Raw genomic sequence first — 51,404 nt, 5'->3', positions numbered from 1 at the left:
GAAAGCAGCCTCCCAAGGCGTGCCGCGCGCCAAGCCGCGGTAGATGTCGAGAGCAGCGCGTTCGACGCCGAGCGGTACCTTGTCCCAAGGTTTGCCCCAGCTGAAGTGTCGGGCAAAGGCGCCGTTGAACGGGATCTGCCAACTGTAGTTGGTCATGGCGTTCCACGAAGGATGCAGGGTCTGCCATTTGCCCTCGAATGCAAGGTTCAATGCGCCTTGATCTAGTCCGTTGACGCGAAGCGAAGCAAAGTGTCGAGCCGCGCCCAATAGGCCATCTCTTCTGATCCAGGGCAGATCGAGCAAAAGAACGCCAGAATTGAAATATGGAGCGCCGGGCTGCATGGAAAGGCGCTCCCGATATCTCGGCTCGAAATACGACTGAACATCGTGGGCTGCCAGAAGCGGCGCGTTCAGCGGGGTTTCCATCAGGTCGACGACCGACCGGTTGAAGAGCACGTCGCTGTCCAAATAGACAACCCGGCTGTAGGGGGCGAATTCGGCCATCTCGTCCACGAACAGCCGCATATAAACCGCGAGGCTCAGATGGCCGGGCGAAAAGCGCACATTTTGCATCATCTGCGAGAGATCGATTACGCTAACGCGATCGGCGAGCAATCGCCGCGCTGCGGCAAGATCGGCCGCGCTGACATTCATTTGCAAAATAAAGCCGTCTGTCGCCGGCGACACGTCCAGCACCCGGCGCGCCGCCAGGCAAGCATAGGGAAAATATTTGGCATCCGTCGCCAGAAAGAAACAGGATTTCGTCATTTGCTGCCGGCCTAGCTAACCCGCTTGCTTCACCCCGGCGCCTGCCACAAAATGCTTGGCAATGAAAGTCTCGATCGGACCGGTGAGGATGGCCGCCTCGCTCTTGATCTTGTCGTCGTCCCAGTGCCACCATTGAATGTCCAGCAGCTTCCAGATGATTTCCTGCGGAAAGCGATATCTGATCAGCTTGGCTGGAGATCCACCAACGACGGCGTAGCGCGGCACGTCCTTGGTGACAATTGCGCCGGCGCCGATGACCGCACCGTCGCCGATTTCGATGCCCGGAAGTACTATGGCGCCATAGCCAATCCAAACATCATTGCCAATCGTGATCCCGCCGGGCCTGCCGGCGTTCGGAACGGGGTCGCCCTGGTCCAGCATGCGGCTGTAGATTGGAAAGGAGGTCGCGCTGTCGGTGAGATGCTGCCCGCCGCACATGAAAAGCACCTCACGAGCGACGGAGCAGAAGGCTCCGATTCTCAGCGGAGAGTCCTTCGAGCAGTAAAGTATCTTTCGCCATGTCACGCCGTAGGTGTGGCGCCCTACAGACACGTTCTCAGGCAGATAGTGGCGAACATCTTTCAACCACTTCGAAAAAGTCGACACTTTGAACTCACCTCGGTACGCAGCGACATAGCCCTCGCACTGCCCGGGCGAACCCGGGCATTCCAACTGGCGATGTCTCGCCCCCTGCCAAAAACGAGAAGGCCGTATCATAGCAAAAAGGATGTCGCGGTCCGCAAGAATGTCGCACCAAGCTAGAAATATTCACAGACGGGACTTCGATAGGTCGGCAAATCACGTCCGCCGCAGCAGATTCATCGCCTACCCCGCGTCAAGGAGACCAGCAATCGCTTCGTCAATCCCGATCCCCCCTTGCGCCTTTCATCGTTCAGATCACGAAAATCGATCCAGCCTTCGTTGAAGCCGTCGATCATGCGCATGCGCATTTCGGGATAGCGCATGCCCTGCTCGCGAAAGATCGCCTCCCAGCGCTCGCGCCGCACAATGCGCGGCTCGACCTCGCGGCCGAGGGCCTTGGCGAAGGCGGCGGCGACTTGGTTCGGCGACACTCTTTGCCCCGCCTCCAGTTCAATCACGCGGTGGCCGCTCCAATCCTCCAGGAGAAGTTCGGCAGCCGTCCTGCTGACATCGGCGGCCGCGATCATCGCGATCTTGCGATCGAGCGGCTGCAGGTAGCTGTCGATGACACCCTCGTCACGCGCGCGGCAATATCCCACGCTGCATTTTCCATGAACCATGCGGCTCGCAGGAACATGACGGCCACGGGCAGGCCGGCGAACGCCTCTTCGAGCAGGCGCAACACATTGAGCAGATTGGGCCGCGCCGCATCCGCGCCAATCGTCGACAGCACGACCACCTTAGGTGGCTGCGCCCCATAGAGCGCTTCGCGAATGACGGCGATCCTCGGCAGCACGTCCGGGAAATCGGACTCGGAATCATAGACCGGCGGCAGCAGGATGAACGCGCCCTCGACGCCCTCGAACCACTCCAGAACCCCTTCGGGCCAAAAAGTGTTACCCATGTCTCCGGTACAAACCGTAACCCCATATGTCCGGGACGGACCCGGAGAAAATGGCGATCCCGGCAGGATTCGAACCTGCGACCATCGGCTTAGAAGGCCGGTGCTCTATCCAGCTGAGCTACGGGACCGTCGGCCGGCCGGGCCGGCTGATGCGCGCTACGCCAAGGCGAGGCAAGACTCGGGAAGTCAGTGCGTCCAGGGCGTCCTGCGGTCATAGCGGAAATTGTCCGAATAGGAAATCTGCCGGCGCTTGGCTTCCTTCGGCTCTTCGACGCGATAGGCGATCTTTTCCTTCTCGGCATAAGCCATCGCCTCTTCCTTCGTGTCGAAGGTGAGCTTCACCTGGCTCAGCATGTCACCCGAGGTGGTGTAGCCCATCAGCGGATCGATCTTCTTGCGCTGGGCGGGATCGAATTCCAGCACCCAATGTCCGGTCTTGGCCTTGCCGGACTGCATCGCAGTTTTGGCTGGACTGAAAATGCGCGCGGACATGACCACCTCTTTGCCGCCCGAAGACCGGGCACCTCGTTCAGCGCCTCCGGGGATCCTACGGAAGCCCCGATTTCACGCCAATCCGTCATTACTGTGCAATCGGCGCGGCGGCAAGGCCGCAAGCGCCCCTGCGTTCCCACGGCGCTGGGAACCTCGCCGCGCCGGCGACATTATCGAAAGGTCGGGCGGCGGGCCGGAGCCAGCCTTCCCGTGAACCATCCATCAGAAGCGGACGTTCGCCATGACCAATGCAACCGAACACCCCGTCCTGCAGCTCGCCGTGCTTGTCGGCAGCCTGCGCGCCCAATCCTTCAGCCGCAAGATCGCCAAGGCGCTCGCCGCCCGCGCGCCGGATTCGGTGCGCTGCCGCTTCATCGAGATCGGCGAGTTGCCGCTCTACAACGAGGATCTGGACGGCGACAGCCCGCCGGCGGCGTGGTCGGCCTTCCGCGCGGCGATACGCGAATGCGACGCGGTGCTGTTCGTCACCCCGGAATACAACCGCTCGATCCCGGGCTGTCTGAAGAATGCGCTCGATGTCGGCTCGCGGCCGCCGGGCAAGAGCGTGTTCAAGGGCCTGCCCGCGGGGGTCGTCAGCGTCAGCCCGAGCAAGATCGGCGCCTTCGGCTCCAACCATGCGCTGAGACAAACCTTCGTCTTCCTCGACATGCCGGTGATGCAGCAGCCGGAGGCCTATATAGGCAATGTCTCGGAGCTGTTGGACGACAAAGGCGCGGTGACTAACGCCGACACCGCCACCTTCCTCGAGAATTTCATGGCCAGCCTGGAGACCTGGATCAGGACGGTGCATCCTGGCGGCTCGTCCTTCGATGCCTTCATGAAGCAGCGCGAGAAGATTGCCGGGGACTATGTCAACGGCGACGCCTCCTCGCTGAAAGCGATCGTCACCCGTGCCGGGCCGGCGACGTTCTTCTCGCCGCGCGGCGACCATCTCGAAGGGGCCGAAGCGGTTGCCGGCCGTTACGAGCGCGATGCTGCGAGCTTCCACAAGGGCGGCAACACCGATCTCGAGGTGCTGCAGGCGTCGGCAAGCGGCGATCTGGCCTTCTGGAGTGGCTTGCAGCATGCCAAGGCGCGCATGGGCAGAAACGGCGAGGCGACCGAGATGACCTTGCGGGTCACGGAAGTGTTCCGGCTGGAGGACGGCGCGTTCAAGCTGGTGCATCGCCACGCCGACCCGGTTCATTAGCCGGCGCTTGCAAAAATCCGCGACACAATGCCGGAGGTCTTTGCAACATAGGCCTATTCCTTTTGGCCCGTGGGCGGCATATGTCAGATACATGGTCGTGCCAGTTGAAGGCATGATGACGGCGATAAAGACACGTATGGGCGCGGAAGCGAAAGTCTTGCCGTCGGGGGTCGGCGAGCCAGCGATACTGGAAGGCGCAATTGTCATCGGCGCGGGCGCCGCGGGGCTTGCCGCCGCGCATGCGCTGGCCAAGGCCGGCGTGACGATGCAGATCCTGGAACGCGAGGAACGGCTGGCCGAGCCCTGGCATCGCCGCCATGACAACCTGCACCTCAACACGCATCGCGATCTTTCTTCGCTGCCGGGCGTTTCCTATCCCGCGGGAACGCCGGCCTTCCCGCACCGCAGCGCCGTCATCCGCCATCTCAACGATTTCGCCGAGACGCACAGGCTGCCGATCGCCTTCGGCGTCAAGGTCGACGGGATCGAATTTCGTGGCGACCACTGGCTGCTGCGGACAAGCGCGGGCTTGAAGGCGGCGCGATATGTGGTGGTCGCCACCGGGCGCGACCGGCAACCCTTCATCCCGGCCTGGAAGGGCATGGCGGATTTTTCAGGATCGATCATCCACTCGGCCGATTTCGGCAAGGCGAGCGACTATGCCGGCAAGAAGGTGCTGGTGGTCGGCGCCGGCAATTCCGGCTTCGACGCGCTCAACCATCTTTCCCGCGTCGAGACGGGCCGGATGTGGCTTTCGGCGCGCAACGGACCTTCGCTGCTGCCCAAGCGCGTCGGCAAGATCGCGGTGCATCGCATCTCGCCCGTGATGGCAAGCCTGCCGACACGGCTCGCGGATGCGGTCATGGCGGCAACGCAGCGCCTGGTGTTTGGGGATCTGACGAAATACGGCCTGCCCCCTGCCCCGTCGGGCGGCGCCAGCCGGCTCGGCTCCGACTATACGGCGATCGCCGCCGACGACGGCGCGGTCGATGCCATCAAGGCCGGACGCATCATCGTGGTGCCGCAGCTGCGCGTATTCAGGCGCGACGGCGTCGTGCTGGACAATGGACAGACGATCGCGCCCGACATCGTCATTGCCGCCACCGGCTACCGCACCGGGCTGGAGACGATGCTGGGCGGGCTCGGCGTGCTCGACGCCAAGGGCGTGCCGCTGTTCAACGGCGCCGCGAACGACCCGAAGCTGCCCGGACTCTGGTTCACCGGCATGCGGCCGAGCATTCGCGGCTGCTTTGCCAATGCAAGGATCCAGGGCGCTGCGATCGCCAGGAAGATCGCCAGCCAGAGACGCTGAGCCGCATCGTCAGTTCCGACCTCGGTTTTTATGTTGCCTTCCGGGCGTGCGCCCCCTATACGCCGCGGGACGTCGGAGTGTAGCGCAGCCTGGTAGCGCACCTGATTTGGGATCAGGGGGTCGCAGGTTCAAATCCTGCCACTCCGACCATTGCTTCCTTCCTAGACCAAATCGGTCTCGCCGTCCCTGCATTACAGCCGGAAGGACAGGGACAATTGGGACGCCAACACCGACATCATCGTCGTTGCGGATGTTTCCAGGACAGCTGACATGGGTACTCCGCGACCTATGGTCCTCCCCTCTTCAACGACGCGCGTCAATGCGGCCTCGCCATAGATGGTGGCAGCTTGCTGCTCGGCGCGGGACAGGCTCACGGGCAAGCGGAACCAGCCATTCAACGGCGCGGGCGAATCGGCGGTAAACCCGCCGGGCGAGAACCCCAACACCTCGAGCCCGGCGAGCCTACAACCCGATCTGGAACGCGACCGGGGCCGGGATCAACCGGCATTGTCCGCGTTGCAAGAGCGATGCCGGAAAGACTGTTCCGGAATGGGACGGCTACGCCGCGTGCTCCCACGGGTTGATCACGGAAACGCCTGCCGTGGCTCGAATAATCCCTCGCCTCCAACTTTGTCGCCGGTCTAGACTTCGAACCAGGGGGATTTTCGATGCCCGTTCTCGAGGCTCTGCTGTCGCTGATCGGCCCGGCCTATCTGGCCTATTACGGCTTTACGGTTGCGGTGATGGTGGTCTGGGCAATTCTGTGCGCTGCCCTGTGGGTTTGGAACAACCGGCCCAGCAAGAGGAATGGCGGCGTAGCCCGGTCGCGGTCCGCCGGCCTGATGTTCTTCATCCTAGTCGCCGCCTGTTATGTGGCGGCGCACACGAGAGTCTATCTTTTGGCCCGGCATCTGGCCGGACTATGGGCGTGACAGGCCTCAGATATCGAACTCGCCCTGCCCCTCGTCCATGGCGCTGACAGTCTCGGCGGCCAAGGCGCGGGTGATCGGCGTCTTGCGCTCGAGGGCGGCGCGATCGAGGCGCTCGACAACGCGCATCGCGGTGCCGAGCGAACGCTCGATGCGACGCACCAGGTATTGCACCACATGCGGCTCGACTTCGACCTGGCGGTCGGCGAACAGCTTTGTGATGACGCCGGCAAGCAAAAGGTCGTCGGGCTCGTGGATCTCGACCGTCGCCGCCGCCTTCAGCCGCGAGATGAGATCGGGCAGCGCGACGCGCCAGGCCGAGGGGAACCGCCTCGCCGTCAAAAGCAGCGTCGAGCCCGCGCCGCGCACGGCGTTGATCAGGTGGAACAGGCCCTGCTCGTCGATCGGGCCTTTGTCGACATCGTCGATGAGCGCCGGCCTGCTGCCGAGACCGGCAATGTGCTCGTCGATCCGGCCGGGATCGATGGCGACGGCATGCGTCCGATCCTGCCAGATCCGGGCGAGATGCGTCTTGCCGGAACCGGGCGGCCCTGCCAGCACGACCACCGGCGACGGCCAGTCCGGCCAGCGGTCGATCAGCGATGCCGCCTGCGCATTGGTGCCCGAGACGACGAGTTCGTCGCGCGAATAGCCGGTGCCGTGGCCGAGATCGAGCGGCAGCTGGCGCGGCGTATCGGCTGGCTGAGCAGCCATTTCAGCCCCGCTTCGAACGATGGCCGCCGCCGCGATCGGCTGGCAATGGCGGCACGGGCCGGGCGGCGTGACCCTTGTAAAGCGGCGATTCGAGATAGCGGCCGATGGCGAAGCGCACCAGCACGGCAATCGCCGCCGAGGCCGGGACGGCGATCAAAAGGCCGACGAAGCCGAACAGCGCGCCGAAGGCAAACAGCGCGAACATCAGCCAGACCGGATGCAGGCCGACGCTTTTGCCGACCAGCCTCGGCTGTAGGATGTTGCCCTCGATGAACTGGCCGACGAAGAACACGCAGGCCACCGCCACGATCATTGTCCAGTCCGGCCAGAACTGGACGAAGGCGACGCCGACGGCGAGCACCAGCCCGGTCAAGGAGCCGACATAGGGGATGAAGGAGATCAGCCCGGCGAAGAAGCCGATGAGGATGGCGAAGTTCAGCCCGGTCAGCGTCAGACCCGTGGCATACATCGCGCCGAGCACCAGGCAGAGCGTGCCTTGACCGCGCACGAAGCCGGCGGTGGCGGTGTTGATGTCGCGGGCGAGCGCGCGGACCGTCTCGACATAGTCGCGCGGCACCCAGCTGTCGACCACCGCCACCATGCGGTCCCAGTCGAGCAGCATGTAGAAGGCGACGACCGGGGTGACGACGAACAGGCTGACGACGGATACCAGCGCCACGCCCGAACTCCAGATCGAGGTGAAGACGGTGGTGAGCAGCCCGAAGCCGGTGGTGAGCAGCGAGTTCAGCCCGTCGCGCAGGCCGGCGGCGTTGACGCCAAAGCGCTGCTCCAGCCATTTCGGGTCGAAGCTGGTGATCAGCGACTGCAGGCGGGTGAGATATTCCGGCAGCTTGCGGGCGAAATCGGCCATCTGGGTGGCCAGCACCGGCACCAGGATAACGAAGGCCAGCACCACGACGACGATGAAGGCAATCAGGATCACTACCGTCGCCATCAGGCGCGAGAGGCCGAGCCGCTGCAGCCAGTCGGCGACCGGGTCGAGGAAATAGGCGAGCACCATGCCGGCGACGAAAGGCAGGAGGATGCCCGAGAAGACATAGAGGAACAGCGCCAGCAGGACAGCCGTGGCCAGCCAGAAAAAGGCCTGGCGGCGAAGCCCGCCCGAGCCGTCGTCGGCCGCGATCACCGCGGCGTCATTGTCAGGCGCCCATGTTGGAGCCGCCCGACTTGCCGATGCCCGACTTGATGTCGCCGGTCTGGGAGTTGCTCGTCCGGGAGCCTTCGCCATAGCCGCTCATATGCCTTAGCCAAGCCACGAGATAGGCTGCGGCCGAAGCCACGGTCAAGACCCCGGTCAGCAATATGAGCGCGGTCCGCAGCGGGCCGAGATGCACCGAGAAGGCCAACTCGCCCAGCACAAGCGCCGCCAGCACGATCTGCGCCGCGGTGTTGGCCTTCGACACGAAGAGCGGCTTCATCTCGACTGGATGGCTCATGACGCTGGACAAGAGCACGGCGCAGACGATCAACCCGTCGCGCGAGACCATGGTCACCACCAGCCAGAGCGGCAGTTCGCCGGCAAAACCCATGACGACGAAGACCGAGACCAGCAGAAGCTTGTCGGCGATCGGATCGAGATAGGCGCCGAGGCTGGACGACTGGTTCCAGCGGCGCGCGATGAAGCCATCGACGCCATCGGAGATGCCGGCGACGAGGAACCCGGCGAAGGCCCAACCCCAAAGCGACTGCAGCATGGCCAACACCACCGCGGGCACGAGCAGCAGCCGCATGATCGTGATCATGTTGGGAAGGGTCACGTGATGTTCCGTCGTGGTCCTTTGTTGGGGAATAGATGAGGGAGATGGCGGGTGGGCGCAAGTAGCGGGACGGCGAAGCTGCCAATCCGTTTGCGCGGGAGATTGGCCGCCTCCGCTTTCGACGCTTTTATCGGCAGGAACGACCGTCATCCTTGCTCCCCGAAACCATTCATGCGAAGAGCCCGCAATGACAAACAGGGACGAGCCGACCATGAGCAACGGCGACCAGGCCAAGCGCAAGAACGGGCTCACCTATGCCGAGGCTGGCGTCGATATCGATGCCGGGAACCTGATGGTCGAGAAGATCAAGCCGCTGGTGCGCACGACGCGCCGGCCGGGCGCCGACGGTGAGATCGGCGGCTTCGGCGGGCTGTTCGACCTGAAGGCCGCCGGCTTCACCGACCCGGTGCTGGTCGCGGCCAATGACGGCGTCGGCACCAAGCTCAAGATCGCCATCGACGCCGGCAAGCACGATACGATCGGGATCGACCTCGTCGCCATGTGCGTCAACGACATCGTCGTGCAGGGCGCCGAGCCGCTGTTCTTCCTCGACTATTTCGCCACAGGCAAGCTCGACCCGGACCAGGGCGCTTCGATCGTCGGCGGCATCGCGCAAGGTTGCCGGCAGGCCGGCTGCGCGCTGATCGGCGGCGAGACGGCGGAAATGCCCGGCATGTATCACGACAAGGACTATGACCTTGCCGGCTTTGCCGTGGGTGCTGCCGAACGCGGCCAGTTGCTGCCGACCGACGACATCGTCGAGGGCGACATGCTGCTCGGCCTTGCCTCGTCCGGCCTGCACTCCAACGGCTTTTCGCTGGTGCGCCGGATCGTTGCCACGAGCGGCCTTGGCTGGAGCGATCCGGCGCCGTTCAACGAGGAACTGAGTCTCGCGGAAGCGCTGCTCGAGCCGACGCGCATCTATGTGAAGTCGATCCTGAAGGCGATCCGCAACACGCATGGCATCAAGGCGCTGGCCCACATCACCGGCGGCGGTTTCCCGGAAAACATTCCGCGCGTGCTGCCCAAGGATTTCTCCGCCGAGCTCGATCTCGAGGCAATCGACGTGCCGCCGGTGTTCTCGTGGCTGGCCAAGACCGGCGGCGTGGCGCCGGAAGAAATGATGCGCACCTTCAACTGCGGCATCGGCATGGTCCTCGCCGTCGCTTCCGGCCAGGCGGCGCAAGTGGCGGCAGTGCTGCAGGAAGCCGGCGAAACGGTAACGCCGATCGGCCGCATCGTGCCGCGCCGAGACGCTGGCGTCATCTATCGGGGCTCGATCGGCCTATGAGCAGGAAACGCACGGTCGTCCTGATCTCGGGACGCGGCTCCAACATGACGGCGCTGATCGCCGCGGCCGCCGATCCAAGCTATCCGGCGGAAATCGTCGGCGTCATTTCCGACCGCGCCAACGCGGCCGGCCTCGGCATCGCCCAGTCGCGCGGCATCGCCACCAAGGTCATCCAGCGCGCCGACCATCCGAGCAAGGATGCCTATGACGCCGCGATCGATGCCGCGCTTACCGGCTTCGGCGCAGACATCGTCGCCCTGGCCGGCTATATGCGGATTCTCGGCCGCGGCCTCGTCGAGAAATGGCAGGGGCGCATGGTCAACATCCACCCTGCCCTGCTGCCGGCCTTCAAGGGTTTGGACACGCATGCGCGCGCGATCCGCGCCGGCGTTCGCATCCATGGCTGCTCGGTGCATTTCGTCACCCCCGAGATGGACGACGGCCCGATCATCGCCCAGGCCGCCGTGCCGGTGATGGTCGGCGACAATGAGGACACGCTGGCCGCGCGGGTGCTGAAGGTCGAGCACCGGCTCTACCCGCTGGCGCTGGGGCTCGTTGCGGAAGGCAAAGCGCGCATGGAAAAGGGCCACACCGTGCTTGCCCATTTCGCCGACGATGCCGAAAACGCCACCTCGGTGGTGATGGCGCCGGATCCGCTGCGCGAGGAGAGAGACCTCGAACAGCTGGCGCGGATCACGCCGTAGAGGCATCAATGCCCGTGAGACAGCTGCTTATCCTGCGCCATGCCAAGTCGAGCTGGGACAATCCCTCCCTCGCCGATTTCGATCGGCCGCTCGGGCCACGCGGGCTGAAGACGGCGCCGCTGATAGGGCGCGAGCTTGCCCGGCGCGGCTGGCTGCCGGACCTGGCGCTGGTCTCGCCGGCGCTGCGCACCCGCGACACCTGGCGGCTGGTCGCGGCCGAACTGCCCAAGCATGTGCCGGCACAATTTGCCGAGGAACTCTACGAGGCGGCGGCCGGCGCCATCCTGGCGCGTGTGCGGCAGGCCAAGGCGGAGAGCCTGCTGGTGATCAGCCACAATCCCGGCCTGCAGCATTTTGCGCTGCGGCTGGCCGGCGCCGGATCGGATGAGGCTGTCTTCAAGAAGATCGAAGCGAAGTTCCCGACGGCGGCGCTCGCGCGGTTCACGCTGGACGAGGATTGGGTAGACCTCGACTTTCACGGCGCGCGCCTGACGCATTGTGTTCGGCCGAAGGATTTGGCCTAGAGCGAACCGTCGATCTCCTCGCACTGGATCGGTGTTGCTCGCCGCATAAGACAAAAGGCGGCGGAGCAGTCCGCCACCTTTGACAGTTCAAAGCGTCAAAGATCAGTTGCCCCAGATGCCCTGGCCCGGGTCGGACCAAGCCTTGGAGCCAGCCGAACCTGTCGTCATCGAGGTATCGACATCGGCCTGCTTGGCAACCTCACGCTTGCCGACCGAGGCCGTGTAGGCCCTGTCGACGCCGGCGGTCGGCCGGTTGGCGTCATTGGGGTCGTAGTGATCGCTGCCGGCGAAGGCGGAGCCCATCGCGAGAAGCATTGCGGCAGTGGTGAGAGCGATCCTGGTCATTTCGGTTTTCCTTGTTCGTTCGGTTTCATCGGGGCGGAGGCCTTGGGAGGATGACCCCGCTGCCGACAAGACCCGCGGCGGCCGGGATTTATTCCCGGCCCGCTCGCTTTCTTTAGCGGCCCCGGCAGCCTCGGCCCAAACTTCGCCGAGAAAAAGACAAACGATTACAAATGCTTGTGATACAAATACTTGTGAAGCGATTTCACAATGCCGGTAGCCGGCTGTAGAAAAACAGAGCGGCGGGACAAGCCCGCCGCTCGAGGTCTTGGAACCAGGCCATTCAGCGGTTGCCGAAAAGATCCTGATCAGCGGCCTGGGCCGCCGGCTTCTGGACATTCGCGCCCGAATTCTTGATCGAAGCGGTGAACGAGCTGTCGACCGAAGCAGTCGGCCGGTTGGCCTCATTGGGGTTGTAGTGGTCCGACCCAGCGAAGGCGGCGCCAGTGGCGACAAGCAGGGCGGCGGCGGTAAGAGCGATCTTGGTCATTTCAAATACTCCTGGTTTCGGGTTGCGCTGTTTGATCAGGCGCGATCGACGATCAGATGACCTAGTGGATCGGTACAGGGGTAGCCGCGGACATCGCCCGGGTGCTGCCCGCTCGTTCGACACACTTGAATTTCCTTGGCATCGGCCCCGTCTATCGGCCCTTACTCCCACTTCGAGGGCACCACGGGCATCGTTACAGGCATCACCGCTTCGTGATGAATGCTTGATCAACCCTGAAAGAGCCTGCCCGGGAGCAGCCGGCTTCAGAAAGACAGAGCGGCGGGACAAGCCCGCCGCTTTGAAGTCTTGGAAGACCAGGGCGTTCAGCGGTTGCCGAACAGATCCTGGGCAGGAGCCTGGGTCGCCGGCTTCTGGACGTTCGCGTCCGAAGTCTTGACCGAAGCAGTAATCGAGGTGTCGACCGGCCGGTTGGCTTCGTTGGGGTTGTAGTGGCCGGACCCAGCGAAAGCGGCGCCAGTGGCGACGAGGAGGGCGGCAGCGGTAAGAGCGATCTTGGTCATTTGAGTTACTCCAAATTCAAGGATGATGGGTTGATGGTCAGATTTTGGTCAGGACTGGAACCAGCTTAGTGGTTGCCCCAGAGGCCCTGGCCGGATTCCTGCTGGTTCGAGCTGGGCGCATTCTTGATGAAGCGCTGTTCGAACTTGTTGATCGAGCCGGTAACGGTCCGGTCGACGTTGCCCGCAGGGGCCGTCACGGCCGACTGGCTGGCGTCGTTGGGGTTGTAATGGTCGCTGCCGGCGAAAGCGCTGCCCGTGGCAACGAGGAAAGCAGCGGCGGCAAAAGCAATCTTGTTCATTTTAGGTACTCCAGATTTCAAAAAGTCATGTCCGTCTAGTGGCGTGCCGTAATGGAAATTCGCGTCGCTCGGACCACCCCGAAATGGGTCGGCCCTGCTGCCATTTCCAATCACGAAAAGTTGCGAACCGAACCGTTCGGTTCGATCTTGAAATTAGGCGAAGGACGCGGCGGCCACATTGTTATCGTTTAATATCAATCTGTTACAGCAAAGGCCGCGCGATACGGCATCCTGGTAAGGGCTGCCGGTGTTCACCATAGCTACACGAACCGTCAACATTAATTGAACCGAACGGTTCGATTTCATCGCTTGCCCGACCGAACAAGCGGCTCGGCAGGTGCCGCGACCGGGATGGCGACCGCCGGGAAACCACGTTTGCCTTGCGCGCGGATCGATACTATCGGTTGCCTCGGGAACCAATTTGGACGCCGCCTGCCGCGCTTTGGCGTCGGTCGACGCCATTGGGAGGAAACAGCGACAAACGATGCGGCTGCTGCTTGTCGAGGACAACCGCGAACTGGCCGATTGGCTGAGCAAGACGCTGCGCCAGGCGAGCTATGTCGTCGATGTCGTGCATGACGGCGAGGATGTCGAGCATGCTTTGGCCGCCGGCGACCATGCCTTGATCATCCTCGACCTTGCCCTGCCCCGCATGGGTGGCATGGAGGTGCTGAAAAGGTTGCGGGCGCGCGGCAACCCGGTGCCGGTGATCGTGCTCACCGCCAATGCCAGCCTCGACGGCCGGGTCAAGGGCCTCAACGAAGGCGCCGACGACTATCTGGCGAAACCCTTCCAGATCGAGGAGTTGGAAGCGCGCATCCGCGTGCAGTTGCGCCGCGCCAACGACCGCACCGCGCCAGTCATTGCCTGCGGCGATCTGGTCTTCGACACCAACACACGCCTGTTCTCGCTTGCCGGCGCGACGTTGTCGCTGACACCGCGCGAGCACGCCGTGCTGGAACAGCTCGTCGTCAAGGCCGGCCGCACGGTGAGCAAGGCGGCGCTCTCGACCGCGATCTACGATTTCGAGACCGACGCCGACCCCAGCGCCATCGAGATCTACGTGCACCGGCTGCGCAAGAAGCTGGAGGGATCGCGCGTCCAGATCGCCACCTTGCGCGGCCTCGGCTACCTGTTGCGCCACGACGATCCGGCGCCATGAGGATCGACAGGTTTCGGATCGGCAGCCTTCGCCTGCAATTGCTGGCCTGGGTGGTGCTGCCGCTTGCCGGGCTCGCCGCCATCAATCTGTGGACCAGCCAGCGCAACGCGCTGGCGACCGCGGACCTCGTCACCGACCGCATGCTGATCGGCTCGGCGCGCGCCATCGCCGAGCAGGTGGCGATGGCCGACGGCGCGCTCGACGCCACCGTGCCGCCGGCGGCGATCGAGATGTTCGACACCGGCGACCGGGACAGCGTCTATTACCGGGTCGAGACCGCCGGCGGGCGGCTGCTGACCGGCTATCCCGATCTGCCCGTGGCGCCGGAGCGCGGCAGCATCGAGGCTGCCTATCGCGATCACCCACTGCGCCTGGCCACGCTCAGCCATGCCGTGATCGGCGCCGGCACGGATTCGCCGATCAAGGTCACTGTCGGTGTCACGCTTGCCGGACATGACGCGATGGTGAAGCGCCTGTGGCTCAGCGCCTTCGCCCAGCAGCTTGCCTTGGTGGCCATTGCCGGCGTGTTCGTGCTGCTTGGCCTGCGCCGCGGGCTGGCGCCGCTGATCCGGCTGCGCGACGCGGTGCGCTCGCGAAGCCGCAGCGATCTCGACCCGGTCGAGGTCCCGGGCGCGCAGAGCGAGATCCGGCCGCTGATCGAAGCGCTCAATGCCTATATGGAACGCGTGCGGGCGCAGATGGCGGCGCAGCGGCGCTTCATCGCCAATGCCGCGCACCAACTGCGCACGCCGCTGGCGCTCTTGTCGACGCAGGCAAGCTATGCCTTGCGCGAAACCGCGGCCGACCGGCGTCAGGAGGCGCTGGTCGCCTTGCAGGCGAGCTCGGGCAAATTAGCGCGGTTGGCCGAACAGCTGCTTACGCTGTCGAGGGCGGAACCTGGCAGCCGACGGCCGCGCGCCGACCGCATCGACCTCACCGAAGCCGCCCGCCATGTGCTGGAAGCGCAAGCGCCGGCGGCGATCAACCGCGACATCGACCTCGGCCTCGAGGAAAACGGACCGGTGACGGTGGTCGGCGACGGCACGATGCTGCGCGAGATGATCGTCAACCTGGTCGACAACGCGCTGCGCTATTCCAGATCTGGCGGTAGCGTCACGGTGAGGCTGGCGACGACGGATGGCGAGGCCGAACTCACGGTGAGCGATGCCGGACCGGGAATCCCGGCGGAAGAGCGGGAGCATGTCTTCGAGCGCTTCTACCGCCTCGCCGGCTCGGCCGAGGAAGGCAGCGGTCTTGGTCTCGCCATCGTGCGCGAGGTGGTCGAGAATGCCGGCGGCAGCGTCACGCTGGGCGACGCCGCCGCGGGCGGGCTCAAGGTCGAGGTGCGGCTGCCGCTGGCTCCAGCAAAAGACTCCGCTGCCTGATCAAGCCCCCTGCTCGTTGAACGGCGCCGGGCGCCACTTCACCACATAGTTCTCGAAGCGGGTGATGATGAACTCCACCACCAGCGCCATCACCGCCAGGATGATCATGGCGGCGAAGACGCCGTTGGCGTTGAAGGCGCCCTGCGCGGTGGAGATCAAGAGACCCATGCCCTGCTTGGCGCCGAGGAACTCGCCGACCACGGCGCCGACCAGCGCGAAGCCGAAGGAGACATGCAGGCTTGCAAGGATCCAGCTCATCGCCGAAGGGATGATGACCGAGGTGGTGATCTGCATCGGCGAGGCGCCGAGGATCTGGGCGTTGGCGATCATCGCGCGGTCGGCCTCGCGCACGCCCTGGAAGGCGTTGGCGAAGACGACGAAGAACACCATGACGACAGCCAGCGCCACCTTGGAGGCCATGCCGAGGCCAAGCGCGATGATGAACACCGAGCCAAGCACCACGCGCGGCACGGAGTTGGCTATCTTGATGTAGATCGAAAAGACGTCGGCCAGCAGCTTGTTGCGGCCGAGGATGATGCCCGCCACGATGCCGCCGACGGCGCCGATGACGAAACCGAGGAAGGTCTCTTCCAGCGTCACATAGATCTGCAGCCAGAGCGGCCCCTGCGAAGTGCCTTCGGTGATCCAGGACCAGATCTGTTCCCAGATGCCCGACGGGCTGGAGAAGAAGAACGGGTCGATGATGTTGTAATCGACGCAGAGTTCCCAAAGGCCAAGGAAGACGACGAGGATCGCGAGGCGCAGGCCAATCACCAGAGCGTGGCGCTTGCGCAGCCGTGCCCTTGCCTGCGCTTCAGCGGCGACGATCGAAGTGGCACGGGCGGCGGCCTGATCGGTGGGAGAGATGGCGGTCATGCTGTGTCTCCTGTCAATGGCCGGTCTGGAGGCCGCGGCTTTGGCCGAGCTGCACTTCCTCGCGCAGATCGTTCCAGATAACCTTGGCGATCTCGATGAATTTCGGATCGTAGCGGATGTCTGCCATGACGCGCGGGCGCGGCAGGTCGATGCGGTAGACGCTCTTCACCGTGCCCGGACCGGCGGTGAGCACATAGACCTTGTCGGCCAGCGCCACCGCCTCCTCGAGATCGTGGGTAACAAAGACGACGGAGGATTTCAGCCCCGACCAGAGGCCCAGCAATTCGTCCTGCATTGCGGTGCGGGTCTGCATGTCGAGCGCGCTGAAGGGCTCGTCCATCAACAGGATCTTGGGCTGGTTGATGAAGGTCTGGGCAAGCGCCACGCGCTTGCGCATGCCGCCCGAGAGTTGGTGCGGATAGTGTTTCTCGAAACGCGAAAGGCCGACGCGGCCGATCCAGTCGCGCGCCTTCTCGTAGGCTTCCTTCTTCGGCGTGCCACGGAAAAGCGGGCCGGCGGCGACATTGTCGATGACGCTGCGCCACGGAAACAATGCGTCGGCCTGGAAGACGAAGCCGATGTCGCGGCTGATGTCGGTCACCGGATTGCCCATGACGCGGACATTGCCGGTGGTCGGACGCAACAGCCCGGTGACCAGGTTGAGCGTCGTCGACTTGCCGCAGCCGGTCGGCCCGACGACACAGGCGAACTCGCCGCGCGCCACCGTCATGGTGAAATCGCGGATCGCCGTCATCATGTGGCCGTCGGGCGTGACGAAGCGCAGCGTCACGTCGTCGATGGCGATCGCGGCGTCGGCCGGCGGCGCGGCCGGAGACAGTTTCTCCGCCGCCATGGTCTGCAACTGCATGGCACACTCCTATTGTGGTGGTGCGAAGATGCCTTTGGCTAAAGCCAGAGGGCTTGCCGCAGCTTGGCATCCGGAAGGCGCCGCTGCTGAATTGATTCAGGCAGCCGGCGCAAGTCGTTGTTCTCTAGAGCGGTTCGTCGTTTCACGCCAAACCGCTCTATCTCTTTGCTTGACGCAGTTCCTGGCGGAAAACCGTTTCACACTTTTCCCGGAATTGCTCCAAGGGCGGACCGATCGGCCCGCCCTCGCCTGCCGACGCTTACTTGGCGGCGTCGACGAATTCGGTCGTGTAGGTCTTCGACAGGTCGATCTGCTTGCCCTGCAGGCTCTTGGAGAAAGTCGACAGAACCTTCAGCACGGTCTCCGGTCCATCGGCCGGCATGCGGCCATCCGGCGTGAACATCGCCTTGCCGCCGGCCAGGCCCTGCACATAGAGCTCCTTGCTGCCGGCGTAATAGTCCTTCGGCATCTTGTCGGCGATCTCTTCGGCCGAGTGGCCGGCGATGAACTTCATCGTCTTGACGAAGGCATTGGCGAGCTTCTGCGCCTCGTCCTTGTGGCCCTCGAGCCAGCTCGACTGGACGTAGAAAGAGGCCGCCGGATAGTCGCCGCCAAGCGCTGCCTTGGTCTTTTCGGGCGTGCGCATGTCGACCAACACCTTGGCCTCGCCGGTCTGGAGCAGCTTGGCGATGGTCGGCTCGGTGGTCATGCCGGCCTGGATCTGGTCCTGCTTGACGGCGGCGATGAAAGTGTTGCCGGCGCCGACCGGAAGCAGCGTATAGTCGCCTGGCTTCAGGCCGCTGCGAACAGCGAGATACTGCGTCAGGAAATCGGTCGAGGAGCCGAGCCCGGTAACGCCGAGCGTCGCGCCCTTGAAGTCGGCCGGCGACTTGATCTCGGGATGCTTGGCCGAGACCAGCTCGACCTCGCCTGGCGCCTGGCTGAACTGCACGATCGACTGGATGTATTTGCCCTTCGACTGCAGGTCGACGGTATGATCGTAGAAGCCGACGACACCCTGTACGGCGCCAGCCAGCAATTCATTTTCGGCCTCGACGCCGGCGCGCGAGTTGATCAGCTCGACATCGAGCCCTTCATCCTTGAAATAGCCGAGCTGCTGGGTGAGCACGGCCGGCAGATAGATCTGCTTTTCCATGCCGCCGACGATGATGGTGATCTTGTCGGCAGCCGATGCCGCCGATGCGCCAGCGCCAACCATGGCAAGCGTCAGCGCCATTGAGCGCAGCGCGCGTTTAGAGATGAAACCGGTCACGTAACTTCCTCCGCTGGGCGGCGCGCCGCGCCGCATTTCCTCCTGCCGGCCGCTCCCAGGCCGCTCATGTGGCGAACGCCACAAAACCGTCATGGCATGGCCAAGCTTTCAGCTGGCTTTCAGCCGTTTTGGCGGCCGTGGAATGGAATCCGGCTTGGTTCCCGGTCACGAGGCAGTGAAGCCGAGAACGTCGCGCATATCATATTCGCCCGGCGGCCGCCCGGCGACCCAGAGTGCCGCCGCGATGGCGCCCCGCGCGAACATCGAGCGGTCGCCGGCGGCATGCGAGAGCGTGAGCGTCTCGCCTTCGGTGAGGAAGCTCACGCTATGCTCGCCGACGATGCTGCCGCCGCGCACAACGGCAAAGCCGATCTCGCCGGTTGGGCGCGGACCGACGTGGCCGTCGCGGGTGCGCTGCGCCGCATCGTCCAGCTCGACGCCGCGCCCGCGCGCCGCCGCTTCGCCGAGCATCAGCGCCGTGCCCGACGGTGCGTCGACCTTCATGCGGTGATGCGCTTCAAGGATCTCGATGTCGCAATCGTCGGGGTCAAGCACCCTCGCTGCCTGCTCGACCAGCCCGGTCAGCATGTTGAGCCCCAGCGAATAGTTTCCGGAGCGCACGACGGCGATCTTCTTCGCGGCGTCGGCAATCGCCTCCAGTTCAGCGCCGTCGAAACCTGTCGAGCCGATCACCAGCGCCGGACCACCGCGCGCGGCGCAGGCCTTGGCCAACTCGGCGGAAGCCGCGGGCGTGGTGAAATCGACGACCACATCGGCAAGCGCCAGCACTTCGTCGCGATCGAGGAGCCCCTCGTCCGTACTGCCCGGCCGATGGAAGCGCGCGACGAGCTGCAGCCGCGGATCGGCCGCGACGGTTTGCGCCACCTGCTGGCCCATGCGGCCGAGCGCGCCGGCGACGGCTATCCTGAGCGGCTGCGGCATGGCGATCCTTGTCGAAAGCTGAGACGGAACAATCCTCTAGCACGCCGCCCTGGCAAATTGATTCAAGCGTTGCTTCAGGCGGCGCCGTTGGTCTTCAGCATCATGCCGGCGATTTCCTTGACCAGCTTGGCGGCGACCAGCGCCGTCACGTTGGAGAGGTCCTGGCGCGGATTGTATTCGACCACGTCAGCGGCGACGATCGGTTGGTCTATTGCCTGGATCAGGCCGATGACCTGGCGGGTGGTGAAGCCGCCGGCTCGCGGTGCGAGATGCCGGGGGCGAAGGCCGGATCGAGAGCGTCGATGTCCATCGAGATATAGACGGGCGTCTTGAGGTCGAGCTGCAGCCCTTCCCTGAAATACCGCATCTCAACCACCTCGACGCCGAAGCGCTTGAACTGGTCGCGATGGTGATCGTTGACGGTGCGCAGGCCGATCTGGATCAGCCGGCCGGCCAGCTTCTCCTCCATGACGCGGGCAAAGGGCGAGGTGTGCGAGCGCGGATTGTCTTCATAGGCATGATAGATGTCCGGATGCGCGTCGATATGGACGATCGTGAGGCTCTGGTGGCGACGGCGCACCGCGCGCAGCACCGGCCAGGAGATCGCATGATCGCCGCCGAGCGAGATCAGCGGATGGCCGGCGTCGAGCGCGCGGCCGACCTCGGCCTCGATCCGCTGCCACGGGTCGCCGGGCTGGGTGAAATCGATGTCGCCGTGATCGACGAAGCGGTCCGTCAGATCGAAACCTGTTTCCGACCATGAAGTGTAGGCGTCGCTTGCGAGTTCGCGCCGGATCAGCGGCGGCGCCTCGGCCGGCCCGCGCAAATAGGACGAATTCTCGTCATGCGGAATGCCCAGAAGCGAGACCTTGGCCACGACATCCTCCCTCGTTGCCGAGACAAGGGCCTCTATAGACCCCGGAGCTGGCGGGTGCGACCGGAGCCATTTGGGCCAGATCGCAAAGCGTGGTGCAGTCTTAGGCAACGCTGCGTGAATGTGAAGCGCCACACTCATCATCACTCGTGCGATGTGCTACTTTAGCGCCTGTGCGTCCGGCTGCACCCGGACCGTGTCCGAGGGGGGACGCCCATGCTGCGGCCAGTGCATGCCCTGGTTCTTTCTTGCCTCGCTTTGACGCCGTTTGCCGGCGGGGCCTTCGCGGCCCAGACATCTTCGGAAAAACCCGACGATACGGCGAAGAGGGCGGCGCTCGCCGAGGCGATCAGTGCCTGCGACCGGGGCGCCTCGGTGCCGCTCGATCCTGGAGCCAAGGCGCCGCCTGTCCAGTATGGCGAGATCTTCCCGCAAGACTTTGACCTCAGCAAGCTCAAAATCCTGGCCGACAAATGCCAGGCGGCAATGCTCGGCGCGCCGCAGGAAAAGCGGCTGACGCTTGAATGGCTGCGGGTCCAGGTCGCGCTCAACCAGGCGGGACTTACCTTTCTCCTCCCGCAGATCAAGCTGCTCGCCGGCGGCGGCAGCCCAGAGGCGAATTATCTGCTCTACGAGGTCTATTCGGTGCATCGGCACGACCGCGCCGATGCCGGTCCACCGCCGGTCACACGGGCGATGGCGCTCGATGCCTTGCAGAAGGCCGGCGCTGCCGGTCATCTCACGGCGCTTGAGACGCTGCTCCGTCAGTATATCGAAGGGCCGCTGCTGCGCCGCGACGCGCATAAGGTGGTCGAGACCGCGCAACGCGTCATCGACGCGCCGGCCCAGGGCCAGTCGCCCGGCGAATGGGACAGCCAATTCCGCGCCGCCATGCCGCTGCTGATTGCGCGGACGACGCTGACGGAAGACGGCTTCACGAGCGACGAGCAGCAAAAGGCCTTTCATGCCGTCGAGACGGATTTCCAGTCCGGGACCAACGGCTCCGGACGATCGGCGCTGGCTTACATCAAGGCGCTGCGGCTGGGCCGCGGGACCTCGCAGGATGCGGCGAAGGCCAGGCAGTTGCTGGAGGCGCGCGTCGGCAGCGATCAATATGCCATACCGATGCTGGCCGACATGCTGGCCAAGGGCGAAGGCGGCCCCGCCGACGGCAAGCGCGCCATCGCCATGCTGCGTGCCGCCACCAAGAATGTCGCCGAGGCCGGGCCGATGCTCGCCGGCCTGCTCATGGACGGCAAGTTCGTCGGCCGCCAGCCACGCGAGGCGATCCAACTGCTCAACGCCTCGTGGGATCTCGACGCCGACATCAGGCTTGCGGGCGTGCTGCTCGACTATGACGGCATGCAGATCGACAATCCGGACCAGTTGGTCGGGCGCCTGAGCGACGGCGCCGACGCCGGCGAGCCAGGTGCCGCGCTGGCGCTGGCGCGGCTGCAGCTCTCTGACAATCAGCAGTTCAAGAACGAGGATCTGGCGCGCGCCATGCTGAAGCCGCTGGCGGACGCAGGCGACCGCGACGCGCTCTGGCTCTACGCCTCGACGCAATATGCCAATCTGGATTCGACCAGCTACCAGCCGTCGCGCCGCGACGACGGCTTGAGCGACGATCAATTGAAAGCCTTGATCGACGAAGGCGAGGCCAAGAAGGAGCAGGAGGCCTATCTGCTGCAGGCGAAGCTCATGCGCAAAGGCGCGGTCTATCCGCAGGACGACCAGAAGGCGACGGCGATGCTGATCAACGCCGCCAACCTCGGCAGCGTCGATGCGATGGTGCTGCTGGGCGACGCCTATGACGACGGTCTCGGCATCGACAAGAACCCGCGCGAGCGACTGCATGCCTGGCGCGAGGCGGCGCGGCGCGGCTCGCTGAAGGCAAAGAGCAAGCTCGCCAACGCCTTCACCTTCGACAGCTTCGACCATCTGATAACGCTGCGCGAAGGCATCACCGACCGCATCGCGCTTTACAATGACGGCATCGGCAGGATGGGCGCCGGCGTGCTCGGCAACGACGCGGCAAGCATCGAACTGAGCGGCCTCTTTTCCGGACCGGCCTCCAGCGCCGGAACGGCGGCGATCGCGGCCGCGGTGATGGATGCTTTTCGCGAGGCGCCGGCAGGGCTCGCGGAAGACAACCTCGTCGGTTTCGGCAAGGCGCTGCCCGACGAGATCCGCGCCGCGATCGAGACGACGCTGAAGAGCGAAGGCTTTTACACCGGCGAGCCGAAGGGCTATTTCGGCCCGGACGCGCGCAAGGCGCTGGCCGCCTGGGTCGACGCCAAAGGCCCGCTCGCCGAAATCCCCGCCCAGACCGCAGCGACGCAACAGACCGCGCCGGCTTCAGGCCTGCTTGCGAACGAAATCATCGACCGCATCGGCAAGAAGGTCTTCGCGCAGGCGCAGGCCGCCAAGACCGACAAGCAGAAGATCGCCGCCATCAAGCAACTCGATTTGCTCGCCCGTTACGGTGACCTCCCGTCGCGCTGGGCGCTGGTGCGCAACTACCATCAGGCAAAGGTGGTGCGCGCGGTGGTCACGCCCGAGAAAGTCACCCGCTATGCGCTGGACATTCTTGTGTCGAAGCCTGCCGGCGTCGACAAGGCGGAATTCGAGTTCATCTTCGACCTGACGCAGATCGCGCAGGATCGCAAATCCAAGGTGGTGGGCAGCGCCACCATCCAGGCGATCCGCGATGATCCGCGCCTGCAGGATCCGCTCACGCTCGGCGCCATCATGGGTCAGTTCGCCTTCGCTCCGGACGCCTGCGACTCCGTGCTCGCCGCCGCCGAGAAAGCCGGCGTCGACGGCGTGGGTTCGGACGGATGCGACGAGGACACGCGCACTGCCCTCATTGCCTTCGCCAAGGAGAAAGGCGCGTCCGGTGTCGATGCGGCGGCCCGCAAGGCGGCCGCGGCCGAGATCAAGACGCTGGACGCGCAGGCGGCGAAGTAGCAAGGCAATAAGCCGCGACGGGCCTATTCCGCCTTGTCAACGCGATCGAGGATCGCGCGATAGCGGCTGCATACGGTGGCGTCCTGATAAAAATCCACTTCCGTATCGATGATCTGGTCAAGGCTTAGTCCGCGATAATGTGCCTTGACCTTCGCCAGCACGTCTTGCGCTTGCCTGATTTCGCCGAGTTCGGAATGGCATATGATAAGACGAATGAGCGACCAAGGCGTTACAGTCGCCATTTTCGCGTAGCAGGCAGCCGCCTCGCGATATCGCCCAGCCGTCGTCAGCAGAACGCCGCGGAAGTCGTCATACCATCCCACGGCGTATGGGTCGCGGCGCTGGGCTTCGGTTATTTCATCAAGCCCTTGCTCCGGCCTGTCAGTGTGATTGAGGAAAATAGCACGGATGCTAAGAATGAACGGATCGTTCGGATTGAGCGCAACGGCCCGGTCAAGGCTGATTTCAGATTGCCTGAATTGGCGGAGGTACAAGTGAGCGAAGCCGGTGGCGAGATGTCCATAGGCTTCGTCGGGATCAAGGCCCAATGCTGTTCTTGCGATCTCCAGTCCGGAATGCAGATGGCCGGGATTGTTGTAGTCCCAATAGTACTTGATGGACTCCACAAAGCTCAGCATGGCGTGGGCAGCAGCAAACTGCGGATCGAGCTTTACCGCCTGGTGCAGAAACGGTTCCGCTTCAAGCACCGTGTCATAAACGGCTGCCAGTTGCAGCGCCCGTAGGTAAAACTCGTAGGCCGACATGTTGTTGGTCGGCCGGGCCCTGGCGCGCGACGCAATCGCGGTTCTGGCCTGCCGGGCCAGACGCGCTGCAATCATCCGGGTGATTTCGTCCTGGATGGCGAAAATGTCGTCGAGTTCCCGATCGTAGTGTTCGCCCCAGATATGAGCCATCGACGACGCATCGGTTAGCTGTACGGCGATCCGCACCCTGTTGCCGATCTTCCGCACGCTGCCTTCGACGACATATTGGACACCAAGCTTGCTCGCCACCTCGGCCGGGTCATGTGCCTTGCCGCGAAACTGGAAGGACGAGTTCCGCGCAATGACCAGAAACTCCTTATATTTGCCGAGCTCGACGATGATGTCTTCGGTAATCCCGTCGCTGAAATAGTCTTGCTCCGGGTCACCGCTCATGTTGTCGAAGGGAAGTATGGCGATGGACGGTCTGGACGCCGCCGTATCATCTGCCGTAACCGCGAAGGGCCTGGGGCCTGCATATTTGTAACCGCGACCATGTACCGTTGCGATCAGCTCGGCAGACAGCAGTTTTCGCAGCGCCGAAATGTGGACCTGCAGCGTATTCTCCTCCACCACCACGCCGGGCCAGGCCGCATCGAAAAGTTCGGTCTTGCCGATCACCTCGTCGGGCCTGTCGAGCAACATGGCGAGGATGTCGAAGGAACGTGCCGAAAGCTCCACCGGCCCTTTCGGGCCCAGCAACTGCCGTTCGGCTCGTCTCAAACGATAGTTCCCAAACTCCAAGTCCATTGGCCAAGAACCACCCTCGCGGGCAGGATAATCCAAGATGACCCTGAAGGCGAACTTCAGGGCCGTTTGGGATTCTTCTCTTCAAGCAATTTCAGAGCCATTCAGGACTCTTCAGGTTTAAGCCAAGGACCTGGGTGGGAAGCGCTGCCATTGTCGCCGCGACAGGAGGACATCATGACCGACATCCTCACCACCGGCCCAACTGCCGTCCGGCGTCTCAAACTGCCGCGGCCAAGCATCCCGAGGCTGGCAATGCTCGCGACGTTCAACACCATGTTCAGTTTGATGGTCAATGCACGCAAGGCAGCCTATCTGGACCCTTTCACCAGTCTTGACCGCCGACCGCCGATCATCCCGGAAGACGATCTCGAAGGCCGGAATCCCAACTGGTGATCTGCAACGCCCTTGCGGATTGGTGCCTGGCGGTGCGGCCTGCAGATCCGCGTTCTGGGCGCTTGCGCTTCTAATCCGAAGCGATCAAAGCGCCTTGAGCCAGACCTTATTGTCATGGACGGCGGCGCCGCCATAGGGCGCCGGAGCATCGGCGCCGGTCAGCACATTGATGCCCTCGCCGCGTTCATGCGCGCTGTTCGGCCAGATGCCTTCGGCGATCACCACGCCGCGCTTCACGCCGTCGAAGAACCTGGCATGCAGCACCAGGTCGCCGCGCCGGTTGCCGACCTCGACGCGGCCGCCATCCTCGATGCCGAGCACTGCTGCATCTTCGCGGTGGATGAGCAGCTCGGGCCTGCCTTCCTTGGCCTTCGAGACCGGCGTCTCGGCAAAGCTGGAATTGAGGAAGTTGCGCGCCGGCGAGGTCGCCAGCCGGAACGGATGCTCCTCATCCGCCACCTCGATCAGTTCGACATGGTCGGGGAATTCCGGCAGCCGCCCGACCGGGCCGAACAGGCCCATGTTTTTCGGCGGCCGGTTGGGCGCCGACTGCCCGGTCCAATTCGGCCGGAAGTGGAACTTCCTGTCGGCATGGCCGAAGCCGTTGATGAAATGCGCGTCGTCGAAGCCGGGCTGCAGGTCGACCCACTTTTGTTGCTTCAGGCTGTCGAAGCTGCCCAGCCCGCGCTTGCCGAGGATAATGTCGATATGCTCGCGCTCCGTCAGTCCGAAGCCCGGACGGTCGCCGACGCCGAGCCGCCTGCCGAGCTCCTCATTGACATAGTGGTTGGTGCGCGGCCCTTCCGGCGGCTCGATCAGCTTGGGGCCGAGCGTGATGTGCTGGTTGCCGCCGCCCTTGTAGATGTCGTCATGCTCCAGGAACATCGTCGCCGGCAGCACGACGTCGGCGAGCTTGGCCGTGTCGGTCATGAACTGCTCGTGCACGCAAGTGAACAGGTCCTCGCGCATAAAACCCTGTTTCACCAGCCGCTGCTGCGGCGCGACATTGGCCGGATTGGTGTTTTGGATCAGCATCGCCGTCACCGGGGGACCGCCATAGAGCGCATCCGCCGCACCGGTCAGCACCGGGCCGATGCGCGAATGGTCGAGATAGCGCACCTTCGGGTCGCGCATCGCTGTGCCTTCCAGCACGTCCTGGTTCAGCTTGAAGATGCCGGAGTTGGAGTGGAAAGCGCCGCCGCCCTCATACTGCCACGCGCCGGTGACGGCGGCGATGCAGGAGGCGGCGTGCATGTTGACCGAGCCGTTGCGCTGGCGGGCAAAGCCGTAGCCGAGGCGGAAGAAGGTTTTCTTCGTCGTGCCGACCAAATGCGCGAAAGCTTGTATCTCATCGGCGCTGAGCCCGGTGATGGCGGCCGCCCATTCGGGCGTGCGCGTCTTCAAATGCTCTTCCAGCCCGCGCGGATCGTCGGTGTATTTTTCGAGATAGGCACGGTCGGCCAGCCCATCGCGAAACAGCACGTGCATGACCGCGCAGGCGAGCGCGCCATCGGTGCCGGGCTTCAGGACAAGGCCGAGATCGGCCTGCTTCATCGTGGCATTGTCATAGATATCGATGACGACGATCTTCGCGCCGCGTTCCTTGCGCGCCCTCATCGCATGGGTCATGACGTTGACCTGCGTGACCACGGCATTGGTGCCCCAGATCACCACGCAATCCGACTTGGCCATCTCGCGCGGGTCGGGCCCGCGCAAGGCGCCCGCCCCCATCATCCAGCCGGTCCAGGCCAGATTGGTGCAGATCGAGCCGAAGAAGCCTGAATATTTTTTCGCGTGGCGCAGACGTTCGATGCCGTCGCGCTGCACCAGCCCCATCGTGCCGGCGTAGAAATAGGGCCAGACGGTTTCCGAGCCGTATTTCTCTTCCGCCGCGATGAATTTTTCCGCCACGACGTCCAGCGCAGCTTCCCAGCTGGATTCCTTCCAGGTGCCCTCGCCCTTGGCGCCGGCGCGCACCAGCGGCTTCAGCAGCCGGTCGGGATGATGCACGCGGTCGGCATAGCGCGCCACCTTGGCGCAGACGACGCCCGACGTATAGCTATTCGCCTTGGCGCCATGAACGCGGCCGATGCGGTTGTCGTCGAGCAGCTCGACCTCGAGCGCGCAGGTGGAAGGGCAATCATGCGGACAGGCCGAATGGCCGATCCGGAGCTTGACGTGCTGGTTCATGCGGGGTGTTTAGCGGGTTTTGCGGGAGAGGTGTAGGGCCAGATAGAGTTCCTCCTTCTCCCCTTGCGGGAGAAGGAGAAACCGCGCTATTCCGCGATCCCTTCCTCATATTCCGCCGACATCGTCAGCCACTTGTCCTCGTTCTGCGCCAGCGTCTGCGCCAGTTGCGAGCGCTCCTTGGCCAGCCGCGTGGCGGTCGAGGGATCCTTCTCGTAGACCGCCGGATTGGCGAGCTCGTCCTCGATCAGGTCGATGCGCTTGCGCATGCGGTCCATCAGCGCCTCGGTGGCGCGGATTTCCTTCGCCAGCGGTTCCAATGCGGCCCGGCGCTGGGCGGCTTCGCGGCGGCGATCGGCCTTGGACGCCTTGTCGGCTTCCTTCTGCTCGCGGCGGTTGGACGACACGCCGGTGACCAAGGTCTTGTAATCCTCGAGATCGCCGTCATAGGGATTGACCGCGCCGTCCTTGACCAGCCAGAGCCGGTCGGCGGTGGCTTCGAGCAGGTGCCGGTCGTGCGAGATCAGCATCACCGCGCCCGGAAAATCATTGAGCGCATGGATCAGCGATTCACGGCTGTCGATGTCGAGATGGTTGGTCGGCTCGTCGAGGATGAAGAGGTTCGGGCCCTCGAAAGCCGACAGACCCATCAGCAGCCGCGCCTTTTCGCCGCCGGACAGGTCTTTCGCAGCGGTGTTCATCTTCTCGGTTGCAAGGCCGAACTGGGCGACGCGGGCGCGCACCTTGGCTTCCGGCGCGTCCGGCATCAGCCGGCGTACATGCTCGTAGGCGTTTTCCTCGGGGCGCAAATCGTCGAGCTGGTGCTGGGCGAAGATCGCCACTTTCAGCCCGGGCGCAACCGTCACCGTGCCGGTCTCGGCCTTCAGCCGGCCGGCGAGCAATTTGGCGAAGGTCGACTTGCCGTTGCCGTTGGCGCCGAGCAGCGCGATGCGATCGTCGGCATCGATGCGCAGCGTCATCTTCTTCAGGATCGGACTGCCCTCGGTGTAGCCGACATTGACGCTATTGAGCGCGACGATCGGCGAAGCCACCGTCTTCACCGGCTCCGGGAAGGAGAACGGCCGTACCGTGTCGTTCACGACAGCGGCGATCGGCTTCAGCTTTTCCAGCGCCTTCAGGCGCGACTGCGCCTGCCGGGCCTTGGAAGCCTTGGCGCGAAAACGCTCGACGAAGGATTCCATATGCTTGCGCTGGGTTTCCTGCTTGACGCGGCTCTTTTCCTGCAGCTCGCGCTGCTCGGTGAGCTGGCGTTCGAACTGGTCGTAGCCGCCGCGCCAGAAGGTCAGCTTCTTCTGGTCGAGATGGACGATCGAGTTGACGGCGCGGTTGAGCAGATCGCGGTCGTGCGAGATCAGCAAAACCGTGTGCGGATATTTCGCGACGTAGTTCTCCAGCCACAGCGTGCCTTCGAGGTCGAGATAGTTGGTCGGCTCGTCGAGTAGCAGCAGGTCGGGTTCGGAGAAAAGCACGGCGGCCAAAGCCACGCGCATGCGCCAGCCGCCGGAGAAGGACGAAGCGGGGCGTTTCTGCGCGGCATCGTCGAAGCCGAGGCCGGCAAGGATGGTGGCGGCGCGGGATTCGGCCGAATGCGCGTCGATATCGGCCAGCCGCGTGTGGATCTCGGCGATGCGGTGCGGATCGGTCGCGGTCTTTTCCTCCTCGAGCAAGGCCTGGCGCTCGACATCGGCTTTCAGGACGATATCGATCAGCGGCTCCTCGGTGCCGGGCGCTTCCTGCGCCACCTGGCCGATGCGGGTGTTCTTCGGCAGGCTGATCGAGCCGGTCTCCGAAGGGAAATCGCCGGTGATCGCCTTGAACAGCGTGGTCTTGCCGGTGCCGTTGCGGCCGACGAGACCGGCCTTGGTGCCGGCCGGCAGGGTCAATGAGGCATGATCGAGAAGCAGTCGCCCCGCCATGCGCAGCGTAAGGTCGTTGATGATAAGCATGGCCGGCTTTTGCACGGGAGATCGGCGCTTCGCAAGAGCCAGGGGCTCGGATAAGGCCCGCCGCGCTGACTTAAAAGCGCGTCGCGCTGAAGCGGATTCAGGCGACGCGCTTTTAAGCCTTTGTTTTGCTGCATGTCGTTGTCCCAGAACCGCTGCACACTTCTGGCGACATGCCTTGGCCGTTCAGCAGAAACACGACGGACTGGAACCAGTTGCCGGCCGAAGCGTTTGGAGGCCCGTGATCCGCTATCTCGCCCTAGCCTTCATCTTCTTCCAGGTCGCCACGACAACCGCGCTGGCGACGCAGGTGGTTCTGTTCGAGGACCAGACTGCTCAAACTGCTGTCCCGACTGAGCCCGCGAGTGGGCCGCAGGCCCAACCAACCTCTCCGCAGGCGGGAAAGATTGCGAACAGACCAGAGACGCGGGCGCCGGAACACCTGTTGATCCAGATCGATTCCGGGAAGGCGTTTTAGGCGTCGCCTATGAACGACCAGAGCAATTCCAGGAAAAGTGTGTGCGGTTGGGCTCGGCGCCTTCGCTGTAGTGCCGTCCGGAATTGCGTCAAAACACGGAGATAGTGGCGGGCAGGACAGCACCCTGCCCCTCCAGCCTCCGCAGCGATCGCGGAGAGCGGCGAGGCACCGTCCAGAGACTGGGCGCTGCTCCGTCGTAGCCAATCCGCGCCGGTCACACTTTGCTTGCCGCGTCGTGGGATTGGCGTTGATCGCGGCTGTTGTCTCAACCTATGCTGGCGCGAGCGGCGGGGTTCGATTCAAGCAGAGGGCAGATCAGATGTCAGGCAAGACCACGCTCATTTCGGCTTCACTGGTGATCGCGATTTTCGCGGGCGCTGCCAGCCTGTTTCTCACCACGCCATCGGCCCACGCAGCAGCCACCGACTGCGCGGCAGCGAAGACGCAGGCCGACCTTGCTACCTGCACGGCCGCGAATGCCGCTTCGGCCGACGCGGGCCTCAACGCAGTCTACAAGGCGCTGGCGGGACGTCTCGCTCCCGCTAACTTGAAGCGCTTGCGCGACGCGCAGCGCGCCTGGATCCCGTTCCGCGACAAGGAGTGCGCCTTCCGCACCCAGCCTTATGCCGATGGCTCAGTGTACTCGACCCTCGTCGAGACCTGCAGGGCGGAGTTGACCAAGGCGCGGCTGGCGCAGTTGCAGCACCAATTGCAATGCCCCGAAGGCGATCTCTCCTGCGTGCCGCAAAGCGGCGGCAGTGCCGCGCCTGCGAAGGCCGCGCCCGCGACGGCTGGCGCCGCGCCCGCGAAACCCGCCCCTGCCAAGGCAAGCCAGAACGACACGCGGCCATGCGTGCAATCCGCCGGCAAGGCGAAGTCGGACCAGTATGTCTCGCAGTGCATCCAGGTGTCGCCGGCGACCAATCCGCCCTGCAACGGGCAGAATGCCTGCAGCATGATGATCGAGGAGATCAAGCGCGGCTGCGCCATGATCGGCAAAAACAACCCGCCGGGCTTCTGCTCTGCTTATAAAGGCTGAGCGGCTTGACCGCCGCGGCCGGCCTGTCGCGATCAACATTCCCTAACGGAAGATCAACCGGGCGCGGCAAGACGACCGCAAGTTCGGCTTTGGTTCAATATTAGCACCACAAGTGGTGATACCACCAAAAAAGGACGGCAAAATCTTCCGGGCCAAGCATGATGCTTATCAAAAATGATTTTCAGTTTTGCCGCAAACCTGCAAACCTGTAGGCGCGCCGTGAGTCGTGAGTGGGCGCCAACGATAACTTGGTTCACGTAACTTGGCCCAAATAACTTGGCCATATCAGGAGCTCACGATGGATAGAGCGCCCAGCGATTTACGAACGTTGCGATATGTCGCGGAGATCACGCGCAAGCTGGCCAAAATGCTCTCGCGCACGCGCTACCAGATGCTTGTCTATCTCCTTGAAATGACAGCGGTTGAGGCGGAAAGCCTTGCCGGCGAGCAGGATTCCAAGCGAGCCCGGCCGGTCAAGCCGCCTCAGGCCCACCGCTAGTCTAGGCGCGCGGCGAACTGTTTGCCGCAAGGCGGTCCAGGATAACCAAGCAATTCAGTCTTCGCGCTTCGATGGCCGACGGGTCGTCGCATTCGACGATGGCGCGCTCGAACCGGTCAAGCGCGTCGAGCGCGGCAAGCATGTCGCCTGAGGGATCGCCCAGCGAAAACAGGATGCGCCGCGCCCTGACGCCGTTGGCCGCGTCCACCGAGGACTGGGCGGCTACGCCACGGCGCAACGCGCCGAGGGCGGCCAGATGGTCGCGCCATGGTAATGGCGCGACATCATCTGTTGCGGGCAACATGCCTCAGGCCTTGGCCTTGCGCTTGCCCTTGCCCGCGTCGCCGCCGGCTGGCTTGCGGCCGAGGCCGGAGGATTTGGCCAACGCCGAGCGGGTCGCCGAATAGCTGGGCGCCACCATCGGATAGTCGGCTGGCAGACCCCATTTCGCGCGGTATTCGTCCGGCGTCAGACCATGGTCGGTCGCGAGGTGGCGCTTCAACGACTTGAACTTCTTTCCATCCTCCAGGCACACGATGTAGTCGGGGAAAACCGAGCGCTTCGGGTTGACGGCGGGCGTCAGAGCCACCGCCTCCTTGACAACGCTGCCGCTGGCGAGCTTGCGAACCGAGGCGCTGACGCTGGCGATCAGATCAGGCAGGCCAGAGGCGGGGAGCGGATTGTTGCCGACATAGGCCGAGACAATGTCGGCGGTCAGCTCGATTGCGGTCTTGTCGTCGATGTTGGACAATTTTTTCACCTTCTGCTGGCCCTCAAATCGCCAGCTCTTTTTTAAGACTTTCGTCGGTGTATCGAATTGGACCTGTCCCCCAACGGACCGTCCATAGTCAGTAAATCTACGAAACTCAATACCGGGCGATGTTTCTACGCGAACTGGAAACGCGCAAGTTAGGAATTCTAATAGCTATAGCCAGCGTTTTATAGCTCGGGCGGTCCGCCTGGATGCGCAAAAGGCGCTATAGCACTTCGATTCGCCGTGAAAGTTGCTGAAAAATCAAAGTTCAGGGCAAGTTCCGGCACGGCCGCGATAATCTGCCGTCGGATAATCGAACATGCGCGATTCGGCGGCCCCATGGCAAATCGGTCATTTGGCGGCGACACCGCGCCTGAGTTCCGCGGGCGGCTTGTCCGCGAGGATCTCCAGCACGCGCTTCCAGCGCGCGCAGCGGCCGAAATCCTTCTGCTCGATGGCCTTTTCGGCCTTCATGGCCGCATAGAGCGGCGCCTCCGCACCAAACTCCCTGACCAGCCAGTACGCCTCCTGCCTGGCGCGGCGTTCGTCATCGTCAACGGCCGTCTTGGACATCGTTCCGGGTCTCCGTACCTTCGACGCCGACCGCAAGGCAGCTGCCGATGACGAGGACGGCGCCGGCAACCGCCGTCATCGACAGGCTTTCGCCCGAGAGCGTCAGCAGAAATGTGGAAGCAATCGGCGTCAGATAGGCGACGACCGCTATCCTGCCGCCATGATCGAGCTTCGCCGCGCGCGACCAGAAATAATAGCCGAGCCCCATCGGGCCGGCACCGAGATAGAGGCCGAGCAGAAGGTGAGCGCCGGTCGGGCGCACGACGCCGTCATGCAGGCACCAGGCAAAGGTGAGCGCGACGCCGATCAGCGCCGAGGGCAACAGCAGGCGCTCCGGCGACACGGCAAGGCGGCCGACGGCGAGCGAGTAAAAGGCCATGCAGAGCGCCGAGCCGAAAGCGGCAAGGTAGCCGACGAGGCTGCCGCCTTGGAACCAGGTCTGCGCGCGGCCGCCCGAAATGACCAGCGCCACGCCGACGAAGCCGAGCGCCGCCGCCAGCCCGAGCAGCAGCGGACGGCGCGGACGGCCAAGCAGGATAACCGCCGCGGCGGTCATCAGCGGCCAAGTGTAGGCGACGAGGTTTGCCTCGATAACCGGCATCGAGGCGAAGCCGATATATTGCAGCACCATCGTGCCGACCAGGCCCACGAAGCCGACAAGGTAAGCGGCAAGCGCGGATCCACCTTCCCCGACAAGGGGGAAAGGAGGAGTGCTCGTCAGCCGGATCAGCGCGAAGACCATGGCCGCGCCGCAAAACTGCAGAAACTGCACTTGCGACACCGGATAGAGGGCAAGCAGCGTCTTGCCGACCAGGGCGTTGGTGGCCCACAGCGCCACGGCGCCGAGGGCGAAGGCCAGGGCCGCCCCGGGGGCGACGCTGGAACGGTTTTGACTTTCCGGCGCGACCGGGCCGAGGCTCAGAGACCTTGACAGCGGCTGACGGTCGACCGGGTCGTGGCTCATTACCACGACTCCCTCGCCGCGCCGGAAACCGCTTCCGCCGTCGGCTGCGGCACGGGATGCTCCTCGGCATGGCGGCGGTAGGCTGGCAGCTGGTTGGTCCAGACATCCTCCGCCAGTTCGTTCACCCAGGCACGGTCATGGTCGTTGTCGGCGGCAAGGTAGAACATGCGGTTATCGTCGACATAGGGTTTGATCGCCGAGCGCTGGTTGAGCACCAGCGTGACGCGCTCGCCGAGCTGGATCGGCGCGGTGCGGTGGAGCACGCCAAGGAACTGGCCGAGCGTGGCATAGTTCATCTTGTGGTCGATGCGCATGATCTTGTTGCGCGGCAGATCGCGGCCGGATTCCAGGATCGAGCGGCCGGTCTCGGAATCGTCGCAATAGATCTCAAGATGGCCGCCGATGAGCGGGTCGCTGATCGACAGCGGAATGAGCTCGGTCACCGGAACGCCGTCGCAATGCCATTCGACCGCACCGTCTTTCGGATTCATGAAGGTGACGGTCGAGCCGACGATCGACAGTGGATACGGCTCGAGCTTGGTGCCCATCATGTCGGACAGTCTTTCCAGGCGCAGCTTGTCGTGCAAAAGCTCCTTGATCTCTGGAATAAAGCGGTCGGCGCCGGTGATGAAGGTGAGGTCGAGGTGCTTGTGCACGGCATGGCTGGCCTTCAACTTCAGGGCGGCTTCCTCGATGGCGGCAAGCAGAGCGGGGTCGTAACCGTGACGATACTGGGCGACGCCGAAACCAGACACTTTCCAGGACGTCTCATGACCAATGATGGCCTCGCGACTCATTGCGCAACGCAGTTCGGGAATTGTATGGGCGTTCATTCTACTTTCTCCAAGGTGGGGGCAACACTTGGTTAACAGTCATTTAAACGCCTACCCCTGTAAATTTAGGAATGCTGGTGGTAGCGTAAGCCCAGCTTAAGGACGAAACCCCGTGCGGCTGCTCAGTCAAGTCAACCTCAACTCGCTGAAAATCGTGGAGAGCGCCGCGAGGCACAAGAATTTCACGCGTGCCGGCGAAGAGCAGTTCATCACCGCTTCCGCCGTCAGCCAGCGCGTGAAGAGCCTGGAGGATCAGCTTCGCTTCAAGATCTTCGAGCGCGGCGGCAATGCCGTGTCGCTGACGCCGGAGGGTGAGACCTACGTGGCGCGCGTCCGCGAGGCGCTGGAGCGGATCGTGGCGGCCAGCATGGAGGCTACGGGCCAGTCGCAGGCACATGTGCTGCGGATCTGCGTGCTGCCGACTTTCGCCGCGCGCTGGCTGTTCCCGCGGCTTTCGGCCTTCCAGCGGCAATATCCCGACATCGAGATGCGGGTGTCGACCTCTTACGCCACGCATGAATTCTCAACCTCGGAATACGATCTCGAGATCCGATATGGCGACGGCAACTTCCCCGGCCTCACCTCGGAACTGCTGTTCAAGGAAGACCTGACACCGGTCTGCAGCCGCAAGCTCTTCCACGATGTGCTGGGCGACAAGCCGCTGTCGAAGGTGACGCCGGAAGACCTGCGCTATTTCACACTGCTGCATTCCGACACCTGTACGCAGAACTGGCAGTCGTGGCTGGGCTTTGCCGGCGCGAGCTTCGTGCTTGGCGAAACCAGGAGCGTCTATTTCGATAGCTGCATGATGTCCTACGAGGCGGCCAATGCCGGAATGGGCTTTGCCGTCGCCAACCGCGCCTACATGGCAAGCGATATCCGCGCCGAACGGCTGGTGGCTCCTTTCGCGGTCCACCATCCCAATACGGCGGGCTGGTATTTCGTGAGCCCGATCAAGGCGCTCGGCGCCCGCAAGGTGGAGCTGTTCAAGCAGTGGCTCATGTCCGAAGCGGCGCTGACGCAGCGCCAGCTGGACATCGAGATCGCCGGCGGACAACAAGCGCGCTCGGCGGTGGCGTGAGGCCCCACGAATGCGCGCTGGAACGAATCCAGCACCAGCCGCGCAAGATATTCCGCGAAAGTGTGGTCGCTGGTGCTGATAAGGTTTCCATCGGCATCTCGAACAGAGATGCTCGAACCCTTTTAATACTGCGTCGCCATCGGCTTTCGCACACTTGACATCGAGTACCTGTCGATCGACGTACCACAGCCATCTATTATATTGGTTGTTTGCTGGTAGGCGCCGTCAGCATCCGGATGCTTCCGCGGATAGATTAGGGTAACAGCAAATCCACGCGTCCCAGACAGGACAGTCAAAAAAGGACTTGTCATGAACGGATGATCCCATCGCTCGACGGCGCAGCAATCGGGGTTATCTTTTGCGTATTCGCCTGCGGCAGCGGCGCCGGAAATTGCGCGGGGAAAATCCGACTCCCGGGCTTCCAGAATGAGCGCGCTCTCAATCAACGCAGCGTCGGATGCGATCTGGCCCGTTTCACCGCAGTACCCATTCAACCCACCGGAATACCACGACGCCGCTGCCAATACGGCCAATAGAATTGCTGTAGTTGCCAACGCGCCCAATGCAAGCTTCCTAGTCATCCATGCCTCGATATTGAGAATGCGCCGATGCGGCCGGCGATTGCCGGCTACCAATGCTCTTGCATGTCTGTCTCAATGCCCCTGGTCTCCAATATTCGGCCATCCGCATCGATCGCGACTTCGCGGAAGTAATATTCCGGTTTCGGCGTCCTTTCGATGAGATAGCTCATCTGCACGATTGAGACGCCGTCTTCGTAAAGGCGCGCCGGAAACCGCAGCCACTCGTGATTGGAGTGACTGACGATGCAGCAGCCGGGGTTGCTTGACAGCAGTTCCTCGGCGGAGGCGTAGGCGATCGCCCCAAGCTCAACTCTTACCACATCCTCGGCAGCGATCGAGATGAGTTCCCGGTCGCCGAGATGTTGCTGATGGTTATACGCGACCGTCCAGATGACCGGCCCAGCGACGGTGAGCGCGGCGAGAGCAAGGGCAGTTGTTGCAACAGTCTTCATAGTTGGCTCCGATCGCGCGTCACCCAAGGCAGCACCAGAGACCCCACAATGGTGGAGCCTTGCAGAATTTCGGGATTTTCCGGTGATTTGCTCGAGGCTGTATAGCCGGCTACCGCGATCGCACCATGACGCAGGGTCGAGACTCAGCTATCTTTGGTCCCGCGGCGGGCCTGATTTTCCCGCTTGGCCGGCGCTATCAGCTTCCTCCCAAGCAGCGCCGGCCTTCTTCGTTTCAGGCTGACGACAATTCAGCCCGCCCTGCCCTATTGCTTCGGCGCTGTACCCTGCTGGTCGCCGCCGGTGGTCGATTTCGGCACCGGGTTCTTGTCGACCTGAGGGTTCTGGTTGACTTCAGCGCCCGGCGCCTTGGTGGGTTGCACGCTGTTGTCACAGGCGACGAGCACGAGCCCTGCCGCAAGAGCCAGCAGCACAGGAAGCTTCTTCATGACAAGCTCCTCTCGTTTGCTCCTTGATCTCAAGGGCAACGAAGCGGTGGCGGTTTGGTTGCGTGGCGCGGTTTGGTTGGCTGGAGGGGAACCAACCTGCGCGCGCCCGGTTGAGACCCGATCGAACCGCATAAGGAGATGGCCATGATCCGCTTGCTGTTAACAGGGCTGTTTGCCTACACCGCCTACCGCGTCGCTATCAGGATCATCGATGAGGTTCCCGGCGATGTCGCACCGCTGGACATGCCGGGCGACGAGAGACGCGCGCTGCGGCGACAGTCGGCGGCGATGGGAGTCGAGCCGAAGCGGTAGAATCTCCCCTTCTGGGGAAGATCGTCTGTCGCGTCGGCTTTCGCCAATCTCCAGCGCCATACCCGTTGCGAACAAAGCGGAAACGATGCTTGATGGGCGATGAACATCGCCGCTCGTGATTCGTCCTTCGAGGCGCCCGCCTATCTTGGCCGGCTGAACGACGAGCAGCGGCTGGCGGTGATGCATGGCGACGGCAAGGTGGCCGCGCCGCTGCTGGTGATCGCAGGTGCCGGTTCCGGCAAGACCAACACGCTGGCGCATCGCGTCGCCCATCTCATCGTCAAGGACGCCGATCCGCGCCGCATTCTGCTGATGACCTTCTCCCGTCGCGCCGCTGCCGAGATGGCCAAGCGCGTTGAGCGCATCGCCGGCGAGGTGCTGGGGCGCGACGCGGCCATCATCGCCGACGCGCTCGCCTGGGCCGGCACTTTCCACGGCATCGGCGCGCGACTGCTGCGCGATTATGCCGAGCAGATCGGCCTCGATCCGGCCTTCACCATCCACGACCGCGAGGATTCCGCCGACCTGATGAACCTTGCGCGGCACGAGCTGGGATTGTCTAAAACCGAAAGCCGCTTCCCGACCAAGGGCACCTGCCTGCAGATCTATTCGCGGGCGGTGAATGCGCAGGCGCCGCTGGGTGAAGTGCTGGGCTCGGCCTTCCCGTGGTGCGCGGCATGGGCGGACCAGCTCAAGGCGCTGTTCGCGGCCTATGTCGAGGCCAAGCAGGCGCAGAACGTGCTCGATTACGACGACCTGCTGCTCTACTGGGCGCAGATGGCGGCGGAGCCGGAGATCGCCGCACATCTTTCCAGCCGCTTCGACCATGTACTGGTCGATGAATACCAGGACACCAACCGGCTGCAGGCCTCGATCCTTCTGGCGCTGAAACCGGACGGCGCGGGCTTGACCGTCGTTGGCGACGACGCGCAGTCGATCTATTCCTTCCGCGCCGCGGAAGTGCGCAACATCCTCGACTTTCCAAGGCAGTTCGCGCAAGAAGCGGCGGTCGTCATGCTGGAGCGCAATTACCGCTCGACCGAGACGATCCTGGCCGCGGCCAACAAGGTGATCGGCGAGGCCAGCGAGCGCTTCACCAAGAATCTGTGGACCGAGCGGCGGTCATCGCACAAGCCGCAGCTGGTCAGCGTGCGCGACGAGGCCGAGCAGGCCAATTATGTCTGCCAGGCGATCCTGGCGGAGCGCGAGGCCGGCACGGCGCTGAAGGCGCAGGCGGTGCTGTTCCGCACCTCGAGCCATAGCGGGCCGCTGGAGGTCGAGCTCACGCGCCGCAACATCCCTTTCGTCAAGTTCGGCGGCCTGAAATTCCTCGATGCCGCGCATGTCAAGGACATGCTGGCGATGCTGCGCTTCGCCGAAAACCCGCGCGACCGCGTCGCCGGTTTTCGGGTGCTGCAGCTCATGCCGGGCATCGGCCCATCCGCCGCCTCGCAGATCGTGGACGCCATGGCGACATCGCTGGACGAGACGCTGGGCCTTGCCCGCTTCCGGCCGCCGCAGCGCGCCGCTCAAGATTGGCCGGTCTTCCTCGACATCTATGGCGGCTTACGCGCCGGCGCCAAATGGCCGGCCGACCTCGAGCGGATCAGGCTCTGGTACGAGCCGCATATGGAACGCATCCATGAAGATGCGATCACGCGCCGCGCCGACCTCATCCAGCTAGAACAGATCGCATCGACCTATCCGTCGCGCGAGCGCTTCCTGACCGAGCTCACCCTCGACCCGCCCGACGCCACCAGCGACCAGGCCGGGCCGCCGCATCGTGACGAGGATTACCTCATCCTGTCGACCATCCATTCGGCCAAGGGCCAGGAGTGGAAGAACGTCTTCGTGCTCAACACCGTCGACGGCTGCATCCCGGCCGATCTCGGCGTTGGCACCAAGGAGGACATCGAGGAGGAGCGGCGCCTGCTCTACGTGGCGATGACCAGAGCCAAGGACAGCCTGCATCTCGTCGTGCCGCAGCGTTTTTATCCGCACAACCAGCCGGCGCGCGGCGACCGCCACGTCTATGCCTCGCGCACCCGCTTCATTCCGGCCTCGATGCTTTCGGCCTTCGAGCAGTCGTCCTGGGCAAGCGCCGCGCTCAAGGACGACCCGCGCCAGAAGCCGGGCGTCAAGGTCGATCTCGGCTCTCGCATGCGCGGGATGTGGAAATAGGCCGCCTGCCCGACGGATCACGTCCAGTACGGAAAAATCGGCGGGCGCGGAACCACTCGCCGCAAGCCGCGTTGTGTGACGGCCTCCCTCCAGACCGGAGGCGGCAGCCTCCGCTTCCACAGCCAATAGACGAGGTCCGAATGTACGACAGGATGTTCTTTACCCCGGTCGCCCTCAGCGTCGGCGCGGGCCACAAGCGCATGATCGCTTCGCTGTTCGACATGCATGACTTCCTGACCGAGTTTCCGCCGTCGCGCCGCCGCCTCAGCTACGGCGCCGCGGTGAAGGCCTGCGAGGCAGCGCGCAGTGGAGAAATCCCGGCCGAGGCGGCGCGCGATGCGCTGATCACCTTCGCGGTGACGGCGGGGGTGCTCTGGCCCTCGGAGCAGCCGGTCGTCTCGGTCAAGCCGGTGGCGCGCGGATATGGCGGTTTCGCCGGCTGAGTTTTACGGCAAAGGACTACCTTTCCCGCGAAAAACCCGCCCTCAGTGGCGGGCTTTTCCGTGCCGTCATTCCGGCTTGGCGGCGACCGGCGCGGCCTCAACGATCGGCGCGGCCGGTTCGGCCGCGGCGACGAAGGGATAGACAAGCTGCTGGTGATAGAATTGCGGCACCGGCTCGTCGACGCCGTATTTTTCCGGCATTCGTTGCGGCATGAACAAGGTGCCGCCGATCAGGTCGAGAAAGGGCAACTGTCCGGCGAAATTCCTGTCATAGGCCTGGCGTTCGTTGGCATGGTGCCAGTGATGGAACTGCGGCGAGGCAATCAGCCATTTCAGCGGCCCGAATTTGATGCGCGTGTTGGGGTGGATGAACACCGACTGCCAGTGATAGATCAGCACGTAGATAAGAACCGCCTCGCCGGAAAAACCCAGCGCGAACAGCGGCAGGAACGAAGCCGACTTGGTCAGGATCTGGTCCACCGGGTGCACGCGGTGGGCGGCCAGCCAATCCATCTCCTCGATCGAGTGATGGATGGCGTGAAAGCGCCACAGGAACGGCAGCGCGTGAAAGGCGCGATGGGCAAGGTAGAAGCCGATATCGGCGATGAGCAGAGCCTCGATTGCCTGCAGCCATAAAGGCTGCGACTGAACGGCGGCGGTGAGCGCTTCGGGAACGAAACGCTGCACCACAAGCATTGCCGCGCCGACCACAGCAACATGCCGAGCTTGATGACGATGCCGTTGAAGAGCAGATAGACGACGTCGTTCAGCCAATGCCGGCGCGTCGCCGATTGCTCGGCATGCAGCGGCGGAAGCTGCTCGAGCGGAATGAAGATGAGGGCGATGACCAGCACCGCCTTGAAATCGATAAGGTCGAACACGGTCGCTCGCGGATCGGCTGAGGCCAGCCTCCGACACTAGCCGCCAAAGGATGAACGGACCGTTGATGGCGCAGAGCATGATGCCGAAAAGCGTGAAGCGGTTTTCGGGCGACATCATGCTCTATCTCTTTGATTCAGAGCCGGATTCAGATTTCAGGTCGAACAGACCTGAAATCATCGGCTCTAGGCATGCGCGGCGCCGCGACACCCCATGAAACTTTTCGAGCGCTGCGTGAAACACCGCACGGACCGCTCGCGTTCACCATGTCAGTGCGGACGCGCGGCAAGGAGGGCGGATGTTTCTCGATCGCGAGCGTTTCAAGCCGGCGGCCGAAATGCGGCTCGGCCGGGACAGATCGTCCATCCGGGTGACGATAACCGATCCCACGGTGTGCGAACTCGGCGAAGCCGTCTATGCCTGGATCACCGCCGGAGGCAAGCCAGTCAGGATCGGCACCTGCGGCGCGTCGGCCGGCAAGCGCCTGCTTTCCTATCCCGGCTATATCAACCGCAGCCTTGCCGGCCGCGGCGGCGCGACGCCGAAATGGGAGGCGCTGAAGTGGCTGAACCTGCTCACCGAACACGGCATGCTGACGGCGGTGGTGCACCAGCCGGAGCCGACCACGACCGCGGCGGGCCTGATCAGGCCCTATCTCGATGTCGAGCGCCAGTTGATCCGCCAGCACAGGCCACTGCTCAACCGCAGCCACCGTTGAAACGTCATCCTGATCTAGTGGACCGTGCCGGCGGCGTCGCCCGCCAGCCCGCCACGCGGGCTCTCGAAGCTCACCTGGTCGCGGCCATTGGACTTGGCCTTGTAGAGATGGCGGTCGGCGACCTCGAACATGTCGTGGTAGGTGGTCGGGCCGCGGAAGGCGGTACCGCCGATGCTCACCGAAAGCGGCCAGGGCCGCCCGCCGGGTGCAAACTCGGCCTCGCGGATGCGGCGCCTGATGGATTCGGCGACCAGGAAGGAGCGCGCGGCGTCGGCGCCGGGCAGGAAGACCGCGAATTCCTCGCCGCCGATACGCCCGACGATGTCGGCGCCGTGCAGTTGCCCCTTGATCGTCGCCGCGATCAACCTCAGCGCCTGGTCGCCGCAATCGTGACCGAGGCGGTCATTGATCGACTTGAAGTGATCGGCATCGACGATCAGCAGCGCGCCGGCATCGGCGACCGTCTGGCCCCGCGCCCGCTCGAGATAGGCCTCGACCAGCATCGAGAAGGCGCCGCGGTTGAAGACCGCCGTCAGGCTGTCGGTCGCGGCAATGACGCTGAGTTCCTTCTGCGTGATCGCCAGCTGGCGCATCTTCCACATCAGGAAGAACAGGAAGGAGCCGCCGAGGACAAGCGGCAGGAACAGGTCCGTGAGTTGCGCCCACAGCAGCGCCTGCGGCGACAGGGAGGGGAAATTGAAGGAATCGACGAAGAAGGCGGCGGCAATGAAAAAGGCGGTGCCGGCGGCGGTGACCACCACGACCCTGCCCCAACTCGTGGGGGACAAATCGATGCGCATGTCATTGCTCCCACTGCAACTGGTTTATTGTGCAGCGCGAGCGCAAAAGAAGTCCTAACATATTAGCTTCAACGCAAGTGTGGTTAACACGCCGTCGGCATCGCCTTTAGTGACGGGCTCTCCGGCTGGCCGGAGGTTCTCGTCAGCGCGCCGCCGCAGCCGGCGACGCGGTAGGAGAATGCCGCGGAGCCTCACGGCCGGTTCGACACTCCCGGTTGGCCGTTGCCTTGACTTTTCTTAAATTTGGAAACTTCTCAATAACAACCCGGCCGCAAACTCAGCCATTCATGGGCAATGCAGCCCGATATGCCACTTGACCGGCTATTGCCGGATAACTCGCGCCGAGCACTTCTTCCGGCCAACGCGCTTTCAGGCGTAGGCGCGACCTTCCTCGGAGCGCTGGAACAGCGCAAGGTCGAGCGGCACCGAGGGTCGGCCGAGTACCGTGAGCAGCATATGCGCCTGGCCGCGATGGTGGGTCTGGTGGTTGAAGAAATGGCTGAGCGCAGGCGAAAGGCGCTGCGAGACGGTGCGCATGTCCACCGTCATGTAGGAGAAACGGCCGGTGATCGCCTTGTCGCCCATCCCTGTCACCCAGTCGACGACCCTCCTGTCCTCGGCCTCGCGCGCCAACCTCAGGGCCGGCAAGGCGTGGTAGAGTATGGCGGCGGTGTTCGAGGGCGCGTCGCCCTCGCCGGTGAAACGCTTCATCCAGACGCGGTCGACGGCGAGCAGATGGTTCAGCGTGCCGAGCATCGAGCCGAAGGCGGCGCCGACGTCGCGACCGAGTTCGTTTTCGCCAAGATCGGCGGCGGCATCGTAGAGGCGGCCATTGGCCCATTGATTGTAGGCCGCAAACATCATGAAATGCTGCTTCATTCTTCCCACCCGGCTTAACCCGAATCCAGCCCCTTCGTAACCCGCAGCAACGGACCCGCCAATGACCATTCTGCTTTACGACCTTGTCGGCCATGACACCGCCCGCCCCTTCAGCCCGCATTGCTGGAAGACCAAGATGGCCTTGGCGCATAAGGGGCTTGCCGCCACCAAGGTGCCGACGCGCTTCCTGGAGGTGCCGAAGGTCGAGGGCGGCGTATCGAAGACGGTGCCGGTGATCCGCGACGGCGAGCGCGTGATGGCCGATTCCTTCGCCATCGCGCTCTATCTCGACGAAGCCTACCCCGAACGGCCGACGCTGTTTTCCGGCGAAGGCGGCAAGGGGACGGCGCGCTTCATCGAGCGCTGGTCGCAGTTCACCATCCACCCTTATATCGCGACGGTGGCTCTGACCGATCTGCATGCGATGCAGGACGAACCGAACGCTGCCTATTTCCGCGAGAACCGCGAACAGCGCTACGGCAAGCGCCTGGAAGACGTCGTGGCCAATCGCGAGGCCGGGCTCTCGGCCTTCCGCGCCGCGCTGGAGCCGCTGCGCTCGACGCTGACCTACCAGCCCTTCATCGGCGGCGAGGCGCCGCTGTTTGTCGATTACATCGTGTTCGGGGCGCTGCAATGGGGCCGCATCGCCTCGCCTTTCCAGTTGCTCGACGATGCCGACGGCATCGCGCGCTGGTTCGAGCGCTGCCTCGACCTGCATGGCGGGATCGGCCGGCAGGTCGCGGCTGCGGCGTGAGCGCCGCGAGCGCTGGACTGCCATGCTGCGCTATGAGATGCGGGCCGAGATCTGGGTCTATCCCGGCAAGGGAGGTTGGCATTTCATGACGCTGCCGACGGACGTCGCGGCGCGGATCAAGGCGGCGACGGCGGGGCTGGCGCGCCCTTGGGGCTCGCTCGGCATCACGGCGACGATCGGCAAGACCAGGTGGCAAACGTCGCTCTTTCCCGACAAGCCGTCCGGCAGCCTGCTGTTGCCGATCAAGGCCTCGGTGCGCCAGCAGGAAGGCCTCAAGGCAGGCGATGGGCCTACAGTGACCGTTGAGATCGAGCTTTAGCGCCTATTTCTGGGGCGCCTTGGTCGTCTTGCCGTTGTCGACCAGCTTCACGCAAATCGGGTCGCCCTCGCCCATGCGCGTGCATTGCCATTCCGGGCCGAAGCCGAAATTGTGATCTCGCGGCGGCAGGGCCAGCAGGACGAAGATGATCACGGCGCACATGACCGCCATGAGAACTATGCCTGCCATGTCGCCGCGTCTGAGATAAGGCCGGTTCATCGCCTCGGGCTCCGCCGCCGCGGCGCTCCGGACTTCGCGCCCGAGGCGCATGCAGCCGCCTGATTATCCCGCAAACGGCTCGCCTTGACCAGAAGCCGCCTCCCCTTGGCAAGCCGCCGGGCGACTTGTATAGAGCCCGCCACTCCAATTTCCATTCCCACAACAAGGACGACCTTATGGCGATCGAACGCACCTTCTCCATGATCAAGCCGGACGCGACTAGGCGCAACCTCACCGGCGCCATCACCAAGATGCTGGAAGATGCCGGCCTGCGCGTCGTCGCATCGCGCCGCGTGTGGATGAGCCGCCGCGAGGCCGAAGGTTTCTACGCCGTGCACAAGGATCGCCCGTTCTTCGGCGAACTGGTGGAATTCATGTCGTCGGCGCCCACGATCGTGCAGGTGCTGGAGGGCGAGAACGCCATCGCCAAGAACCGCGAAGTGATGGGCGCCACCAACCCGGCCAACGCCGCCGAGGGCACCATCCGCAAGGTGCATGCGCTGTCGATCGGCGAGAACTCCGTGCATGGCTCCGACGCGCCGGAGACCGCCGCGCAGGAGATCAAGTACTGGTTCTCGGACACCGAGATCGTCGGCTGAGCCTGTAGGTCGAAATCTGGAAAAGGGTCGGCGCTTCGCCGGCCCTTTGTTTTTGGGTCAGTCGCCATCGCCATAGCGGATGACTTCGACCTTCTCCCTCGTGATCAGGCAGCTCTTCTTACTCGTCAGCGCCTTGATCTCGGGGATCAGCGCATCGATCTTCTCCGCCGCGTCGACAATCTCGACGACGATCGGCAGATCCTGCGACAGGCGCAGGATCTTGGCGGAGTGCAGCACGCTCGAACGGCCGAAGCCGAGCGGGCCCCTCAGCACCGTCGCGCCCGCCATGCCGGTCTCGCGCGCCTTGATGACGATCGCCTCGTGCAGCGGCTTGCCGTCCGCCGCCCTGTCGTCCTCGCCGAAGAAGATCCTGAGCAGCGCGCATTGCGTGGGAAGTTCCATGTTTTTCCTCCCTTATCGCCTGTTGGCCCAATCACCTGTCGACCGGCAAGCGGTTGAGCCTGGACGCCATGAGATAGCCCAGCCACGCCGCGGCGAGCGACAGGCCGACCACACTGATGAGATAGGTCGCGGCTAGCGGCCAGTCGCCGTCGAACAGCAGGATAAATGTATCGAGGCTCATCGCCGAAAACGTGGTGAGGCCGCCGCAGAGGCCGGCCATGACGAAATTGCGGCTGGCCGGGCCGACCATCAGGCGCCCGTCCGGCCCGGTCAGCGTGGCGAAGGCCGTGATGACCCACGAGCCGACGACATTGACGAAAGCAGTCGACCAAAGCGCGTTCATGCCGAGCAGCGAGACGATGACATAGCTCGACAGGAAGCGGGCCAGCGAGCCGATCGCCGCGCCACAGCCGACCGCCAGATAGAGCCGCATCGCCATCTGGCTGTCGGTCATCGCTCAGCCCACTACCCAGGCGACGGCCCAGAAGCCGAGCGCGACGAACAGCACGCACAGCACTGACGAAGCGACGACGTTGAAGGCGGCGAGCCGTCCCTCGCCGTCGAGCGCGAGGTTGAGCGTCTGCAGGCAGAAGGACGACACCGTGGTGTAGCCGCCGAACAGGCCGACGACGATCAGGTCGCGGACGAGATCGCCGGCGAATACGCCGCCGACAGCCCGCGCCGCGCCTGCGAAGGCGCCGATGGCCAAGGCGCCGGAAACGTTTACCAGCAACGTGCCCCAGGGAAAGGTCTCGCCGATGGTACGGCCGACCACGCCGGAGAGGAAAAAGCGGGAAATGCCGCCGAGGAAACCGCCGATCAGGACCAAGGCGCAAGCCGCAAGGGTCATCGCTTCAATGCCTTTCCAAACGCGATTCCGCATCGGAATCACTTCACGAAATCAGGCATGATGCGAGCGGGAAAACAAATCCTGCCGCGCGAGAGCACGCCTGGCAGGAGTCATCAGCCCATAAGGGCGGTTTCGGGGGAACCCCATCCCCATTTTCGAGGGAGCCTAGGGAGTCGAGGCGGCGCGGTCAATTGGTGCCCTCAGCGGATCAGCGGCGTGTCCCAGAGATCGCCGAGCAGCGTCTTCAATTCCTGGAAGCGCTTCGGCCCAAGCTCCTCGGCCCATTCCCGCTCGATGTCGAGCAGGATGTCCGCCATCTTCTGGTAAGCGGCCCTGCCCCTGTCGGTGAAGTTCACGACGGTCCCACCGGCATCGTCGGGCGCCGCGCTGCGGATGATATAGCCCATCCCCTCCAGCGTCTTCAGCAACTGGTTCATGGCCTGCTTGCTCATCGCGGCCCGCTCGGCAAGCGCGCTCGGACGCATCCCGTCCGGTCCTGGATACTGGATCACGGCCATATGCGGCGGGCTCAAATCGTCGAAGCCGGATGCCCGCAAATCCCTGATCAGCTTGCGGTGGATGGCCAAGGCCGGCACGCGCAGCAGCGCGCCGATCAATGGCGGTTTTTTCGGAGGATCGTCCGTGGATTGGGGCATTGACATGCTGGTAAATTGAGTTTACTCATTTCGGTAAATTCGATTTACCATATGGGAGGATGGAATGCTAGGAAAAGCCAGCAATGTGCGCGTCAATCCGGCGGAAGAAACGATCGGCGATGACGGCGGCCTCGCCATTCGCTTCCTGCTCACCGGCGACCAGTCCAACGGCAGCATCGCGGCCTTCGAACTGACCGTGCCCGGCTCGCAGCGGCTGCTCGCCCCGGCGCACAGCCACGACCACTACGAAGAAACGATGTACGGCATCGAGGGCGTACTGACGCTCACGGTCGACGGCCAGAGGCACGAGGTCGGGGTGGGACAGGCTCTCTGCATTCCGCGCGGCGCGGTCCATCGCTTCGACAACAACACCGCGGAAACCGCCAAAGTGTTGTGCGTGGTCACACCCGCGGCGATCAGCCCGGACTATTTCCGCGAGGCCTTTGCCATTTTTCGCGCCGGCGGCCCGCCGGACCGGGCCAGGATCATGGACCTGATGCGCCGCTTCGGCCTGACACCGGCGGCGGCGGCGCCGCAGGCTTGAGTTCCTGGCGCAAATCGAACTGGGCTGAATGGAACCCGGACAGACCTCAACTCGCGCCAAGCAAATCAAACCGGCAGGCTTGGGAAGGATAGCGGTCGTTCGATGGCCGAACGGGATTTTTATTCGCGCTGTTGACGCGGTCCGGCATGCTAGAGCGTTTCACCATTTCCTGGAAACGGCGAATAACTCTTTGTTTCACGCAATTCCGGACGGAAAACCGCGTCCCACTTTCCTGGAATTGCTCTTAAAACCCGCCGGCCCCCCCGGCGGGCAGACGTCATTTGGCTTGACGGTCTTTCACATTCGCATGGGCGTTCGCCGCCTCGGTATCGGTAGACGGCGTCTTCGTCTCCTCGCCGGCGAACGGACTGCCCTGTCCAGGCGCAAGGTCGCCGCTGTGGCCGGCCTTGTTGGTCTGGAAAGGCTGGCTGTCGGGGCTGAGGCCGTGCTGCGTGGCGTTGAACAGGTGATCGTCCGCCCTGGCAAAACCGGCCAAGGCGATCAGCGATATGCTTGTGACTGCGAGAAAGAGCGTGTGCTTTTTCATATCTGGTCTCCTTTGAGTGCCAGATCGATCCGCGCATTCGGTCTGGCGGTTAAGTGAAGGGACATCGTCCCTTTGCCTGCCCGCCATCTGCATAAGTCAACGCCTGGCGTTGCCGGCTTATTCCGGCGAACACGGTTTCGAGGCTGAAAAGTCGCACGGTCAGGCGCGGCGCACGACGTCAGCGCGCCATTTTCAGCAAAACCGTCTGCGGCCTGCTCGCCAGCGGATCGAGCTGGTGACGTGTATCGGTAACGAACATCAGCCGCTCGCCGACCGTGATGCGGGCCTGCAGAGTATAGGTCCGGCCCTTCTGGATAGCCTTGGGGTCAAAGCCGATGTCGAATTTGATCGGCACCTGGCCGGTGGGCGCTATCCTGCGCTTGGCGATCACGGTCGCCGGTGCGTCTGCCAGCGAGACGTCGGCGAGCTCGACCACGAGCACGGCATCGGGCGGCAGGGCGACGCGTTCGCGATAGGTCACCTCGCCTGCGATCGTCTTTTCGCCGGCATTGGTCACTTCCGGCACGGCAAGCACGCCGACGACCAGCGGCACCAGCCCGAAGATGAAGAACTCCGCGATCCTGTCCAGCATGAGATTGCTCCGCCAAGCAAATCAAACCGATTGGCAAGCTTGGGAAGGATTGCGGTCGTTCGATGGCCGAACGGGAGTTTTTTCTGACGCATGTCGTTGCCCCAGAACCGCTGCACACTTCTGGGCGACATGCATTATTCGCCTTGTTTCTTCCAGCGGTCCGCAGCTTGATCGTCGGCTTCCTTGGCTTCGACCCAGCCGCCTTGAGTTCCGTCGGCGAGATGCTCCTTCTTCCAGAAGGGCGCGCGCGACTTCAGGTAATCCATCAGGAAATTCGCCGCCTCGAAGGCCGCCTGGCGGTGCGACGAGGCCGCGACCACCAGCACGATGCTTTCGCCCGGCGCTATCTTGCCATGGCGATGGATGACGGTGAGCCCTTGCAGCGGCCAGCGCTCGAGGGCTTGCGCGGCGATGCGGCCGATCTCGGCCTCGGCCATACCGGGATAGTGCTCGAGCTCGAGCACTGACAGCGCACCCTGCTCGTCGCGGCAAAGGCCGGAGAAGGTGACCACTGCGCCGATATCGGTCCGGCCCTCGGTCAGGTCGGCGATCTCGGCGGCGACGTCGAAATCCTCGCGCTGGATGCGGATGGCGGGCACCACGGCGCCGGCCATCTCAGCCCCCGGTCATCGGCGGAAACAGCGCGATTTCGCGCGCGCCCGCTATCTTCTCGCGGTGGCCGACATGTTCCTGGTTGATGGCGACGCGGATGACGTCGGGGTATTGCAGCGCGTTCTCATACTCCTCGCCGCGCGACTTCAGCCAGCGCAGCAGATCGGCGACCGTCTCGATGCCGGAAGGCAATTCGACGTCCTCTTCCGGCTTGCCGATCCGCTCGCGCACCCAGGCGAAATAGATGAGCTTCGTGGGCATTGTCTTCACTCGTCCATGATGTGCTTGAGGCCGGCGCGGAAATAGTCGTAGCCGGTGTAGAGCGTGACGAGCGCCGCGACCCACAGCAGCACCAGGCCGATCTGGGTGGTCAGCGGAAAGATCTTGTCGCCGGCCGGGCCGACCAGCAGGAAGGCGATGGCAACCATCTGGATCGTGGTTTTCCACTTGGCGAGCTGGGTCACCGGCACCGACACCTTCAAGGCGGCCAGATATTCGCGCAGGCCCGAAACCAGGATCTCGCGGCACAGGATGATGATGGCCGCCCAGAGCGACCAGCCGGCGATGCCGCCATGGCGGTCGGTGTCGGCGGCAAGCAGGAGCAGGCAGGTGGCGACCAGCAATTTGTCGGCGATCGGATCCAGCATCTTGCCGATGTTGGAGGTCTGCTGCCAGGCGCGCGCGAAATAGCCATCGAAGTAATCGGTGATGGAGGCCAGCAGGAAAATGACCAGTGCCGACCAGCGGGCGAAGTCGGACGACTTCAGATGCCCCTCGAGAAAAAAGCACAGCACGACCAGCGGCACCGCGACGATGCGGGCATAGGTGAGGATGTTCGGCAGGTTGAACGCGCGTTGTGCCATGTTGTCTCGGGAAATCTCCTCCGCCAGACGTACTCAAATCAGAAGCGAATGTAGGGGGTCAACAGGCGAGATTCGATTGGACAGGGAAAAATGCCACGGATGCGTCGAGAACAAGGACGATGCAGACGTCTGATCGCCGGGGCGAGCTATCGCGGACCTTCGAGATTAGCGGAGGTCTCTGTGCGTTCGTCATCCACGGGCGAAGCGGACGCGCCTAGGATGACGAAGTCGCGGGTTCTCCGCCAATCTTCTGACTAGAGTTAGCCAGCGCAAGTCTCTTCAACCTTCCGTGCCCGACCCTTAGCCCTCTCAGCTCTCGTGGAAGTGATTGTAGACCAGCTTCGCCACATGCTCGGAAATGCCGTCGACTTTGACCAGGTCCCCGACCGCGGCGCGGCTGACCGCCTTGGCGGTGCCGAAGGCGAGCAGCAGGGCGCGCTTGCGGCCCGGGCCGATGCCGGCGATCTCGTCGAGCGGGCTTTTGACCATCTCCTTCTTGCGCCGCGCCCGGTGCGAGCCGATGGCGAAACGGTGCACCTCGTCGCGCAGGCGCTGGACGAAATAGAGCACCGGATCGCGCACTGGCAGCATGAAGGAGTCCCTGCCCTTGACGAAGAAGCGCTCGCGGCCGGCGTCGCGGTCCGGGCCCTTGGCGATGCCGATGGCCACCACCCGGTCCTCGACGCCGAGATCGGCGAGGATCTGGCGCACCGCCGTCATCTGGCCCTGGCCGCCGTCGATCAGGATGACGTCCGGCCAGGCCGGGAAGCCGCCATTGCCGGCGACCAGATCCTCCTCGCCTGTTTCGTCCTCGACCGCCGGGCCGGGCTGAACGTCGCCATGTTCCTTGAGCAGCCGCGAAAAGCGCCGCTGCATCACTTCGCGCATCATGCCGAAATCGTCGCCCGGCGTGATCTCGGTCGAGCGGATGTTGAATTTCCGGTACTGGTTCTTCACGAACCCCTCCGGCCCGGCGACGACCATGGCGCCGACCGCATTGGTGCCCATGATGTGCGAGTTGTCGTAGACCTCGATGCGCACCGGCGGTTTTTCCAGGCCGAAGGTCTCGGCAAAACCCTTGAGCAGGCGCGCCTGGGTCGAGGTCTCGGCCAGCCTGCGGCCGAGTGCCTCGCGCGCGTTCTGCAGCGCATGGTCGGTCAGGTCCTTCTTCTCGCCGCGCTGCGGCACCGAGATGGATATCTTGCGGCCG

65 protein-coding genes, 2 tRNA genes, 1 pseudogene and 1 riboswitch (2 of these 69 running past the window's edge) are annotated in these 51,404 nt (G+C 63.9%); of the genes and pseudogenes, 25 read left to right on the top strand and 43 right to left on the bottom strand.

The window, feature by feature from the left end; translation table 11 throughout:
• From FJ424_RS07145 to FJ424_RS07120, 6 genes are all read right to left on the bottom strand, one after another.
• Positions 1-768: the 5' portion of a glycosyltransferase gene (locus FJ424_RS07145; protein WP_140651906.1), read on the bottom strand. The gene continues 204 nt to the left of window position 1, outside the view; the window shows 768 of its 972 coding nt (coding positions 1-768); the start codon lies at positions 766-768; its stop codon lies beyond the left edge, outside the window.
• Positions 769-783: 15 nt separating this feature from the next.
• Entirely contained in the window at positions 784-1,374 is a 591-nt protein-coding gene (locus FJ424_RS34290; protein ID WP_281405427.1) for a CatB-related O-acetyltransferase, read from the bottom strand.
• A gap of 212 nt (positions 1,375-1,586) precedes the next feature.
• Positions 1,587-1,937 carry a hypothetical protein gene (locus FJ424_RS07135; RefSeq protein WP_140651902.1) on the bottom strand — a complete coding sequence of 117 codons (351 nt, stop codon included), beginning with the start codon at positions 1,935-1,937 and terminating at the stop codon, positions 1,587-1,589.
• On the bottom strand, positions 1,934-2,314 hold the full coding sequence (locus tag FJ424_RS07130; protein WP_140651900.1) for a hypothetical protein: 381 nt from the start codon (positions 2,312-2,314) through the stop codon (positions 1,934-1,936). Before FJ424_RS07130 ends, FJ424_RS07135 begins: the two co-directional genes overlap by 4 nt.
• A gap of 51 nt (positions 2,315-2,365) precedes the next feature.
• Positions 2,366-2,442: transfer RNA gene (locus FJ424_RS07125), tRNA-Arg, on the bottom strand.
• A gap of 58 nt (positions 2,443-2,500) precedes the next feature.
• On the bottom strand, positions 2,501-2,806 hold the full coding sequence (locus FJ424_RS07120) for an ETC complex I subunit (protein ID WP_140645008.1): 306 nt from the start codon (positions 2,804-2,806) through the stop codon (positions 2,501-2,503).
• A 241-nt stretch (positions 2,807-3,047) separates the two neighbouring features.
• On the opposite strand from FJ424_RS07120, the gene FJ424_RS34285 reads away from it, so the two are divergent.
• The 4 genes from FJ424_RS34285 to FJ424_RS07100 all read left to right on the top strand — a co-directional run bounded on the left by FJ424_RS34285 (position 3,048) and on the right by FJ424_RS07100 (position 6,260).
• Positions 3,048-4,016, top strand: coding sequence for an NAD(P)H-dependent oxidoreductase (locus FJ424_RS34285; protein WP_140651898.1), 969 nt, complete (start codon positions 3,048-3,050; stop codon positions 4,014-4,016).
• 136 nt (positions 4,017-4,152) lie between these two features.
• A complete protein-coding gene (locus FJ424_RS07110) occupies positions 4,153-5,328 on the top strand; it encodes an NAD(P)/FAD-dependent oxidoreductase (protein ID WP_140651954.1) in 1,176 nt (391 codons plus the stop codon).
• Between the two features lie 73 nt (positions 5,329-5,401).
• Positions 5,402-5,478 (top strand) — tRNA-Pro (locus FJ424_RS07105).
• Between the two features lie 518 nt (positions 5,479-5,996).
• The gene (locus FJ424_RS07100) at positions 5,997-6,260 is read left to right on the top strand and encodes a hypothetical protein (RefSeq protein WP_140651896.1); all 264 of its coding nucleotides are present in this window, start codon (positions 5,997-5,999) and stop codon (positions 6,258-6,260) included.
• Positions 6,261-6,266: 6 nt separating this feature from the next.
• Here FJ424_RS07100 and hdaA read toward each other — a convergent pair whose 3' ends face one another.
• From hdaA to FJ424_RS07085, 3 genes are read right to left on the bottom strand one after another with little or no spacing between them, the layout of a single operon-like run.
• Positions 6,267-6,971, bottom strand: a complete 705-nt coding sequence (gene hdaA / locus FJ424_RS07095; RefSeq protein ID WP_140651894.1) for a DnaA regulatory inactivator HdaA — start codon at positions 6,969-6,971, stop codon at positions 6,267-6,269.
• 1 nt (position 6,972) lies between these two features.
• A complete protein-coding gene (locus FJ424_RS07090) occupies positions 6,973-8,118 on the bottom strand; it encodes an AI-2E family transporter (protein WP_140651892.1) in 1,146 nt (381 codons plus the stop codon).
• A 13-nt stretch (positions 8,119-8,131) separates the two neighbouring features.
• A complete protein-coding gene (locus tag FJ424_RS07085; protein WP_140651891.1) occupies positions 8,132-8,749 on the bottom strand; it encodes a CDP-alcohol phosphatidyltransferase family protein in 618 nt (205 codons plus the stop codon).
• Positions 8,750-8,960: 211 nt separating this feature from the next.
• On the opposite strand from FJ424_RS07085, the gene purM reads away from it, so the two are divergent.
• Genes purM through FJ424_RS07070 form a run of 3 tightly spaced genes read left to right on the top strand, consistent with a single transcriptional unit; the run spans position 8,961 to position 11,268 of the window.
• Positions 8,961-10,040, top strand: coding sequence for a phosphoribosylformylglycinamidine cyclo-ligase (purM, locus tag FJ424_RS07080; RefSeq protein ID WP_140651952.1), 1,080 nt, complete (start codon positions 8,961-8,963; stop codon positions 10,038-10,040).
• The gene (purN, locus tag FJ424_RS07075) at positions 10,037-10,744 is read left to right on the top strand and encodes a phosphoribosylglycinamide formyltransferase (RefSeq protein WP_140651889.1); all 708 of its coding nucleotides are present in this window, start codon (positions 10,037-10,039) and stop codon (positions 10,742-10,744) included. Before purM ends, purN begins: the two co-directional genes overlap by 4 nt.
• Before the next feature lie 8 nt (positions 10,745-10,752).
• The gene (locus FJ424_RS07070; RefSeq protein WP_140651887.1) at positions 10,753-11,268 is read left to right on the top strand and encodes a histidine phosphatase family protein; all 516 of its coding nucleotides are present in this window, start codon (positions 10,753-10,755) and stop codon (positions 11,266-11,268) included.
• A 102-nt stretch (positions 11,269-11,370) separates the two neighbouring features.
• Here FJ424_RS07070 and FJ424_RS07065 read toward each other — a convergent pair whose 3' ends face one another.
• From FJ424_RS07065 to FJ424_RS07050, 4 genes are all read right to left on the bottom strand, one after another.
• Positions 11,371-11,613, bottom strand: a complete 243-nt coding sequence (locus FJ424_RS07065) for a DUF680 domain-containing protein (protein ID WP_140651885.1) — start codon at positions 11,611-11,613, stop codon at positions 11,371-11,373.
• 280 nt (positions 11,614-11,893) lie between these two features.
• Positions 11,894-12,100, bottom strand: coding sequence for a DUF680 domain-containing protein (locus tag FJ424_RS07060; protein ID WP_140648058.1), 207 nt, complete (start codon positions 12,098-12,100; stop codon positions 11,894-11,896).
• A 323-nt stretch (positions 12,101-12,423) separates the two neighbouring features.
• A complete protein-coding gene (locus tag FJ424_RS07055; protein ID WP_140651883.1) occupies positions 12,424-12,621 on the bottom strand; it encodes a DUF680 domain-containing protein in 198 nt (65 codons plus the stop codon).
• Positions 12,622-12,686: 65 nt separating this feature from the next.
• A complete protein-coding gene (locus tag FJ424_RS07050; RefSeq protein ID WP_140651881.1) occupies positions 12,687-12,920 on the bottom strand; it encodes a DUF680 domain-containing protein in 234 nt (77 codons plus the stop codon).
• A 484-nt stretch (positions 12,921-13,404) separates the two neighbouring features.
• On the opposite strand from FJ424_RS07050, the gene FJ424_RS07045 reads away from it, so the two are divergent.
• Both FJ424_RS07045 and FJ424_RS07040 read left to right on the top strand, forming a co-directional pair.
• Positions 13,405-14,082, top strand: a complete 678-nt coding sequence (locus FJ424_RS07045) for a response regulator (protein ID WP_140648061.1) — start codon at positions 13,405-13,407, stop codon at positions 14,080-14,082.
• The gene (locus tag FJ424_RS07040; RefSeq protein WP_140651880.1) at positions 14,079-15,467 is read left to right on the top strand and encodes a sensor histidine kinase; all 1,389 of its coding nucleotides are present in this window, start codon (positions 14,079-14,081) and stop codon (positions 15,465-15,467) included. The genes FJ424_RS07045 and FJ424_RS07040 overlap by 4 nt, the downstream gene beginning before the upstream one ends.
• On the opposite strand, the gene FJ424_RS07035 is transcribed toward FJ424_RS07040, so the two are convergent.
• The 5 genes and pseudogenes from FJ424_RS07035 to speB all read right to left on the bottom strand — a co-directional run bounded on the left by FJ424_RS07035 (position 15,468) and on the right by speB (position 20,441).
• A complete protein-coding gene (locus tag FJ424_RS07035; RefSeq protein WP_140651878.1) occupies positions 15,468-16,343 on the bottom strand; it encodes an ABC transporter permease in 876 nt (291 codons plus the stop codon).
• 13 nt (positions 16,344-16,356) lie between these two features.
• Complete coding sequence (locus FJ424_RS07030) at positions 16,357-17,211, bottom strand: ABC transporter ATP-binding protein (protein ID WP_140651876.1); 855 nt, start codon at positions 17,209-17,211, stop codon at positions 16,357-16,359.
• A 259-nt stretch (positions 17,212-17,470) separates the two neighbouring features.
• A complete protein-coding gene (locus FJ424_RS07025) occupies positions 17,471-18,448 on the bottom strand; it encodes an ABC transporter substrate-binding protein (protein WP_226892256.1) in 978 nt (325 codons plus the stop codon).
• A gap of 201 nt (positions 18,449-18,649) precedes the next feature.
• Entirely contained in the window at positions 18,650-19,426 is a 777-nt protein-coding gene (gene dapB, locus FJ424_RS07020) for a 4-hydroxy-tetrahydrodipicolinate reductase (RefSeq protein WP_140651874.1), read from the bottom strand.
• 74 nt (positions 19,427-19,500) lie between these two features.
• Positions 19,501-20,441: pseudogene (speB, locus tag FJ424_RS07015) on the bottom strand (agmatinase).
• A 75-nt stretch (positions 20,442-20,516) separates the two neighbouring features.
• Here speB and FJ424_RS07010 point away from each other — a divergent pair.
• Positions 20,517-23,270: a sel1 repeat family protein gene (locus tag FJ424_RS07010; RefSeq protein WP_140651873.1), complete on the top strand. Its 2,754-nt coding sequence runs from the start codon at positions 20,517-20,519 to the stop codon at positions 23,268-23,270.
• Between the two features lie 23 nt (positions 23,271-23,293).
• Here the strand turns inward: FJ424_RS07010 and FJ424_RS07005 are convergent, their stop codons facing one another.
• Complete coding sequence (locus FJ424_RS07005; protein ID WP_140651872.1) at positions 23,294-24,781, bottom strand: winged helix-turn-helix domain-containing protein; 1,488 nt, start codon at positions 24,779-24,781, stop codon at positions 23,294-23,296.
• Positions 24,782-24,955: 174 nt separating this feature from the next.
• On the opposite strand from FJ424_RS07005, the gene FJ424_RS07000 reads away from it, so the two are divergent.
• The gene (locus FJ424_RS07000; protein WP_140651871.1) at positions 24,956-25,174 is read left to right on the top strand and encodes a hypothetical protein; all 219 of its coding nucleotides are present in this window, start codon (positions 24,956-24,958) and stop codon (positions 25,172-25,174) included.
• A gap of 84 nt (positions 25,175-25,258) precedes the next feature.
• Here the strand turns inward: FJ424_RS07000 and FJ424_RS06995 are convergent, their stop codons facing one another.
• Together FJ424_RS06995 and FJ424_RS06990 are read right to left on the bottom strand one after the other, a co-directional pair.
• Entirely contained in the window at positions 25,259-27,364 is a 2,106-nt protein-coding gene (locus tag FJ424_RS06995; RefSeq protein WP_140651870.1) for a molybdopterin oxidoreductase family protein, read from the bottom strand.
• An 86-nt stretch (positions 27,365-27,450) separates the two neighbouring features.
• On the bottom strand, positions 27,451-29,328 hold the full coding sequence (locus tag FJ424_RS06990; RefSeq protein ID WP_140651869.1) for an ABC-F family ATP-binding cassette domain-containing protein: 1,878 nt from the start codon (positions 29,326-29,328) through the stop codon (positions 27,451-27,453).
• A gap of 238 nt (positions 29,329-29,566) precedes the next feature.
• Between FJ424_RS06990 and FJ424_RS06985 the strand changes: the two genes are divergently transcribed.
• The 3 genes from FJ424_RS06985 to FJ424_RS06975 all read left to right on the top strand — a co-directional run bounded on the left by FJ424_RS06985 (position 29,567) and on the right by FJ424_RS06975 (position 31,341).
• Entirely contained in the window at positions 29,567-29,803 is a 237-nt protein-coding gene (locus FJ424_RS06985; protein ID WP_140651868.1) for a hypothetical protein, read from the top strand.
• Between the two features lie 241 nt (positions 29,804-30,044).
• Positions 30,045-30,842 carry a lysozyme inhibitor LprI family protein gene (locus FJ424_RS06980; RefSeq protein ID WP_140651867.1) on the top strand — a complete coding sequence of 266 codons (798 nt, stop codon included), beginning with the start codon at positions 30,045-30,047 and terminating at the stop codon, positions 30,840-30,842.
• A 298-nt stretch (positions 30,843-31,140) separates the two neighbouring features.
• Positions 31,141-31,341, top strand: coding sequence for a hypothetical protein (locus FJ424_RS06975; RefSeq protein WP_140648077.1), 201 nt, complete (start codon positions 31,141-31,143; stop codon positions 31,339-31,341).
• Position 31,342: 1 nt separating this feature from the next.
• On the opposite strand, the gene FJ424_RS06970 is transcribed toward FJ424_RS06975, so the two are convergent.
• The 5 genes from FJ424_RS06970 to FJ424_RS33490 form a co-directional block, all read right to left on the bottom strand.
• Positions 31,343-31,645, bottom strand: a complete 303-nt coding sequence (locus FJ424_RS06970) for a hypothetical protein (RefSeq protein WP_140648170.1) — start codon at positions 31,643-31,645, stop codon at positions 31,343-31,345.
• Between the two features lie 3 nt (positions 31,646-31,648).
• Positions 31,649-32,092 carry a MucR family transcriptional regulator gene (locus tag FJ424_RS06965; protein ID WP_140648171.1) on the bottom strand — a complete coding sequence of 148 codons (444 nt, stop codon included), beginning with the start codon at positions 32,090-32,092 and terminating at the stop codon, positions 31,649-31,651.
• Between the two features lie 354 nt (positions 32,093-32,446).
• Positions 32,447-32,668: a hypothetical protein gene (locus tag FJ424_RS06960; RefSeq protein WP_140648172.1), complete on the bottom strand. Its 222-nt coding sequence runs from the start codon at positions 32,666-32,668 to the stop codon at positions 32,447-32,449.
• On the bottom strand, positions 32,649-33,632 hold the full coding sequence (locus FJ424_RS06955; RefSeq protein WP_140648173.1) for a DMT family transporter: 984 nt from the start codon (positions 33,630-33,632) through the stop codon (positions 32,649-32,651). Before FJ424_RS06955 ends, FJ424_RS06960 begins: the two co-directional genes overlap by 20 nt.
• Positions 33,632-34,465: a hypothetical protein gene (locus FJ424_RS33490; RefSeq protein ID WP_181181982.1), complete on the bottom strand. Its 834-nt coding sequence runs from the start codon at positions 34,463-34,465 to the stop codon at positions 33,632-33,634. Before FJ424_RS33490 ends, FJ424_RS06955 begins: the two co-directional genes overlap by 1 nt.
• 112 nt (positions 34,466-34,577) lie before the next feature.
• Between FJ424_RS33490 and FJ424_RS06940 the strand changes: the two genes are divergently transcribed.
• Positions 34,578-35,546: a LysR substrate-binding domain-containing protein gene (locus tag FJ424_RS06940; RefSeq protein ID WP_140648174.1), complete on the top strand. Its 969-nt coding sequence runs from the start codon at positions 34,578-34,580 to the stop codon at positions 35,544-35,546.
• Between the two features lie 122 nt (positions 35,547-35,668).
• On the opposite strand, the gene FJ424_RS06935 is transcribed toward FJ424_RS06940, so the two are convergent.
• The 3 genes from FJ424_RS06935 to FJ424_RS06925 form a co-directional block, all read right to left on the bottom strand.
• Complete coding sequence (locus tag FJ424_RS06935) at positions 35,669-36,127, bottom strand: hypothetical protein (protein WP_140651866.1); 459 nt, start codon at positions 36,125-36,127, stop codon at positions 35,669-35,671.
• A 47-nt stretch (positions 36,128-36,174) separates the two neighbouring features.
• Positions 36,175-36,579, bottom strand: a complete 405-nt coding sequence (locus FJ424_RS06930; RefSeq protein ID WP_140651865.1) for a hypothetical protein — start codon at positions 36,577-36,579, stop codon at positions 36,175-36,177.
• A 263-nt stretch (positions 36,580-36,842) separates the two neighbouring features.
• Positions 36,843-37,025 (bottom strand): hypothetical protein, encoded by a 183-nt coding sequence (locus tag FJ424_RS06925; RefSeq protein WP_140648177.1) that lies wholly within the window; start codon positions 37,023-37,025, stop codon positions 36,843-36,845.
• Between the two features lie 144 nt (positions 37,026-37,169).
• Here FJ424_RS06925 and FJ424_RS33485 point away from each other — a divergent pair, with 144 nt between their 5' ends.
• The 3 genes from FJ424_RS33485 to FJ424_RS06915 all read left to right on the top strand — a co-directional run bounded on the left by FJ424_RS33485 (position 37,170) and on the right by FJ424_RS06915 (position 39,961).
• A complete protein-coding gene (locus tag FJ424_RS33485; protein WP_181166861.1) occupies positions 37,170-37,337 on the top strand; it encodes a hypothetical protein in 168 nt (55 codons plus the stop codon).
• Between the two features lie 99 nt (positions 37,338-37,436).
• Complete coding sequence (locus FJ424_RS06920; protein WP_140651864.1) at positions 37,437-39,518, top strand: ATP-dependent helicase; 2,082 nt, start codon at positions 37,437-37,439, stop codon at positions 39,516-39,518.
• Positions 39,519-39,658: 140 nt separating this feature from the next.
• Entirely contained in the window at positions 39,659-39,961 is a 303-nt protein-coding gene (locus FJ424_RS06915; protein ID WP_140651863.1) for a DUF982 domain-containing protein, read from the top strand.
• Between the two features lie 66 nt (positions 39,962-40,027).
• Here the strand turns inward: FJ424_RS06915 and FJ424_RS06910 are convergent, their stop codons facing one another.
• A complete protein-coding gene (locus tag FJ424_RS06910; protein WP_246677167.1) occupies positions 40,028-40,657 on the bottom strand; it encodes a sterol desaturase family protein in 630 nt (209 codons plus the stop codon).
• Between FJ424_RS06910 and FJ424_RS33930 the strand changes: the two genes are divergently transcribed.
• The 3 genes from FJ424_RS33930 to FJ424_RS06905 all read left to right on the top strand — a co-directional run bounded on the left by FJ424_RS33930 (position 40,657) and on the right by FJ424_RS06905 (position 41,558).
• Entirely contained in the window at positions 40,657-40,863 is a 207-nt protein-coding gene (locus FJ424_RS33930) for a hypothetical protein (protein WP_246677166.1), read from the top strand. The genes FJ424_RS06910 and FJ424_RS33930 overlap by 1 nt on opposite strands.
• Before the next feature lie 44 nt (positions 40,864-40,907).
• Positions 40,908-41,057, top strand: a complete 150-nt coding sequence (locus FJ424_RS33480) for a hypothetical protein (protein ID WP_181183373.1) — start codon at positions 40,908-40,910, stop codon at positions 41,055-41,057.
• Between the two features lie 81 nt (positions 41,058-41,138).
• Positions 41,139-41,558, top strand: coding sequence for a hypothetical protein (locus tag FJ424_RS06905; protein WP_140651862.1), 420 nt, complete (start codon positions 41,139-41,141; stop codon positions 41,556-41,558).
• A gap of 14 nt (positions 41,559-41,572) precedes the next feature.
• On the opposite strand, the gene FJ424_RS06900 is transcribed toward FJ424_RS06905, so the two are convergent.
• Complete coding sequence (locus FJ424_RS06900) at positions 41,573-42,358, bottom strand: GGDEF domain-containing protein (protein ID WP_140651861.1); 786 nt, start codon at positions 42,356-42,358, stop codon at positions 41,573-41,575.
• A 369-nt stretch (positions 42,359-42,727) separates the two neighbouring features.
• Positions 42,728-43,237 (bottom strand): DinB family protein, encoded by a 510-nt coding sequence (locus FJ424_RS06895; RefSeq protein ID WP_140651860.1) that lies wholly within the window; start codon positions 43,235-43,237, stop codon positions 42,728-42,730.
• Between the two features lie 61 nt (positions 43,238-43,298).
• Here FJ424_RS06895 and FJ424_RS06890 point away from each other — a divergent pair, with 61 nt between their 5' ends.
• On the top strand, positions 43,299-43,991 hold the full coding sequence (locus FJ424_RS06890) for a glutathione S-transferase family protein (protein WP_140651859.1): 693 nt from the start codon (positions 43,299-43,301) through the stop codon (positions 43,989-43,991).
• Entirely contained in the window at positions 43,954-44,310 is a 357-nt protein-coding gene (locus FJ424_RS06885; RefSeq protein ID WP_246677165.1) for a DUF1905 domain-containing protein, read from the top strand. The genes FJ424_RS06890 and FJ424_RS06885 overlap by 38 nt, the downstream gene beginning before the upstream one ends.
• 3 nt (positions 44,311-44,313) lie before the next feature.
• On the opposite strand, the gene FJ424_RS06880 is transcribed toward FJ424_RS06885, so the two are convergent.
• Positions 44,314-44,580 (bottom strand): hypothetical protein, encoded by a 267-nt coding sequence (locus tag FJ424_RS06880; RefSeq protein WP_140651858.1) that lies wholly within the window; start codon positions 44,578-44,580, stop codon positions 44,314-44,316.
• Positions 44,581-44,705: 125 nt separating this feature from the next.
• Here FJ424_RS06880 and ndk point away from each other — a divergent pair, with 125 nt between their 5' ends.
• Positions 44,706-45,128, top strand: a complete 423-nt coding sequence (gene ndk, locus FJ424_RS06875) for a nucleoside-diphosphate kinase (RefSeq protein ID WP_041010781.1) — start codon at positions 44,706-44,708, stop codon at positions 45,126-45,128.
• Between the two features lie 57 nt (positions 45,129-45,185).
• On the opposite strand, the gene FJ424_RS06870 is transcribed toward ndk, so the two are convergent.
• The 4 genes from FJ424_RS06870 to FJ424_RS06855 form a co-directional block, all read right to left on the bottom strand.
• Complete coding sequence (locus tag FJ424_RS06870) at positions 45,186-45,530, bottom strand: DUF190 domain-containing protein (protein WP_140651857.1); 345 nt, start codon at positions 45,528-45,530, stop codon at positions 45,186-45,188.
• Positions 45,531-45,561: 31 nt separating this feature from the next.
• Positions 45,562-45,984, bottom strand: coding sequence for a fluoride efflux transporter CrcB (gene crcB / locus FJ424_RS06865; protein ID WP_140651856.1), 423 nt, complete (start codon positions 45,982-45,984; stop codon positions 45,562-45,564).
• A gap of 3 nt (positions 45,985-45,987) precedes the next feature.
• Entirely contained in the window at positions 45,988-46,380 is a 393-nt protein-coding gene (crcB, locus tag FJ424_RS06860) for a fluoride efflux transporter CrcB (RefSeq protein ID WP_140651855.1), read from the bottom strand.
• Positions 46,381-46,477: 97 nt separating this feature from the next.
• A riboswitch (Fluoride riboswitch) is annotated at positions 46,478-46,540 on the bottom strand.
• Between the two features lie 40 nt (positions 46,541-46,580).
• A complete protein-coding gene (locus tag FJ424_RS06855) occupies positions 46,581-47,036 on the bottom strand; it encodes a MarR family winged helix-turn-helix transcriptional regulator (protein ID WP_140651854.1) in 456 nt (151 codons plus the stop codon).
• A gap of 64 nt (positions 47,037-47,100) precedes the next feature.
• Between FJ424_RS06855 and FJ424_RS06850 the strand changes: the two genes are divergently transcribed.
• On the top strand, positions 47,101-47,580 hold the full coding sequence (locus FJ424_RS06850) for a cupin domain-containing protein (RefSeq protein WP_140651853.1): 480 nt from the start codon (positions 47,101-47,103) through the stop codon (positions 47,578-47,580).
• 277 nt (positions 47,581-47,857) lie between these two features.
• Here FJ424_RS06850 and FJ424_RS06845 read toward each other — a convergent pair whose 3' ends face one another.
• The 6 genes from FJ424_RS06845 to uvrC form a co-directional block, all read right to left on the bottom strand.
• Positions 47,858-48,127, bottom strand: a complete 270-nt coding sequence (locus FJ424_RS06845; protein WP_140644528.1) for a hypothetical protein — start codon at positions 48,125-48,127, stop codon at positions 47,858-47,860.
• 178 nt (positions 48,128-48,305) lie between these two features.
• Complete coding sequence (locus FJ424_RS06840; RefSeq protein WP_140651852.1) at positions 48,306-48,719, bottom strand: YbaY family lipoprotein; 414 nt, start codon at positions 48,717-48,719, stop codon at positions 48,306-48,308.
• A 134-nt stretch (positions 48,720-48,853) separates the two neighbouring features.
• Positions 48,854-49,333: a molybdenum cofactor biosynthesis protein MoaE gene (locus tag FJ424_RS06835; RefSeq protein ID WP_140651851.1), complete on the bottom strand. Its 480-nt coding sequence runs from the start codon at positions 49,331-49,333 to the stop codon at positions 48,854-48,856.
• 1 nt (position 49,334) lies between these two features.
• Entirely contained in the window at positions 49,335-49,592 is a 258-nt protein-coding gene (moaD, locus tag FJ424_RS06830) for a molybdopterin converting factor subunit 1 (RefSeq protein ID WP_140651850.1), read from the bottom strand.
• A gap of 5 nt (positions 49,593-49,597) precedes the next feature.
• Positions 49,598-50,194 (bottom strand): CDP-diacylglycerol--glycerol-3-phosphate 3-phosphatidyltransferase, encoded by a 597-nt coding sequence (gene pgsA / locus FJ424_RS06825; RefSeq protein WP_040984724.1) that lies wholly within the window; start codon positions 50,192-50,194, stop codon positions 49,598-49,600.
• Positions 50,195-50,503: 309 nt separating this feature from the next.
• A protein-coding gene (gene uvrC, locus FJ424_RS06820) for an excinuclease ABC subunit UvrC (RefSeq protein WP_140651849.1) crosses the window boundary here: on the bottom strand, positions 50,504-51,404 show its end. The gene runs 1,184 nt beyond the window's last position; only the last 901 of its 2,085 coding nucleotides appear in the window; its start codon lies beyond the right edge, outside the window; the stop codon is at positions 50,504-50,506.

The sequence above is a fragment of the Mesorhizobium sp. B3-1-8 genome (genome assembly GCF_006439495.1).
Taxonomy (GTDB): Bacteria; Pseudomonadota; Alphaproteobacteria; order Rhizobiales; family Rhizobiaceae; genus Mesorhizobium.
Note: the sequence above shows the minus strand (reverse complement) of the source record. Positions and strands in the feature narration are given on the sequence as shown.

Coding starts and splice junctions, on each gene's coding strand:
- FJ424_RS07135 (WP_140651902.1), bottom strand. CDS start 1,937: ATGATCGCGGCCGCCGATGTCAGCAGGACGGCTGCCGAACTTCTCCTG.
- FJ424_RS07130 (WP_140651900.1), bottom strand. CDS start 2,314: ATGGGTAACACTTTTTGGCCCGAAGGGGTTCTGGAGTGGTTCGAGGGC.
- FJ424_RS07120 (WP_140645008.1), bottom strand. CDS start 2,806: ATGTCCGCGCGCATTTTCAGTCCAGCCAAAACTGCGATGCAGTCCGGC.
- FJ424_RS34285 (WP_140651898.1), top strand. CDS start 3,048: ATGACCAATGCAACCGAACACCCCGTCCTGCAGCTCGCCGTGCTTGTC.
- FJ424_RS07110 (WP_140651954.1), top strand. CDS start 4,153: ATGGGCGCGGAAGCGAAAGTCTTGCCGTCGGGGGTCGGCGAGCCAGCG.
- FJ424_RS07100 (WP_140651896.1), top strand. CDS start 5,997: ATGCCCGTTCTCGAGGCTCTGCTGTCGCTGATCGGCCCGGCCTATCTG.
- hdaA (WP_140651894.1), bottom strand. CDS start 6,971: ATGGCTGCTCAGCCAGCCGATACGCCGCGCCAGCTGCCGCTCGATCTC.
- purM (WP_140651952.1), top strand. CDS start 8,961: ATGAGCAACGGCGACCAGGCCAAGCGCAAGAACGGGCTCACCTATGCC.
- purN (WP_140651889.1), top strand. CDS start 10,037: ATGAGCAGGAAACGCACGGTCGTCCTGATCTCGGGACGCGGCTCCAAC.
- FJ424_RS07070 (WP_140651887.1), top strand. CDS start 10,753: ATGCCCGTGAGACAGCTGCTTATCCTGCGCCATGCCAAGTCGAGCTGG.
- FJ424_RS07065 (WP_140651885.1), bottom strand. CDS start 11,613: ATGACCAGGATCGCTCTCACCACTGCCGCAATGCTTCTCGCGATGGGC.
- FJ424_RS07060 (WP_140648058.1), bottom strand. CDS start 12,100: ATGACCAAGATCGCTCTTACCGCCGCCGCCCTGCTTGTCGCCACTGGC.
- FJ424_RS07055 (WP_140651883.1), bottom strand. CDS start 12,621: ATGACCAAGATCGCTCTTACCGCTGCCGCCCTCCTCGTCGCCACTGGC.
- FJ424_RS07050 (WP_140651881.1), bottom strand. CDS start 12,920: ATGAACAAGATTGCTTTTGCCGCCGCTGCTTTCCTCGTTGCCACGGGC.
- FJ424_RS07045 (WP_140648061.1), top strand. CDS start 13,405: ATGCGGCTGCTGCTTGTCGAGGACAACCGCGAACTGGCCGATTGGCTG.
- FJ424_RS07040 (WP_140651880.1), top strand. CDS start 14,079: ATGAGGATCGACAGGTTTCGGATCGGCAGCCTTCGCCTGCAATTGCTG.
- FJ424_RS07035 (WP_140651878.1), bottom strand. CDS start 16,343: ATGACCGCCATCTCTCCCACCGATCAGGCCGCCGCCCGTGCCACTTCG.
- FJ424_RS07030 (WP_140651876.1), bottom strand. CDS start 17,211: ATGCAGTTGCAGACCATGGCGGCGGAGAAACTGTCTCCGGCCGCGCCG.
- FJ424_RS07025 (WP_226892256.1), bottom strand. CDS start 18,448: ATGGCGCTGACGCTTGCCATGGTTGGCGCTGGCGCATCGGCGGCATCG.
- dapB (WP_140651874.1), bottom strand. CDS start 19,426: ATGCCGCAGCCGCTCAGGATAGCCGTCGCCGGCGCGCTCGGCCGCATG.
- FJ424_RS07010 (WP_140651873.1), top strand. CDS start 20,517: ATGCTGCGGCCAGTGCATGCCCTGGTTCTTTCTTGCCTCGCTTTGACG.
- FJ424_RS07005 (WP_140651872.1), bottom strand. CDS start 24,781: ATGGACTTGGAGTTTGGGAACTATCGTTTGAGACGAGCCGAACGGCAG.
- FJ424_RS07000 (WP_140651871.1), top strand. CDS start 24,956: ATGACCGACATCCTCACCACCGGCCCAACTGCCGTCCGGCGTCTCAAA.
- FJ424_RS06995 (WP_140651870.1), bottom strand. CDS start 27,364: ATGAACCAGCACGTCAAGCTCCGGATCGGCCATTCGGCCTGTCCGCAT.
- FJ424_RS06990 (WP_140651869.1), bottom strand. CDS start 29,328: ATGCTTATCATCAACGACCTTACGCTGCGCATGGCGGGGCGACTGCTT.
- FJ424_RS06975 (WP_140648077.1), top strand. CDS start 31,141: ATGGATAGAGCGCCCAGCGATTTACGAACGTTGCGATATGTCGCGGAG.
- FJ424_RS06970 (WP_140648170.1), bottom strand. CDS start 31,645: ATGTTGCCCGCAACAGATGATGTCGCGCCATTACCATGGCGCGACCAT.
- FJ424_RS06960 (WP_140648172.1), bottom strand. CDS start 32,668: ATGTCCAAGACGGCCGTTGACGATGACGAACGCCGCGCCAGGCAGGAG.
- FJ424_RS06955 (WP_140648173.1), bottom strand. CDS start 33,632: ATGAGCCACGACCCGGTCGACCGTCAGCCGCTGTCAAGGTCTCTGAGC.
- FJ424_RS33490 (WP_181181982.1), bottom strand. CDS start 34,465: ATGAACGCCCATACAATTCCCGAACTGCGTTGCGCAATGAGTCGCGAG.
- FJ424_RS06935 (WP_140651866.1), bottom strand. CDS start 36,127: ATGACTAGGAAGCTTGCATTGGGCGCGTTGGCAACTACAGCAATTCTA.
- FJ424_RS06930 (WP_140651865.1), bottom strand. CDS start 36,579: ATGAAGACTGTTGCAACAACTGCCCTTGCTCTCGCCGCGCTCACCGTC.
- FJ424_RS06925 (WP_140648177.1), bottom strand. CDS start 37,025: ATGAAGAAGCTTCCTGTGCTGCTGGCTCTTGCGGCAGGGCTCGTGCTC.
- FJ424_RS33485 (WP_181166861.1), top strand. CDS start 37,170: ATGATCCGCTTGCTGTTAACAGGGCTGTTTGCCTACACCGCCTACCGC.
- FJ424_RS06920 (WP_140651864.1), top strand. CDS start 37,437: ATGAACATCGCCGCTCGTGATTCGTCCTTCGAGGCGCCCGCCTATCTT.
- FJ424_RS06915 (WP_140651863.1), top strand. CDS start 39,659: ATGTACGACAGGATGTTCTTTACCCCGGTCGCCCTCAGCGTCGGCGCG.
- FJ424_RS06910 (WP_246677167.1), bottom strand. CDS start 40,657: ATGCTTGTGGTGCAGCGTTTCGTTCCCGAAGCGCTCACCGCCGCCGTT.
- FJ424_RS33480 (WP_181183373.1), top strand. CDS start 40,908: ATGGCGCAGAGCATGATGCCGAAAAGCGTGAAGCGGTTTTCGGGCGAC.
- FJ424_RS06905 (WP_140651862.1), top strand. CDS start 41,139: ATGTTTCTCGATCGCGAGCGTTTCAAGCCGGCGGCCGAAATGCGGCTC.
- FJ424_RS06900 (WP_140651861.1), bottom strand. CDS start 42,358: ATGCGCATCGATTTGTCCCCCACGAGTTGGGGCAGGGTCGTGGTGGTC.
- FJ424_RS06895 (WP_140651860.1), bottom strand. CDS start 43,237: ATGAAGCAGCATTTCATGATGTTTGCGGCCTACAATCAATGGGCCAAT.
- FJ424_RS06890 (WP_140651859.1), top strand. CDS start 43,299: ATGACCATTCTGCTTTACGACCTTGTCGGCCATGACACCGCCCGCCCC.
- FJ424_RS06885 (WP_246677165.1), top strand. CDS start 43,954: ATGGCGGGATCGGCCGGCAGGTCGCGGCTGCGGCGTGAGCGCCGCGAG.
- FJ424_RS06880 (WP_140651858.1), bottom strand. CDS start 44,580: ATGCGCCTCGGGCGCGAAGTCCGGAGCGCCGCGGCGGCGGAGCCCGAG.
- ndk (WP_041010781.1), top strand. CDS start 44,706: ATGGCGATCGAACGCACCTTCTCCATGATCAAGCCGGACGCGACTAGG.
- FJ424_RS06870 (WP_140651857.1), bottom strand. CDS start 45,530: ATGGAACTTCCCACGCAATGCGCGCTGCTCAGGATCTTCTTCGGCGAG.
- crcB (WP_140651856.1), bottom strand. CDS start 45,984: ATGACCGACAGCCAGATGGCGATGCGGCTCTATCTGGCGGTCGGCTGT.
- crcB (WP_140651855.1), bottom strand. CDS start 46,380: ATGACCCTTGCGGCTTGCGCCTTGGTCCTGATCGGCGGTTTCCTCGGC.
- FJ424_RS06855 (WP_140651854.1), bottom strand. CDS start 47,036: ATGCCCCAATCCACGGACGATCCTCCGAAAAAACCGCCATTGATCGGC.
- FJ424_RS06850 (WP_140651853.1), top strand. CDS start 47,101: ATGCTAGGAAAAGCCAGCAATGTGCGCGTCAATCCGGCGGAAGAAACG.
- FJ424_RS06845 (WP_140644528.1), bottom strand. CDS start 48,127: ATGAAAAAGCACACGCTCTTTCTCGCAGTCACAAGCATATCGCTGATC.
- FJ424_RS06840 (WP_140651852.1), bottom strand. CDS start 48,719: ATGCTGGACAGGATCGCGGAGTTCTTCATCTTCGGGCTGGTGCCGCTG.
- FJ424_RS06835 (WP_140651851.1), bottom strand. CDS start 49,333: ATGGCCGGCGCCGTGGTGCCCGCCATCCGCATCCAGCGCGAGGATTTC.
- moaD (WP_140651850.1), bottom strand. CDS start 49,592: ATGCCCACGAAGCTCATCTATTTCGCCTGGGTGCGCGAGCGGATCGGC.
- pgsA (WP_040984724.1), bottom strand. CDS start 50,194: ATGGCACAACGCGCGTTCAACCTGCCGAACATCCTCACCTATGCCCGC.